Annotated in this window: 54 protein-coding genes and 1 pseudogene (1 of these 55 only partly in view); 23 read left to right on the forward strand and 32 right to left on the reverse strand. The window is 68.1% G+C overall.

The features are described 5' to 3' along the window. The first annotated feature begins 129 nt into the window (after positions 1–129). Positions 130–765, forward strand: coding sequence for a DUF938 domain-containing protein (locus EGK63_RS11400; protein ID WP_125901572.1), 636 nt, complete (start codon positions 130–132; stop codon positions 763–765). Here EGK63_RS11400 and EGK63_RS11405 read toward each other — a convergent pair. Continuing rightward, positions 762–1253, reverse strand: a complete 492-nt coding sequence (locus tag EGK63_RS11405) for a hypothetical protein (RefSeq protein WP_243637666.1) — start codon at positions 1251–1253, stop codon at positions 762–764. The two genes, EGK63_RS11400 and EGK63_RS11405, sit on opposite strands and share 4 nt — an antisense overlap. 306 nt (positions 1254–1559) lie before the next feature. On the opposite strand from EGK63_RS11405, the gene EGK63_RS11410 reads away from it, so the two are divergent. After that, the gene (locus EGK63_RS11410; protein WP_125901573.1) at positions 1560–2318 is read left to right on the forward strand and encodes a pseudouridine synthase; all 759 of its coding nucleotides are present in this window, start codon (positions 1560–1562) and stop codon (positions 2316–2318) included. Here EGK63_RS11410 and EGK63_RS11415 read toward each other — a convergent pair. From EGK63_RS11415 to crcB, 6 genes are all read right to left on the reverse strand, one after another. Further along, complete coding sequence (locus tag EGK63_RS11415; RefSeq protein ID WP_125901574.1) at positions 2308–2610, reverse strand: transcriptional regulator; 303 nt, start codon at positions 2608–2610, stop codon at positions 2308–2310. The two genes, EGK63_RS11410 and EGK63_RS11415, sit on opposite strands and share 11 nt — an antisense overlap. Further along, complete coding sequence (locus EGK63_RS11420; protein ID WP_125901575.1) at positions 2607–3056, reverse strand: hypothetical protein; 450 nt, start codon at positions 3054–3056, stop codon at positions 2607–2609. The genes EGK63_RS11415 and EGK63_RS11420 overlap by 4 nt, the downstream gene beginning before the upstream one ends. A 79-nt stretch (positions 3057–3135) precedes the next feature. Further along, complete coding sequence (locus tag EGK63_RS11425; protein WP_125901576.1) at positions 3136–3897, reverse strand: ATP12 family chaperone protein; 762 nt, start codon at positions 3895–3897, stop codon at positions 3136–3138. Positions 3898–3906: 9 nt separating this feature from the next. Further along, positions 3907–4581, reverse strand: coding sequence for an HAD-IA family hydrolase (locus tag EGK63_RS11430; protein ID WP_125901577.1), 675 nt, complete (start codon positions 4579–4581; stop codon positions 3907–3909). After that, on the reverse strand, positions 4578–5573 hold the full coding sequence (locus EGK63_RS11435; RefSeq protein ID WP_088411408.1) for an RluA family pseudouridine synthase: 996 nt from the start codon (positions 5571–5573) through the stop codon (positions 4578–4580). The genes EGK63_RS11430 and EGK63_RS11435 overlap by 4 nt, the downstream gene beginning before the upstream one ends. Beyond that, entirely contained in the window at positions 5570–5968 is a 399-nt protein-coding gene (crcB, locus tag EGK63_RS11440; protein ID WP_003164407.1) for a fluoride efflux transporter CrcB, read from the reverse strand. The genes EGK63_RS11435 and crcB overlap by 4 nt, the downstream gene beginning before the upstream one ends. A 43-nt stretch (positions 5969–6011) precedes the next feature. Here crcB and EGK63_RS11445 point away from each other — a divergent pair, with 43 nt between their 5' ends. Next, a complete protein-coding gene (locus EGK63_RS11445; protein WP_243637667.1) occupies positions 6012–6449 on the forward strand; it encodes a DUF2214 family protein in 438 nt (145 codons plus the stop codon). Positions 6450–6452: 3 nt separating this feature from the next. On the opposite strand, the gene EGK63_RS11450 is transcribed toward EGK63_RS11445, so the two are convergent. From EGK63_RS11450 to EGK63_RS11470, 5 genes are all read right to left on the reverse strand, one after another. Then, positions 6453–6947 carry a hypothetical protein gene (locus EGK63_RS11450; RefSeq protein WP_125901579.1) on the reverse strand — a complete coding sequence of 165 codons (495 nt, stop codon included), beginning with the start codon at positions 6945–6947 and terminating at the stop codon, positions 6453–6455. Positions 6948–7025: 78 nt separating this feature from the next. Continuing rightward, on the reverse strand, positions 7026–7751 hold the full coding sequence (locus tag EGK63_RS11455) for an RluA family pseudouridine synthase (RefSeq protein WP_125901580.1): 726 nt from the start codon (positions 7749–7751) through the stop codon (positions 7026–7028). 57 nt (positions 7752–7808) lie between these two features. Next, positions 7809–8252 (reverse strand): hypothetical protein, encoded by a 444-nt coding sequence (locus tag EGK63_RS11460; RefSeq protein ID WP_046653742.1) that lies wholly within the window; start codon positions 8250–8252, stop codon positions 7809–7811. A 74-nt stretch (positions 8253–8326) separates the two neighbouring features. After that, positions 8327–8767, reverse strand: a complete 441-nt coding sequence (locus EGK63_RS11465; protein WP_125901581.1) for a hypothetical protein — start codon at positions 8765–8767, stop codon at positions 8327–8329. 128 nt (positions 8768–8895) lie between these two features. Further along, positions 8896–10200: a replication-associated recombination protein A gene (locus tag EGK63_RS11470; RefSeq protein ID WP_125901582.1), complete on the reverse strand. Its 1305-nt coding sequence runs from the start codon at positions 10198–10200 to the stop codon at positions 8896–8898. Between the two features lie 69 nt (positions 10201–10269). On the opposite strand from EGK63_RS11470, the gene EGK63_RS11475 reads away from it, so the two are divergent. Then, the gene (locus EGK63_RS11475; RefSeq protein WP_003164400.1) at positions 10270–10689 is read left to right on the forward strand and encodes a VOC family protein; all 420 of its coding nucleotides are present in this window, start codon (positions 10270–10272) and stop codon (positions 10687–10689) included. Positions 10690–10718: 29 nt separating this feature from the next. Here EGK63_RS11475 and EGK63_RS11480 read toward each other — a convergent pair whose 3' ends face one another. The 3 genes from EGK63_RS11480 to EGK63_RS11490 all read right to left on the reverse strand — a co-directional run bounded on the left by EGK63_RS11480 (position 10719) and on the right by EGK63_RS11490 (position 14858). After that, the gene (locus EGK63_RS11480) at positions 10719–12107 is read right to left on the reverse strand and encodes a Do family serine endopeptidase (RefSeq protein WP_125901583.1); all 1389 of its coding nucleotides are present in this window, start codon (positions 12105–12107) and stop codon (positions 10719–10721) included. 95 nt (positions 12108–12202) lie between these two features. After that, entirely contained in the window at positions 12203–13507 is a 1305-nt protein-coding gene (locus tag EGK63_RS11485; protein ID WP_125901584.1) for a TCR/Tet family MFS transporter, read from the reverse strand. 115 nt (positions 13508–13622) lie between these two features. Continuing rightward, positions 13623–14858 carry an ectonucleotide pyrophosphatase/phosphodiesterase gene (locus EGK63_RS11490; RefSeq protein ID WP_125901585.1) on the reverse strand — a complete coding sequence of 412 codons (1236 nt, stop codon included), beginning with the start codon at positions 14856–14858 and terminating at the stop codon, positions 13623–13625. Between the two features lie 103 nt (positions 14859–14961). On the opposite strand from EGK63_RS11490, the gene EGK63_RS11495 reads away from it, so the two are divergent. Together EGK63_RS11495 and EGK63_RS11500 are read left to right on the forward strand one after the other, a co-directional pair. Then, entirely contained in the window at positions 14962–15861 is a 900-nt protein-coding gene (locus EGK63_RS11495) for an ABC transporter ATP-binding protein (RefSeq protein ID WP_125901586.1), read from the forward strand. Continuing rightward, a complete protein-coding gene (locus tag EGK63_RS11500; RefSeq protein ID WP_125901587.1) occupies positions 15858–16718 on the forward strand; it encodes a hypothetical protein in 861 nt (286 codons plus the stop codon). The genes EGK63_RS11495 and EGK63_RS11500 overlap by 4 nt, the downstream gene beginning before the upstream one ends. A gap of 17 nt (positions 16719–16735) precedes the next feature. On the opposite strand, the gene EGK63_RS11505 is transcribed toward EGK63_RS11500, so the two are convergent. Genes EGK63_RS11505 through EGK63_RS11515 form a run of 3 tightly spaced genes read right to left on the reverse strand, consistent with a single transcriptional unit; the run spans position 16736 to position 18731 of the window. Further along, positions 16736–17221, reverse strand: a complete 486-nt coding sequence (locus EGK63_RS11505) for a GNAT family N-acetyltransferase (RefSeq protein ID WP_125901588.1) — start codon at positions 17219–17221, stop codon at positions 16736–16738. Then, positions 17218–17775, reverse strand: a complete 558-nt coding sequence (locus tag EGK63_RS11510) for an NADPH-dependent FMN reductase (RefSeq protein ID WP_125901589.1) — start codon at positions 17773–17775, stop codon at positions 17218–17220. The genes EGK63_RS11505 and EGK63_RS11510 overlap by 4 nt, the downstream gene beginning before the upstream one ends. After that, positions 17775–18731 carry a LysR substrate-binding domain-containing protein gene (locus EGK63_RS11515; RefSeq protein WP_125901590.1) on the reverse strand — a complete coding sequence of 319 codons (957 nt, stop codon included), beginning with the start codon at positions 18729–18731 and terminating at the stop codon, positions 17775–17777. The genes EGK63_RS11510 and EGK63_RS11515 overlap by 1 nt, the downstream gene beginning before the upstream one ends. Before the next feature lie 115 nt (positions 18732–18846). Here EGK63_RS11515 and EGK63_RS11520 point away from each other — a divergent pair, with 115 nt between their 5' ends. From EGK63_RS11520 to EGK63_RS11555, 8 genes are all read left to right on the forward strand, one after another. After that, a complete protein-coding gene (locus EGK63_RS11520; protein ID WP_125901591.1) occupies positions 18847–19716 on the forward strand; it encodes a pirin family protein in 870 nt (289 codons plus the stop codon). 107 nt (positions 19717–19823) lie between these two features. Continuing rightward, complete coding sequence (locus tag EGK63_RS11525) at positions 19824–20513, forward strand: isochorismatase family protein (protein WP_125901592.1); 690 nt, start codon at positions 19824–19826, stop codon at positions 20511–20513. Between the two features lie 100 nt (positions 20514–20613). Then, positions 20614–21252 carry a hydrolase gene (locus tag EGK63_RS11530; RefSeq protein WP_125901593.1) on the forward strand — a complete coding sequence of 213 codons (639 nt, stop codon included), beginning with the start codon at positions 20614–20616 and terminating at the stop codon, positions 21250–21252. A gap of 67 nt (positions 21253–21319) precedes the next feature. After that, positions 21320–21616, forward strand: a complete 297-nt coding sequence (locus EGK63_RS11535) for a putative quinol monooxygenase (RefSeq protein ID WP_125901594.1) — start codon at positions 21320–21322, stop codon at positions 21614–21616. A 37-nt stretch (positions 21617–21653) separates the two neighbouring features. Continuing rightward, positions 21654–22304, forward strand: coding sequence for a YceI family protein (locus EGK63_RS11540; RefSeq protein WP_165906588.1), 651 nt, complete (start codon positions 21654–21656; stop codon positions 22302–22304). After that, the gene (locus tag EGK63_RS11545) at positions 22301–22681 is read left to right on the forward strand and encodes a DoxX family protein (protein WP_125901596.1); all 381 of its coding nucleotides are present in this window, start codon (positions 22301–22303) and stop codon (positions 22679–22681) included. The genes EGK63_RS11540 and EGK63_RS11545 overlap by 4 nt, the downstream gene beginning before the upstream one ends. A gap of 48 nt (positions 22682–22729) precedes the next feature. Further along, a complete protein-coding gene (locus EGK63_RS11550) occupies positions 22730–23626 on the forward strand; it encodes a pirin family protein (RefSeq protein ID WP_125901597.1) in 897 nt (298 codons plus the stop codon). 14 nt (positions 23627–23640) lie between these two features. After that, the gene (locus EGK63_RS11555; RefSeq protein WP_125901598.1) at positions 23641–24036 is read left to right on the forward strand and encodes an OsmC family protein; all 396 of its coding nucleotides are present in this window, start codon (positions 23641–23643) and stop codon (positions 24034–24036) included. A gap of 28 nt (positions 24037–24064) precedes the next feature. Here EGK63_RS11555 and EGK63_RS11560 read toward each other — a convergent pair whose 3' ends face one another. Next, a complete protein-coding gene (locus tag EGK63_RS11560) occupies positions 24065–26080 on the reverse strand; it encodes a TonB-dependent receptor (protein ID WP_125901599.1) in 2016 nt (671 codons plus the stop codon). Between the two features lie 279 nt (positions 26081–26359). On the opposite strand from EGK63_RS11560, the gene EGK63_RS11565 reads away from it, so the two are divergent. Then, complete coding sequence (locus EGK63_RS11565; RefSeq protein ID WP_243637668.1) at positions 26360–28954, forward strand: TonB-dependent receptor; 2595 nt, start codon at positions 26360–26362, stop codon at positions 28952–28954. Between the two features lie 14 nt (positions 28955–28968). Beyond that, the gene (locus tag EGK63_RS11570; protein ID WP_125901601.1) at positions 28969–31578 is read left to right on the forward strand and encodes a M14 family zinc carboxypeptidase; all 2610 of its coding nucleotides are present in this window, start codon (positions 28969–28971) and stop codon (positions 31576–31578) included. Positions 31579–31588: 10 nt separating this feature from the next. Here the strand turns inward: EGK63_RS11570 and EGK63_RS11575 are convergent, their stop codons facing one another. The 6 genes from EGK63_RS11575 to EGK63_RS11600 are packed head-to-tail and all read right to left on the reverse strand — an operon-like array spanning position 31589 to position 40033. Continuing rightward, positions 31589–32359, reverse strand: a complete 771-nt coding sequence (locus EGK63_RS11575) for a 2,3-dihydro-2,3-dihydroxybenzoate dehydrogenase (protein WP_125901602.1) — start codon at positions 32357–32359, stop codon at positions 31589–31591. After that, a complete protein-coding gene (locus EGK63_RS11580; protein WP_125901603.1) occupies positions 32356–36246 on the reverse strand; it encodes a non-ribosomal peptide synthetase in 3891 nt (1296 codons plus the stop codon). Before EGK63_RS11580 ends, EGK63_RS11575 begins: the two co-directional genes overlap by 4 nt. A 10-nt stretch (positions 36247–36256) precedes the next feature. After that, positions 36257–36520 carry a phosphopantetheine-binding protein gene (locus tag EGK63_RS11585; protein WP_024353927.1) on the reverse strand — a complete coding sequence of 88 codons (264 nt, stop codon included), beginning with the start codon at positions 36518–36520 and terminating at the stop codon, positions 36257–36259. Next, positions 36517–37164: an isochorismatase family protein gene (locus tag EGK63_RS11590; RefSeq protein ID WP_125901604.1), complete on the reverse strand. Its 648-nt coding sequence runs from the start codon at positions 37162–37164 to the stop codon at positions 36517–36519. The genes EGK63_RS11585 and EGK63_RS11590 overlap by 4 nt, the downstream gene beginning before the upstream one ends. After that, a complete protein-coding gene (locus tag EGK63_RS11595; RefSeq protein ID WP_125901605.1) occupies positions 37161–38789 on the reverse strand; it encodes a (2,3-dihydroxybenzoyl)adenylate synthase in 1629 nt (542 codons plus the stop codon). Before EGK63_RS11595 ends, EGK63_RS11590 begins: the two co-directional genes overlap by 4 nt. Continuing rightward, entirely contained in the window at positions 38786–40033 is a 1248-nt protein-coding gene (locus EGK63_RS11600) for an isochorismate synthase MenF (RefSeq protein ID WP_243637669.1), read from the reverse strand. The genes EGK63_RS11595 and EGK63_RS11600 overlap by 4 nt, the downstream gene beginning before the upstream one ends. A gap of 146 nt (positions 40034–40179) precedes the next feature. On the opposite strand from EGK63_RS11600, the gene EGK63_RS11605 reads away from it, so the two are divergent. Both EGK63_RS11605 and EGK63_RS11610 read left to right on the forward strand, forming a co-directional pair. After that, positions 40180–40851 (forward strand): response regulator transcription factor, encoded by a 672-nt coding sequence (locus EGK63_RS11605; RefSeq protein WP_125901693.1) that lies wholly within the window; start codon positions 40180–40182, stop codon positions 40849–40851. Beyond that, on the forward strand, positions 40829–42226 hold the full coding sequence (locus EGK63_RS11610) for a HAMP domain-containing sensor histidine kinase (protein ID WP_125901607.1): 1398 nt from the start codon (positions 40829–40831) through the stop codon (positions 42224–42226). The genes EGK63_RS11605 and EGK63_RS11610 overlap by 23 nt, the downstream gene beginning before the upstream one ends. Here EGK63_RS11610 and EGK63_RS11615 read toward each other — a convergent pair. Beyond that, entirely contained in the window at positions 42191–43162 is a 972-nt protein-coding gene (locus EGK63_RS11615; protein ID WP_125901608.1) for a LysR family transcriptional regulator, read from the reverse strand. The genes EGK63_RS11610 and EGK63_RS11615 overlap by 36 nt on opposite strands. A gap of 269 nt (positions 43163–43431) precedes the next feature. Here EGK63_RS11615 and EGK63_RS11620 point away from each other — a divergent pair, with 269 nt between their 5' ends. From EGK63_RS11620 to EGK63_RS17005, 5 genes and pseudogenes are all read left to right on the forward strand, one after another. Next, on the forward strand, positions 43432–45537 hold the full coding sequence (locus EGK63_RS11620; protein ID WP_125901609.1) for a TonB-dependent receptor domain-containing protein: 2106 nt from the start codon (positions 43432–43434) through the stop codon (positions 45535–45537). Positions 45538–45555: 18 nt separating this feature from the next. Beyond that, positions 45556–46977 (forward strand): hypothetical protein, encoded by a 1422-nt coding sequence (locus EGK63_RS11625; RefSeq protein ID WP_125901610.1) that lies wholly within the window; start codon positions 45556–45558, stop codon positions 46975–46977. A gap of 155 nt (positions 46978–47132) precedes the next feature. Further along, the gene (locus tag EGK63_RS11630; protein WP_125901611.1) at positions 47133–47876 is read left to right on the forward strand and encodes a response regulator transcription factor; all 744 of its coding nucleotides are present in this window, start codon (positions 47133–47135) and stop codon (positions 47874–47876) included. A 1011-nt stretch (positions 47877–48887) separates the two neighbouring features. Then, a pseudogene (locus EGK63_RS17000) lies at positions 48888–49124 on the forward strand (hypothetical protein); the annotation flags it as partial. 12 nt (positions 49125–49136) lie between these two features. Next, on the forward strand, positions 49137–49439 hold the full coding sequence (locus EGK63_RS17005) for a TonB-dependent receptor (protein WP_165906590.1): 303 nt from the start codon (positions 49137–49139) through the stop codon (positions 49437–49439). A gap of 73 nt (positions 49440–49512) precedes the next feature. Here the strand turns inward: EGK63_RS17005 and EGK63_RS11640 are convergent, their stop codons facing one another. From EGK63_RS11640 to EGK63_RS11665, 6 genes are all read right to left on the reverse strand, one after another. Then, positions 49513–50850 carry a metallophosphoesterase family protein gene (locus tag EGK63_RS11640; RefSeq protein ID WP_243637670.1) on the reverse strand — a complete coding sequence of 446 codons (1338 nt, stop codon included), beginning with the start codon at positions 50848–50850 and terminating at the stop codon, positions 49513–49515. A 13-nt stretch (positions 50851–50863) separates the two neighbouring features. After that, on the reverse strand, positions 50864–54016 hold the full coding sequence (locus tag EGK63_RS11645) for a TonB-dependent receptor (RefSeq protein WP_125901613.1): 3153 nt from the start codon (positions 54014–54016) through the stop codon (positions 50864–50866). A 97-nt stretch (positions 54017–54113) separates the two neighbouring features. After that, a complete protein-coding gene (locus EGK63_RS11650; protein ID WP_165906591.1) occupies positions 54114–55085 on the reverse strand; it encodes a FecR family protein in 972 nt (323 codons plus the stop codon). Further along, on the reverse strand, positions 55075–55584 hold the full coding sequence (locus tag EGK63_RS11655) for an RNA polymerase sigma factor (RefSeq protein WP_165906592.1): 510 nt from the start codon (positions 55582–55584) through the stop codon (positions 55075–55077). Before EGK63_RS11655 ends, EGK63_RS11650 begins: the two co-directional genes overlap by 11 nt. Before the next feature lie 73 nt (positions 55585–55657). Then, positions 55658–56347: a winged helix-turn-helix domain-containing protein gene (locus EGK63_RS11660; RefSeq protein WP_125901616.1), complete on the reverse strand. Its 690-nt coding sequence runs from the start codon at positions 56345–56347 to the stop codon at positions 55658–55660. A 10-nt stretch (positions 56348–56357) separates the two neighbouring features. Continuing rightward, a protein-coding gene (locus tag EGK63_RS11665) for a sensor histidine kinase KdpD (RefSeq protein WP_125901617.1) crosses the window boundary here: on the reverse strand, positions 56358–56373 show its final stretch. 2654 nt of this gene lie beyond the right edge of the window; 16 of the gene's 2670 nt are visible here — the last part of the coding sequence; its start codon lies off the right edge, out of view; the stop codon is at positions 56358–56360.

Here is a 56373-nt window from a genome sequence, read left to right on the forward strand (position 1 = left end):
GACATAGCCAGCCTGTCACCCTGACTCGGGCCGGAAAACTCCAGCCTCGGATGCTCCAGAAAACGGGGGCGGATCATTCAAGGGCCGGACTCTAGCTCCGCGTGGAGGAAATTCTCAGGGGCACGTCAGATGGATTCTGTAAAGTCGACGCCGGACGGCTTCCCGAGCGCCCTGATCTCGCCTGCGGCTGAACGCAACAGCGCGGCCATACTGGAGGTGCTGCGCGCCCATCTGCCTGCGCGCGGCCGGGTGCTTGAGATCGCCGCCGGATCGGGCCAGCACGCCGTCGCCTTCGCAACCGCCCTGCCCGGCCTGGACTGGACGCCCAGCGATCCCAGCGCGGAGGCGCGGGCCAGCATCGAGGCGTGGCGGATGAAGGCGGGCGCGGCGAACCTGCGCCCCGCACAGGCGGTCGACATGCTGGATGACGCCAGTTGGCCGTCAGAGCCGCTGGACGCCATCGTCTGTATCAACATGATCCACATCAGCCCGTGGTCGGCGGCCCAAGGCCTGATGCGGCTGGCGGAACGGTCTCTAACGCGTCCCGGCGGCCTGCTGTATCTCTACGGCCCCTATCGCGAGGCAGAGGTTGCGCTGGCCCCGTCCAACGCCGCCTTTGACGACAGCCTGAAGGCGCGCGATCCCGCATGGGGCCTGCGCGACCGGGACGAGGTTGAAACGCTCGCCCGGTCGCACGGCCTGGCCCTGACGCTGCGACGGGCCATGCCCGCCAACAACCTGAGCCTGATCTTCCGCCGGGTTTAGATGGCGGCGACCACCGCCGTCAGTGCGGCGCGATCCTTCAACAGGGCGACCTTGCCGTCGCGGAAAGCCGCGCCCGGCGCATCCGCCGCTTCGCCGAAGATTTCAGACGCCACGGCCACGCCGTCGGCGAAGGCCAGAACCGGCAGGCCCTGCGCCTTGGCCAGGTTCACCAGCGCCTTGACCTGCACCAGGCCGGCTTCGTCCGACACGCCGCCCGGAACCACCACGCCCTGAACACGGCCGCCGCTGATGTCGTCAGCCGTCGCCGTCGCCAGAACCGTCAGCCCGCCGGACATCAGGCTGCCCTCGCCCGTCGAGATCGGGGCCAGGGAAACGCCTTCAAACCGCAGGGCGGTTTCCATGTCGCCCAGTTCGCCGAAATCCATGCCCTTGCGCATGATCAGACCGAAGCGCAGGCGGGTTGGCGTGGGGCGGTTGCCGTATTGGCGAGAACGGGGGGCGGTCGCAGACTTGCTTTGAGCGTACAAAACGTCTCCTTCGAAGGTTATCGATCAATATTCGTAGACGATTTAAAGTTATCGTCCCGCCCTGCACGCCGAAGTCCGATCAGACACGGCAAACGTCGCAATCCGAATCGATCGGAAACGGACGCATCAAAATCATCAGGGTGACTGCTGATATAGGCTTATGATGCTGAAGGTCAACTTGACGATGAAAACGTGACCTGACCCGCCACCGCAGAAAATCTGAACGCGGACGCCCAACGACGACCTTGCCTGAGGGCGCGCCCCCGCCCTACACAGCCGATCGCATCGCAGAGAGTCAGTCCGGCCATGGCCTTCACCCGCACCTACGACGGCGACGAACCCGTCCGCATCAACAAGTGGCTGGGCCAGACCGGCGTCTGTTCGCGCCGCGAGGCCGAGGGCCTGATCGCCGAGGGGCTGGTCAGCATCGACGGTGAAGTGGTGCGCGACGCGGGTCGCAAGATCGAGCCGGGCCAGACCCTGACCCTGAACGACACGGGCGAGGCGGCGCTGGCGGCGGGCGTCGCCATCCTGCTGCACAAGCCGGTCGGCTATGTCTCGGGCCAGCCCGAGCCGGGCAAGGTTCCGGCCGTACGCCTGCTGACCACGGCCAACAAGATCGGCGAGGGCGAGACGCCCGCGCGCGACGCCTCCCTGCCCCCAGTCGGGCGACTGGACGAGGATTCGCGCGGCCTGCTGATGCTGTCGTCAGACGGCGTGGTAGCCAAGGCGGTGATCGGGCCGCAGTCCGATCTGGACAAGGAATACCTAGTCCGCGTCGCCGGCGCCGTGACCGAGGCCAAGCTGACCAAACTACGCCACGGTCTGGAGCTGGACGGCCGCCAGCTGAAGCCCGCCCGCGTCACCCAGATGGAGCCCCAGCGCCTGCGTTTCATCCTGCGCGAAGGCCGCAACCGCCAGATCCGCCGCATGTGCGAACTGGTCGGGCTGGAGGTCGTCGACCTCTATCGCATCCGCATCGGCCCGGTGAAGCTGGGCGACCTGCCGGAAGGCCGCTGGCGGATGCTGACGGCCGACGAGCGCGCGGCGCTGATCAAGGGCTGACCGGCGCCGTCATGGCCGCCAGACGGCTCAGTTCGGCGACATGGGAGGCGAAGGCCGCCTTTCCGGCATTGGTGAGGCTGAGCCAGGTGCGCTGGCGGCCGCCCTGCGCCGCCTTGCGGACAGCGAGATAGCCGGCCTCCTCCAGCGTCTTCACGTGTTTCGACAGGACGGAGTCAGACACCTGAATGGCGTCGCGCACCACCGCGAACTCGGCTTCGGCGGCGGACAGGATGGCGCATATCTGCAGCCTGCCCGGCGCATGGATCACAGGATCGAAAACCGGCGGCTTCACGACAGGCTCCGCACGTCGATGCGGTACAGGCGCATCCAGACCCTCATGCCGACGACGCCCAGAACCGCCGCCGCCAAACCATTAGCGAAGGGAACCCAGGCGACGCCCTGCACCCGCCCGAACCAAATGCTGAGGCCCATCAACCCCATCAGGATCGCCGCCAGGCCAAAGGCTGCCCAGCGGGCGCGACGCGGAGCATACCCGTTCACCCACACCCCTGTGCGATCCTGCCAGACCCGCATGATCGTCACCAGAATCGCGATCGCCACCACGACGCAGGCCATGCCGATCATGGTGGAAAAGCCCTGCCCCGCCACCAGAAGCCCGCACGCCAGGGCGTAGCCGGCGTCATACCACCAGGGCCAATAGTTCATCTTCCCGAGCGCCTGTTCGCGCGTCTGGCGTATCTGCTCCAGAGCGGCCTTCGCGTCGTGCGTATCTGACATGGGACATCCCTCACTTTCCAGAACGGAAAATGACAACGACTTTCCACTCCGTCAAGTCATAACTTTCCAGATCGGAAAGTTACCTGAGCGCCTCGAACCAGCGCTGCAGCAATGCCGCTTCGGCGCGGTGGGCCTCGGTGCGGGCAGCCGCCTCCTCGTCCACGCCCCAACGCTCCTCGGTAAAGGCTTCGTCCAGACGCGACAGGTCCAGCGCCGCCTCGCCCGCCAACGCCCCGCGCTGCACCGCCAGCCCCAGCACCGCCGAGCCGAACAGTGGAACCGCCGTCGCCAGCCCGGTCAGGGCGAAGTCGTCCATCTCCAGCGCCAGCGCCTCGACCCGCGCCAGAGCCTCCGGCGCCTGCGGTCGGTGGATGATCCCCTCGACCGTGTGCAGTTCGACGCCCAGTTCGCGCGCCGCCCAGTCGCGCCACGGCCCCCATTGCGCCTGCTGGCGTTCGATCAGGCCCGACGGCGTCTCGGCCAGATAACAGAGCACGTCCGATCCAGCGTAGCGGGCGATCTCTTCGGCCACAGGCCCGCGCGTCTGGCTGACCCGGTCGATGGCGGTCGAGGCCAGACGGGTGGCGGGCATGGTCCCCGGCATCAGATGCTCGCCCTGTGCGTTCCATTCCTCCGCCACCAGCCGCGCGGCGGCCTCGGTCGGCAGGACGATGGCGTTTCCGGCGGGCGTCTTGGGCGCGCGGCCGTCCAGCAGGACGATCCAGCCGCCGTCGCGGGCCTCGGCGTCGGCGCTCTTCCAGAAGCGCTTGATACGCTCCTCGGATTCACGAAAGCCCTTCTGGGCGGCGACGTTGGGATCAAGCGAAGGAATGTGAGACATGGCGGACTTCTAGGCGAAAAGCTTGGTCGAGGCGAAACGGTCGAGCGCCGCCTCCAGATCAGGAAGATCGGCGGCGATGTGCAACGCGCCCGCAGCCGCCTGCTCCTCCACCGTATGGAAGCCCCAGCCGACGCCCAGCGGATGCACCCCCGCCGCCACGGCCATCGTGATGTCGTGGCTGGTGTCGCCGATCATGACGGTCGAGGCGATATCGGCCCCGCAGGCGGTCATGGCGGCCCGCAACATGGCCGGGTCCGGCTTGCCCGGCCCGTCCTCGGCGCAGTGGCTGGACAGGAAAAGGTCGCTCCACTCGGGCCGCGCCAGGTTGCGGGCGACGCCGCGCCGGTTCTGACCCGTCGCCAGCGACAGCCGCCAGCCGTCGCGCTTCAGCCGCCGCAGGGTCTGCATGACGCCGGGATAGAGCGGCTCCTCATGCCCCGCCTCATACATGGCGCGAAAGCTGGCCTGAAAGGCGGCGACGAAGTCCGCCAGCTCAGCGTCCGTCAGCGACGGCTCCAGCACATGCAGGGCGTGATGCAGGCTCAGGCCGACGATCTGGCGCAGCCGCTCGTAGTCAGGCTCGGGCAAGCCCAGGACGTGGGCCGCCTCGCAGGCCGCGCGATGGATGGAGGCGCGGCTGTCGACCAGCGTGCCGTCGATATCGAAAACGGCGAGCGGCCTCATCGCATCCGCCGCACGCCCTCGAAGGGATCTTCGTCAGCCTCGTCCTCGGAGAAGCCGAAATGGTTGAAGCCGGCTTTCATTTCAGGGCTGAGGGGGGCCTCGACGATCAGCTTGCCGCCGCCGGGGTGGTCCAGCTCGATGCGGCGCGCGTGAAGCTGCAACTTCAGCGGGCCGGACAGTTCGCGCGATTTGTCGTCGCCGTATTTTGGATCGCCCAGGATGGGGTGGCCGATGGCGGCCATGTGGGCGCGCAACTGGTGCGTGCGGCCGGTGAAGGGGCGCAGCGCCATCCAGGCAGCCCGGTGGGCGGCGCGGCTGATGGTGGCGAAGGCGGTCTCGGCCGGTTCGCCCTTGGGATCCTTGGGCTCGGCCGGGCGCATCATCTCGAAATCGTTGATGCCGGTCTTCTTCAGCGCCATGTCGATCTGACCGGCCGAAGGTTTGGGATTGCCGATGACGATGGCCCAATAGGTCTTCTTGGCCTGGCGGCGGGCGAAGGCGCCGGCCAGACGCTTGGCCGCCTCCGGTCCCTTGCCCAGCAGCAGCACGCCTGAGGTGTCACGGTCCAGACGGTGAACCAGACGCGGCCGGTCCATCCCCTCGCCCCAGGCTGACAACAGGCGGTCGACGTGCTTGGTCGTCTTGGTCCCGCCCTGCACGGCCAGGCCGTGCGGCTTGTTCAGGGCGATGACCATGTGGTCTTCGTACAGCACCAGCGACTTGGCGTAGGCGATGTCGCGCTCGCTCAGTTCGTGCAGGTCGCCGGGCTTGCGCGGATTGGCGTCCGGCAGCGGCGGCACGCGCACGGCGGCGCCGGCGGTCAGGCGGTCCTGCGGCTTGACGCGCGAGCCGTCGACGCGGATCTGGCCGCTGCGAGCCATCTTCTCGACCTGGATGTGGGTCAGGTGCGGCCAGCGGCGCTTGAACCAGCGATCCAGGCGGATGTCGTCTTCATCCTCGGCGACATAGAGGGTCTGGACTTCGCGGCTCATGCGCCCACTCCGGTAAACAGTTTGCGCGCGATCATCAGGCCGACGAACAGAGCGGCGATGGCGAGAACCACCGAACCCGCCGCATAAACGAAAGCCGAGACGATTTCACGGCGTTCGATCATCAGGGCCGCTTCCAGTGAAAAGGCCGAAAAGGTCGTGAAGCCGCCCAGGACGCCGACGGCGGCGAACAAGCGGATGCTCTCCTGTCCCGCGCCCGCCCTCAACGCCAGCCAGCCGACCAGCAGGCCCATCAGAAGGCCGCCCGCCACATTGGCGGTCAGGGTCGCCCACGGCCAGGCCGCGCCCGGCGCCAGGCGACCCACGGCCAGCCCGAGCCCATAGCGCGCCATCGCCCCCAGGCCGCCGCCGATCGCAACCAGCAAGAAACGTGTCATGCTGGCGGCATATACTGTTCCGACCTCATTTGCGAAGGCCGCCATGCACGACCTTGTCCTCGCCATCCTGCATCACCTGCTGTTCCTGGGCCTGATCGTCATGCTGGCGTCGGAACTGGCGCTGCTGCGGACGCCGGAACCGCCGGTGAAGCGACTGGCCGGACTGGACGCGGGCTATGGGGTCACGGCCCTGATGATCATTCTGGTCGGTGTCGGACGGGTGATGGGCGGCAAGGGCTGGGCCTTCTATGAAGCCAACCCCTTCTTCTGGGCCAAGATCGCGACTTTCGCCCTGATCGGCCTGATCTCGATCCGGCCGACGCTGGCGATCCTGAAGTGGCGCAAGGCGGCGCAGGCCGCGCCCGGCTATGTCCCGCCGCAGGCCGAGCTGACTGCGGCGCGGCGCGCGGTAGGGCTTGAGATTCTGCTGCTGGCTCCGCTGCTGGCCTTCGCGGCGGCGATGGCGCGCTGGCCGTTCTAGGCCCTACAGGCGCGGGCGGATGGCGTCCTGAACCCCGCGCGCGTCATAGGCCCCCGGGCGATCCGGGCGCTGGCCGCGCCCCATGACGATCTCCAGCGTGGTCGAGGTCGGCTGCGGCCCGCTGAGGTCGAAGCCCAGCCCGACGCCGACGCCCGATGACGACCAGCCGCCGTAACGGCCCGTGCCGGCGCCGATGGAGACGCTGGGCCGCACGCCGCCCGCGCTGTCGGGGCGTCCGTCGATCCAGCGCTGCGTCACCTCGAACCAGTCATAGCCCTGCTCGGTCGTCAGTTGAGCCGCACGGAACAGGGCCATGTCCGCCACAGGACCGGGCGCGCCGACGCCGTTGTAGCTGACGCGGAAACGGTCGCGCTCGATCTGCTGTTCGGAGTAGCCCTGCCCGTTCGGCCCCATCTGACGACCGTAGGGCGCCAGGCTGGCGCAGGCCGTAAGGGCCAGGGCCGAGGCGGCGATCGTGACGATGGCGAGGCGTTTCATGCGCGTATCTCCCACGCCCGAACAGCGCACGGGCGAGCCGGATTGTTCCGCTGTGAAGCTGAACAGGGGATGAAGCCCCTACAGCCCCGCCGCCGCACGCAGGGCCGCGAAATCCTCCGGCTCCGGCGCTTCGACCGTCACGCGGCCGCCGTCGGGATGAGGAAAGCTGAGTTTCGCCGCGTGCAGCATCAGGCGCGGCGCCGCCCGTCCGGCGAAGGTCAGGGCGCCGCCATAGCGGACATCGCCGACCAGCGGGCGACCGATGGAGGCCATATGGACCCGAAGCTGGTGCATCCGCCCCGTCTCAGGCGACAACTCGACCACCGCCCCGTCTTCACTAGAAGCCAGGGTGCGATAGCCGCTGGCGGCGCCTTGCGCGCCCGGCGCATCGAAATCCACGACGCGCATATAGCTTTCGCGGCCGATCTCTTCGCGCCGCAGGGCCGAGGTGATCCGGCCGGACCTGGGCTCCGGCGCGGCCGCGACCAGCGCCAGATAGGTCTTCTGGAACTTGCGCATCTGCATCGCCTTGCCGAAGAAACCGGCGGCGGGCTTGGTCTTGGCGGCCAGGATGACGCCCGAGGTGTCGCGGTCGAGCCGATGCACCAGTTCCGGGCGCTTGCCGTTCGACCGGGCGAAGGCCCACAGCAGGTCGTCCAGGGTGTTGGCCTGGATGCGGCCGCCCTGGCTGGACAGGCCCGACGGCTTGTTGAAGGCGATCAGATGCGCGTCTGCATGCACCACCCAGGAACGGACGGCGGCGATTTCATCTTCGGTCAGGGATACGGGCTGGCGGGTTTTCACCCGCCGAGCCTTTAGCCGAGCGCGCCCCGCTTCGCCATGCCCATCAGGCCTTGGCGATCAGCGGATCAGGCCCTTGCGGCGCGCCCAGTGGGCATAGGCGATCTGGATGACGAAGATCAGGGTGACGACCAGGGTGAAAGCCACGCCGCCCGCACCGATGACTTCACGCCCGTTGCTGAGCGCCAGCACATAGACGGCGTGCGCCAACATGGCGATCAGACCCGCGACGAAAGCGTTGAACGCCAGCTTCCGCCGAAGCAGCAGCATCAGCGCGCCCAGCAGGCCGCACCACACCGCCACGCCGAAGGCCACATCGGTCCACATCGGCGCGCCGCGCAGATAGGCCACCTGCTCCATCGTCAGCGCGCTCCAGTAGGCGGCGGCTCCCGTCACCTTCTGGTACCATTGCCAGACGCCGACGCCGTTCCAGACCACCGAGGCTGCGGCGATGGCCCACAGGTGCCACGGCGCCGCCGGACGCTTCGAAATATCGACCATCATTCTTCCCCCCAGGGCCTTGAGAACCGAAAACTACGCCGAAATAGACCGATGTAACAAGGGCTTCCGCCCGCCCCTCAGACGATCACGCCGCGTCTGCCCATCCAGGCGCAATAGGCGGTCTGAACGACCAGGACGGCGATGATGACCAGGCCGAACGCCACGCCGACCGGCCCCATGATCTCGCGCCCATCGCTCATGAAGTGGATGTAGGCCGTGTCCGCCAGCATGGCGATCAGGGCGACGGCGAACGCCATCGTCGCCTGACGCCGCCGAAACAGCAGCAGCACCGCCGCCAGCAGCCCACCCCAGAAAGCGACGCCGACCGCGACATCGGTCCATAAGGGCACGGCGCGCAGATAGGCCGCCTCGGCGGGGCTCAGACTGCTCCAATAGGCCGGATCGCCCGTCACCTGCAGCGTCCACTGCCAGACGAAAAGGGCGTTCCACAGAAAGGACAACACGCCGGCCAGCCACAGGTGCCAGGGCGTCGACATACGCCGCAGAACATCGACCATCGCCGCCTCCGCAGTTTGCTGGCTCAGCCTACGCCCGACGGGCCGCTACGACAATGAACATCGTTCACCGATCTTCCACTCTCTCCGTCATCCTCGGGTCAAGCCCGAGGATGACGGCGGTCAGCGCCTTATTCCTCGCTCACCCGCGCCCGCATCGCCGCCCAGCGCTCCAGGCGCGCCTTGACCTTCGCCTCATGCCCCTCGCCCTTGGGCTTGTAGAAGGTGCGGCGCTCCATCTCGTCGGGGAAGAAGTTCGCGCCGGAGAAACCCTCGGGCGTGTCGGGATCGTATTGATAGCCCTTGCCGTAGCCCAGCGACTTCATCAGCTTGGTCGGAGCGTTGCGGATATGGGCGGGCGGCATCAGGGAGCCGGTCTCGTGCGCCGCCTTCTTCGCCGCCTTGAAGGCTTCATAGACGCCGACCGACTTGGGCGCAGTGGCCAGATGGACCACGGCCTGAGCCAGCGCCAACTCCCCTTCCGGCGAGCCGAGGAAGTCGTAGGTGTCCTTGGCCGCGTTGGCGACCAGGATGGACAGGGGGTCGGCCTGACCGACGTCCTCGACCGCCATGCGCACGATGCGGCGCGCCAGATACAGCGGGTCTTCGCCCCCGTTCAGCATCCGCGCCAGCCAGTAGAGCGCCGCATCCGGGTCCGATCCCCGCACCGACTTATGCAGGGCCGAGATGAGGTTGTAGTGCTCTTCCCGCGACTTGTCGTAGGCGGGGGCGCGTTTCTGAAGCACGCCCGCCAGCGCCTGCACATCCAGCGGCTCCACGTCCGTCAGGTCGAACAGCACCTCGGACATGGTCAGCAGATAACGGCCGTCGCCGTCGGCTAGGGCCAGCATGGCCTGACGCGCCTCAGGCGTCAGCGGCAGGGGCTTGCCCATCAGCGCCTCGGCCCGATCCAGCAGCAGGTCCAGCGAAGCGTCGTCCAGCCGCTTCAGCACATAGACCTGCGACCGTGACAGCAGGGCGCCGTTCAGCTCGAAGCTGGGATTCTCGGTCGTGGCGCCGACCAGGGTAACGATCCCCTCCTCCACGAAGGGCAGGAAGCCGTCCTGCTGGGCGCGGTTGAAGCGGTGGATCTCGTCCACGAACAGCAGGGTCTGCTGCCCCGCCGCCCGGCGCATCCGCGCGGCCTCGAACGCCTTCTTCAGGTCTGCGACGCCCGAGAAGACGGCGCTGATCGACTGGTATTCATAGCCCGCCGCCTTGGCCAGCAGGCGGGCGATCGTCGTCTTGCCCGTGCCCGGCGGCCCCCACAGGATCATGGAGCCCAGACGCCCGGCCTCGATCATCCGGCGGATCGGCCCGCCCTCGCCCAACAGATGATCCTGACCCACCACCTGGTCCAGCGCCTGCGGGCGCAGACGGTCGGCCAGGGGCGCGTCGGGAGGATGGATGCCGGAGGCTTCGAACAAATCAGTCATGGAACGCTCTAGATAGGCGTTCGTTCGGGCGACTGCACCCGCTACAACGCCTCGTTGAGGAGGAATCGCATGACTGAAGCCAAGCCTGACCAGGGACCGCGCGGCGGGGTGACGCCCCACCTGACCATTCCCTCGCGCGGGGCCGCCGCAGCGATCGAATTCTACGCCCGCGCCTTCGGGGCCGAGGAAGTCATGCGGATGCCGGCCGAGGACGGCGAGCGCCTGTTGCACGCCCATCTGCGCATCAACGGCGGCAGCGTCATGCTGGCCGACGAATTCCCCGAATGGACCGGCGAGGCCGACATCAAGCCCGTCGGCGTCAGCCTGCATCTTCAGGTCGACGACGCCGACGAATGGTGGGGCCGCGCCCTGGTCAACGGCGCCATTCCGGTCATGCCGCTGGAGAACCAGTTCTGGGGCGACCGCTACGGCCAGCTGCGCGATCCGTTCGGCCACCTGTGGAGCATCGGGGGACCGCAGAAGGGCTGACCGCCCCTCTGCGGCGGGGGCGCCGCGCCTTAGGGCAGGCGCCCCGTCAGGCGACGGCCGTTGCGGACGATGGTCAGCTCCGAGCCGCGTTGAGCCCGGCCCAGGGCGGCGACCGTGGTGACGGCGCGGCCGTCGATCTGCACCACCAGGTCGTTGGGGCGCAGGCCGATACGGGCCGGGATGCTGTTGCGTTGCAGGCCCGTGACCACCACGCCGCTGGTGAAGGGATCTCCGCCCAAGCGATCGGCCAGCGCCGGGTTCAGCGCCACGCCCTGAAGCCCGGCCAGGGCGCCCTGCCCCACGACCGAGCCCTGCCCCGGATCGGCGTCGCCCGGCAAGGTCGAAACGCGCGCGTTCAGCGTCTGCGTCCGGCCGTCGCGCAGGACGGTCACGGCCACGGTGTCGTTCGGCGAGCGCGTGCCGACGCGGAAGTTCAGGCCGCCCTGATCGTTGACCTCGGCGCCGTCGATGGCGGTGATGACGTCGCCCTGCTCGATACCCGCGCGGGCGGCGGGGCCGCCGGCGTAGACGTCAGTAACCATCAGCCCTTGCGGCCGATCCAGCCCCAGGCTGCGGGCCATGTCGGAACTGACCGTGTCGCCCTTGACGCCCAGCCAGGCGCGTTCGACCGACTTTGCGCCGCCGACGGCGGAATCCACCACCCGCTTGACCATAGTCGCCGGCACGGCGAAGCCCACACCCGTCGAAGAGCCGGTGCGCGAGAAGATGGCTGTATTGATGCCGATCAGATCGCCGTCCATGTCGACCAGGGCGCCGCCCGAGTTACCGGGATTGATCGGCGCGTCGGTCTGGATGAAGGAGCCGGAATCGCTGATGCCCGTCTCGGTGCGGTTCAGGGCCGAGATGATGCCGTTGGTCACAGTCTGGCCGACGCCGAACGGGTTGCCGATGGCCAGGACCAGATCGCCGACCTGCTGCTGCTCCTGATCGTCGATGCGCAGAACCGGCAGATCGCCGTCCAGGTTCTCGAGCTGCAGCACCGCGATGTCGGACCGCTCATCGGCCAGCAGCACCTTGGCCGGGTATTCACGCCGGTCGTTCAGGGTGACGCGGATTTCCTGCATGTTCTGGATGACGTGGTTGTTCGTCACCACGATGCCGTCCGGGCGCACGATGACGCCCGAACCGATGGAGCCGGTCACGCGCGACTGCGGCCCGCCGCCGAACAGTTCGAAGAAAGGATCGCGCACGCGCTGGACGCCGCGCGCGGAAATATTCACCACAGCGGGCGCGGCCTCGCGCACCACGGGGGCGAAGCTGGTCTTCAACGATCCGGCGTCGCGCGGAGCGACGCGGGGCTGTTCGGCGAAGACGCCTTCCTGCGCCTTGGAGGGCTGCGGCTGGCCGCAGGCGGACAGGATCAGGGCGGCGGCGATGGCCAGTCTGGAAGTCTTCATCTCGTCCCGGTTCTACAAGCTTGGGCGTTGTATCCATTCCGCCTCGGCTTTTCGACAGGATCAAGGCCGTCTTTCAGTCCGGGGCGCGGCGGCGATCAAACGGACGTGAGCTCGTCCCGTTCCGCCCGGCGCGCGGTCAGGAAGCCGATCAGAGCACCCAGCGCCAGCACGACGGAGGCCAGATAGAAGGCCAGCCCCGGCTCGGACAGCAAGGCGTCGGCCGCAGCGGACACCGCGGGCAGCCCGTGATCCGACAACCAGGCCGCCGCCCGCCCGCCGCCCTCGCCCACCGAAACCGAATAGATCCAGCCGAAGAACAGGGGCGAGGCCACCCCGGCGATGGAGGCGACGCTCATGTTGGCGCCCTGCAGCTGGCCCTGCTCGCTCTCGCCGACACGGCGGGTCATCAGGGACTGAAGCGTCGGCATGGCCAGCCCCCACAGGGCGTTGGGGAACATGGCGACGATGAAGGCGACGCCCGTCGGCGCCCAGCCCATCAGGGCGATGCCCACCGCCCCGCCGCACAGGCCGAAGATCATGGTCGCCCGATCCCCGAACCGCTTGGACGCCGGTCCGACCAGCACGCCCTGAACGATCATGTCCAGCACCCCGACCATGGCCAGCAAGGCCCCGACCTGCCACGGCCCCCAGCCGTAGCGGAGCCCGGCGTAGAGGACGAAGACCGCCGAAAACACGTGGTGGGCGAAGTAGAGCAGGAAGTTCACGACCGCGAGGCCCGCCAGCTCGGCGTGGCGCTTCAGCAGGATCATGGCCCCGACCGGATTGGCGCGCCGCCAGCTGAAGGGCATCCGCTTCTCCAGCGGCAGACTCTCCGGCAGGATGAACAGGCCGTACAGGAAGGCCACGCCCGACAAGGCGCCCGCCACCCAGAAGGGCACGCGCGGCCCGAACTCGCCCAGGAAACCGCCCAAAACCGGCCCCAGCACGAAACCACCCGAGAAGGCGGCGCCGATCAGGCCATAGGCGCGGGCGCGTTTCTCGGGCTCGGTGATGTCGGCCATATAGGCGTAGATTGTGGTGAAGCTGGACGAGGTGACGCCCGCCACCAGCCGCCCGACCGCCAGCCACCACAGGTTCGGCGCCAGCGCCATCAACACATAGTCCGCCGCCAGCCCGGCGCAGCTGATCAGGATGACCGGGCGTCGCCCATACTGGTCCGACAGCGAGCCGATCACGGGCGAGGCCAGGAACTGCATCCCCGCCCACAGAGCCACGAACACTCCGTTCAGCAGGCCCGCGCGCGCGTTCGATCCGACGAACTCCTCGATCAGGTGCGGCAGGACCGGAATGACGATCCCCATGGCCACGATGTCCAGCACCGCAGTCACGAGGATGAAGGCGATCGCAGCGCGGCGGACCTTGGGCTGGTGCAGGGACATGAGGGCTCGCGTAGGTGGAGCGTCGTTTTAGAGGGCGCCGAGTGGCCGCGCGATCATTTTCCTCAACGCGTCACCCTCGGGAGCAGCCCGAGAGTGACCAGCGCTAGTGACCGGCTCAGCGCTGCGTCACCGCCAGCGTGTCCTCCGGTCGGCCATCCCCGCGCGGCGCCGTCACGCCCAGCAGGCGGGCCAGGAAGGGCTGCACGTCGACGCTGTCCAGGTTCTGCAGCCGCCGTCCGGCGATGACGCCGGGGCCGTGGGCGATGAAGATGGCCTGCATCTCCGGCGCGGCGTTGTCATAGCCGTGGGCGCCGCCCGGCTTGGTCACCGGACGTGCACGAGTCGCCAGCAGCCAGCCCGGCTCGGAGGCGCAGACAATGGCCGAGACGCGCGGGTTGGAGCCCAGAACCAGACGCGCCGGAATCTCGCTCTTGCGCCAGCAGTCCAGATGCGGACGCGAGCCCAGCAGCGCCTGCTCCACCTCGGCCTCGCGACCGGCGACAGGGTTCAGGAAGGTGACGGGGCCGCCGTAGACGATCTGCACCGCCTCCGGATCGATGATGTCGTCCAGCACAGTCACTCGGTCGGGCGAGGTCGCCGCCATGCCGTGATCGGACACCACGATCAGGACGGTGTTCTCATACAGACCCCGCGCCTTCAGCCCCTCAACCAGGCGGCCGACGGAGGCGTCGACAGAAGCCATGGCCTCCAGCGTCTGAGGCGCGTCCGGCCCGTGGTGGTGGCCCATGGTGTCGACGATGTCGAAATAGAGGGTGGTCAGCGCCGGGCGCTGGGCGACGGGCAGATCCAGCCAGGTCAGCACCTGATCCACACGGGCGTCGCCCGGCATCGACTGGTCGAAGGGCGTCCAGTAGCTGGGCCGCACGCCGCGGATGTCGGCCTCTGACCCCGGCCAGAACATGGTGGCCGTCTTCACGCCCTGCCGCTCGGCCGAGACCCAGATCGGCTCGCCCTGATCCCACCAGCGGCGATCGGTGACGGCCTGCTTGTTGCCCAGGGAGAAGCGGCCCAGTTCGGCATCGACCATGTTGTTGCCGACGATGCCGTGATGATCGGGATGCAGGCCCGTGACCAGGGTGTAGTGGTTGGGGAAGGTCACGCTGGGGAAGGACGGCTTCATCGGCCCCGACGCCCCCTCGGCCGCCAGTTGCGCCAGCACCGGCGTCGCGCCGCGCGCCAGATAGTCCGCACGGAAGCCGTCGATGGAGATCAGAATGACGTTCGGCGCCTGAACCGTCTCGACCGGCGGCGCAGTCGGCGTGGTGGCGCAGGCGGCGACGGCCAGCGTCAGGGCGGCGGCGCGCGCCAGCCCGAACAGACGATCAAACATGTGGGACTCCCGAAATCGACTTTCGGGAACATTGCCTAAGCTTAATCCGCGACAGACAGAAGACGGCTTGCCGGTTTTTCACCACCGGGCCACGCTGCGATTCATGACCAGCGTTATCGAAACGAACGGCCTGACCAAGACCTATGGCGCTGTGCGCGCCCTGGACGGCCTCAGTCTCAGCATACCGCGCGGGGGGGTCTATGGCGTGCTGGGGCCGAACGGCGCGGGCAAGTCGACCCTGTTCCGCATCCTGCTGGGCCTGATCCGGCCCACGGCGGGCGAGGTGCGGGTGATGGGCCAGCACACCGGCGATCCAGCCGTCACCCGACGCATGGGCTCCATGATCGAGACGCCGCGCTATCCGCCCTATCTGACCGCAAGCCAGGCGTTGCGCTGGCTGGCGCTGGCGCATGGGATGGGCGCCGAGGCTGAGACCGACCGATGGCTGGCGCGCGTCGGCCTGACCGAGGCGGCGGATCGCAAGGTGCGCGGCTTCTCGGTCGGCATGATGCAACGGCTGGGCGTCGCCGCCGCCCTGATGACCCGGCCCGATCTGGTCATCCTCGACGAACCGACCAGCGGCATGGACCCGCCCGGCATTCAGGAAATGCGCGCCCTGATCCGCAGCCTGGCCGACGACGACGGCGTCACCGTCGTTCTGGCCAGCCACCAGCTTCTGGAGGTCCAGCGCGTCTGCGACCGCGTCGCCATCCTCAACCGGGGCAAGCTGGCTGCGGAAGGCAAAGTCAGCGACCTAACCGCCTCGGGCGAGCGGCTGCGGCTGGCCGCCACGCCGCTGGCCAAGGTGATGGCGGTTCTGGGCGAGCGCGGCAGCGTTCAGGACGACGCCGTCATGGCCGCCGTGCCGCGCGCCGAGGCCCCTGCCCTGCTGCGCGCCTTGATCGAACAGGGCGTCGACATCGACGAGGCCCGCTGGGTCGGCGCCGATCTGGAAAGCGTCTTCATGACTGAAACCTCTTCCGCCGAGGGAGGCCGCCCATGATGCTGGCCGACGCCATCCGCGCCGAAACCTGGCGCCTGCTGCAGAACCGCACCGTCCTGATGTGGAGCATCCTCTTCGTGCCGATCGCGGGACTGGCGGCGAGCGTCGGCACCAATCTGTTCCTCGACAATAAAATGTCGGCGGTCAGCGATCTGCCGTCCGAGTTGCGTCTGGAGCGAGGAACCCTCGACCTCGGCCAAGCCCTGCTTGAGGCGGCCGCAAACTTGGCCAACCCCGTCGTTCTGGCCTTCCTGCTGATCGGCGCAGCGACCGTCTTCGCCACCGATTACCGCTGGGAGACCTGGCGGCTGATCACCGCGCGCAACAGCCGCCGGAATCTGATCATGGGCAAGGCGGGCGCGCTGAAGCTGATGGTCCTGCTTGGGCTGGCCCTTATGCTGGCCTCCGCCTTCATAGCCGCCGTCGCCAAGGGTGTGATCTTCGACAACCGGCTCGTCTTCCACTTCGGCGCGGAGGCGGCCAAGAGCTTCGGTCTCTTGTGCTTTCTGGCCTATGTCCGTGTGGTGCAGTTCCTGTTGTTGGCCCTGCTGGCGGCCACCGTCACGCGTTCACTGGTCGCAGCGCTCTTCATCCCCCTGGTGGTCGGCGTGGCGCAAAGCTTCCTCGCCAAGGCCAGCCTTTTCGCCGGTTGGCAACTAGGGGACTGGCCCACCATGCTGCTGTTTCCCGGCGAGGCCTATGAAGTGCTCAAGGCTCTGATCCAGGGGGGGATGACAGCCGCCATCCTACCCGCAGACGCCGCGTGGCGCGCCATCGCGGGCCTGGCGCTATGGAGCTTCGGCCCCTTCCTTCTGGCCCTGGCGTGGTTCCAGCGACAGGACCTATCGAAGGAGTAGCATCTTTCCTCCCCATGTCATGGGGAGGAGAAACCCAGCGTCTTCTCCATGAAGACATCGGCGCGGACATAAGGCGTCTCGCGCGGCGGCAGGCGTACGAAGCCGAAGCTGTCATAGAGGGCCAGCGCCGGGCCAAGCGTCGAACTGGTCTCCAGATAGAGGCGGCGCGCGCCCGCATCACGGGCCGCCGCTTCGCAGACCTCAAGCAGGCGCCGCGACAGACCCTGGCCGCGCGCGGAGGGCGAGATCGTCATCTTGGCGACCTCATAGCCGCCGTCATCCATCGCCATCAGGGCGCAGCAGCCGACGACCTGTCCCGCCTGTTCGACAAAGAAGATGCGTCCACCGGGCGCCAAAACCTGCCCCTCGGGATCGTTCAGCACCTTTCGATCCTTGGCCTCGACGGCGAAGCCGCCCTCGGCCAGCCAAGCCTCGTTCAGAGCCCGCCAAGCCTCGCGATGCTCCGGCCGATAGGCGACGATGGCGAAAGCTTCGCCGCTCATGCCGACAGCCCCCGGCAGTGATCCGCAAAACCGGCAACGAAGGCGGTCAGGCGACGGCGCGCATCCGCGTCGATCAGGCGGCCCTCGGCGTCGAAGGCGTCGCCCGCTCGCGTGACCATCAGCTTGGCCCCGAACCAGGGCGACGCACCCAGGGTGCGCAGCACCGGCAGCCAGGCCGCCTGGCTCATCAGCGTCCCGAACGGTCCGGGCGAGGCGCCCAGCACCGCCACCGGCCGCCCGCCGAACACGCGTCCGATGTCCGAACTGGGTCGGCTCAGCCAGTCGATGGCGTTCTTGAACGGGCCGGGGATCGAGTTGTTGTATTCCGGCGTGAACAGCAGCAGGCCGTCGCAACCGGCGATCAGATCCTTCAGCGCGACCACGGCTTCGGGCAGACCCTGCTCGGCCTCCAGGTCGCCGTCATAAAGAGGGATGCCGTGGATGGTCGCGGCGATCAGTTCCACGTCAGGCGGCGCCGTCTCCTGGGCCGCGCGCAGCAGGGCGCTGTTGTAGGAGGCCGCCCGCAGGCTGCCCGACAGTCCGACCAGACGCATCAGTCCTTCGTCTCCGCTAGTTCCGCCGCAACGAACGGCGTCGGCGTTTCGCCGTGAATTTGCTGTTCGGCGCAACCCTGAACCAGAAAATCCAGCAACAGTCGCACCGACGGCAACAGCCCGCGACGCGAGGGGAAGACCGCATGGACGATCCAGCGTTTCGGGCGCCAGTCGGGCAGGATGTCCACCAGCCGTCCGGCGTCCAGGTCGCGCACGACCGCCACCGTCGGCAGCAGGGCGACGCCCAGCCCCCGCACCGCGCCCTCGTGCAGCATATGCAGGTCGTCCGTGACCAGACGGGGCGCATGGCGGACTGAGGCCGTCATCCCGTCCTTGTGGTGCAGGGCCCAGACGTGGTCACGGTGCGCCGGACCGAAATCCAGACTAGGCCAGCCCGCCAGGTCGGCCGGGCCGGAAGGCGGCGCGAACCGCGCGATCAGATCGGGCGAGGCCACCAGGCGGTGCACGCTCTCGTCCAGCTTGCGCATGACCAGGTCGGTCACCTCCAGCGGCGGCTCGCGCACGCGGATGGCCAGGTCGAAGCCCTCGCCGATGACGTCGACCCGGCGGCTGGTGCTGTGCAGATGCACCTCGACCTCGGGATAAACAGTCATGAAGCGCGCGATCAGCCCGCCCATCTGATAGGTCAGCAGCCCCGGCACGCAGGCGACGCGGATCACCCCGCGCGGCTGGGCGGCGACATTGTCGATCACCGCCTGAGCGGCTTCAGCCTCGACCAGCATGGCCAGGCAGTGGCGGTAGTATTCCTGCCCGACCTCCGTGACCGAGAACTTGCGCGACGACCGCTGGATCAGGCGCGTGCCCAGCTGGTCCTCCAGAAAGGCGATACGTCGGCTGAGCTTGGACTTCTGCATGCCCAGGGCCCGCGCGGCGGGCGCGAACCCGCCGTGGTCCACCACCTGGACGAAGTAATAGAGGTCGTTGAGGTCTCTCATCGTTCTATTGATAGGACGCAGCGAGGCGATTTCGCAATCTGCCCAGGGCTGCGTTTCACCGTCATAAAGCCTCCAACGCGATCGGCGAGGCCCGGTCGCCACAGGAGACAACACCATGAAGAAGGTTCTCGGACGTTACGGCAATGATCGCGGCCACTGGGTCGGCGACGGCTTCCCGGTTCGCTCGCTGTTTTCCTATGACAGCGTCGGCAAGCAGGTCAGCCCCTTCCTGCTGCTCGACTACGCCGGTCCGCACAACTTCGAGCCGACCGACAAACGTCGCGGCGTCGGCCAGCATCCGCACCGCGGCTTCGAGACCGTGACCATCGTCTATGACGGCGAGGTCGAGCACCGCGACTCGACCGGCCAGGGCGGCGTTATCGGCCCCGGCGACGTCCAGTGGATGACGGCCGGCGGCGGCATCCTGCACGAAGAGTTCCACTCGCCCGCCTTTGCGCGGACCGGCGGCCCCTTCCGCATGGTGCAGCTGTGGGTCAACCTGCCCGCCAAGGACAAGATGACCCGTCCCGGCTACCAGTCGATCCTGAACGCCGACATTCCGTCCGTCGCCCTGCCTGACAATGCGGGGACCGCGCGGATCATCGCCGGCGCGATGGAGGGCTCGAAAGGCCCGGCCAGCACCTTCACCCCCATCAATGTGTGGGACGTGCGGCTGAACCGGGACGCCGAGACGACGTTGAACCTGCCGGAAGGCCACACGGCCATCGTGGTGGTTCTGTCGGGCCGCGTCACCGTCAACGGCGACCAGCCGGCCGGCGCCGCCGAGGCCCTGCTGCTGGACCGCAAGGGCGACAGCGTGACCCTGCATGCCGATGCGGATGCGACTTTGCTGATCCTGACCGGCGAGCCGATCGACGAGCCCATCGTCGGCTACGGCCCGTTCGTGATGAACAGCGAGGACGAGATCCGCACCGCCATCACGGACTTCAACAGCGGCCGCTTCGGCGACATCCCGGCCGCCTGATCCCTCTCACGAAAACTTAAGGCCCGGTCTTCGGACCGGGCCGCAACCCCCAGCCTTAGCCGGACATTCGTCCGAGCGCGGCCCCCTGCCTGAAAGGAAAGACTTCCATGTCCGCTTCCACCCTGCCCGCCAACTTCAACGGCCAGCGTCCGGTCATCGACCCCAATGACGCCGTCATGCTGCTGATCGACCACCAGAGCGGCCTGTTCCAGACCGTGGCCGACATGCCGATGACCACCCTGCGCCGTCACGCCGCCGCCCTGGCCTCCATGGCCACCCTGGCCAAGCTGCCGGTCATCACCACCGCCTCGGTGCCCCAGGGCCCGAACGGCCCGCTGATCCCGGAAATCCACGCCAACGCCCCCCACGCCCAGTATGTGGCGCGCAAGGGCGAGATCAACGCCTGGGACAACCCCGACTTCGTCGCCGCCGTGAAGGCGACCGGCCGCAAGACCCTGATCATCGCCGGCACCATCACCAGCGTCTGCATGGCCTTCCCCGCCATCAGCGCCGCCTATGAGGGCTACAAGGTCTTCGCCGTGGTCGACGCCTCGGGCACCTATTCCAAGATGGCCCAGGAGATCACCCTGGCTCGCGTGGTCCAGGCCGGCGTCGTGCCGATGGACATGGCCGCCGTCGCCTCGGAACTGCAGAAGACCTGGCACCGTGAAGACGCCGCCCAGTGGGCCGAGATCTACACCCAGATCTTCCCCCCCTACCAACTGCTGATCGAAAGCTACGGCAAGGCTCAGCAGGTCGCGACCGACCACGAGACCCTCGACTCGCAACGCGACTGACCGATGCGCGTCGGCTTCGCCTCGCCCCTTCAGACGGGGCGGAGCCGGCGTCATGCGCGCGCCTCGCCAAGACGCAATCCCCCCGGAAAGGAGCCACTCAATGGCCAGCGAACCGATCCGCGATCCGAAGTCGGATCACCTTCTGACCCCCGAAAACTCGGCCTTCGTCATCATCGACTACCAGCCGGTGCAGGTGAACTCCATCGCCTCGATGGACCGCCAACTGCTGGTGAACAACATCGTCGGCACGGCCAAGGCCGCCGTCGCCTACGGCCTGCCGATCATCCACTCGACCGTCAACGTCGAGACCGGCTTGAACCAGCCGCCGATCGGCCAGCTCCGCAAGGTGCTGAAAGACTATCCGACCTATGACCGCACCACGATCAACTCCTGGGAAGACGTGGAATTCCGCAAGGCGGTCGAAGCGACCGGCCGCAAGAAGCTGATCATGACGGCCCTGTGGACCGAGGCCTGCCTGACCTTCCCGGCCCTGGACGCCCTGCGCGACGGCTATGAGGTCTATGTCGTGGCCGACGCCGTCGGCGGCACCTCGGTCGCCGCCCACGAGATGGCCCTGCGCCGCATCGAACAGGCCGGCGGCAAGATGATCTCCGTCCCGCAGCTGTTCTGCGAACTGCAGCGCGACTGGAAGCGTTCGGAAACCGTCCCCGCCTTCATGAACCTGTTCATCGAAACCGGCGGCACGGCCGGGATTCAGTTCTCCTACGACCGAGACTGATCCCTCTGGGGCGGCCCGTCTCCCCCGACGCGGGCCGCCCCTTTTCTTTCCCCCAAGGAGACCGGCCATGGCCGAGCTGTTCATCACCGTCGGTCTGCGGGCCAAGACCGGCAAGGAAGACGCCCTGAGGCAGGATCTCGTCGCCGTCACCCAGACCTCCCAGACCGAAGACGGCGCCCTGCGCTACGAACTGTTCGAGGACAGCGACCAGCCGGGCCTGTTCGTCTTCTTCGAGCACTGGGCGTCCGAGGAAGCCCAATCGCAGCACCACAACCACGGGCCGCACATCCAGCATTTCCAGGCCAACGGCGCGGTCGATGTCGAGAAGATGGAGTTCCTCCACCGCCTGACCCGCGTCGCCTGACTCTTCGCCTCTTTTCATGACCCACGCCGAGGCCGCCATGATTTCTCGAAACGTCGCCGTCGCCGCCCTGGCTCTGCAACTGCTGGGCGCCGCCGCGCCTGCCGTCGCCGCGCCGATGCAGCCGCCCCAGGCCGCCGTCTCCGCGACCGCCCTGCCTGCCTCCGGCGCCTACAAGATCGACCCGACCCACGCCCAGGTCCGCATGAGTTGGAACCACCTGGGCCTGTCGAACCCCGGCGCGGTGTTCGAAACGGTCGAGGGCGTCGTCCGCATCGATGAAGCGACCCCCGAACGCTCAAGCGTCGCGGTGCGCATTCCCGTCAGCGGCGTGGACACCGGCGTGCCGCAACTGGACGCCGACTTCCTGACCGACAAATTCTTCGACGCGGCCCGCCACCCCGACATCACATTCCAGAGCCGTTCGGTCGAGCGCGTGGGCCTGGGACGGGCGTTCAAGGTGCATGGCGACCTGACGGTGCGCGGCGTCACCCGTCCCGTGACCCTGGACGCCGTGCTCAACGGCGCGGGCGCCCACCCCATGACCGGCACGCCGGCGGTCGGCTTTGCAGCCACCGCCGTCCTGAAGCGTTCGGACTTCGGCCTGACCGTCGCCCTGCCCATGGTGAGCGATGAGATCAAGGTCGAGATCACCCTCGAAGCCGTCGCGGATCAAGCCGAAGCCTCATGACTGACCAATATCTGCTGATCGGCCGCATCCTTCTGGTCCTGCTTTTTCTTCAGAGCGGAATCACCAAGTCCATCCGCTTCCAGGAAGGGTTGGGCGAGGTGCGCGCCAAGAAAATCCCCTTCGCGCATCTGGCGCTGCTGGGCACCATCGTCCTGCAACTCGCAGGCAGCGCCCTGCTGATCGCGGGCTGGTTCACCACGCCCGTCGCCGCCCTGATGGCCTTGTTCACCCTCGCCACGGCTGTGATCTTCTATGACTTCTGGAGCGTGAAGGGCGAGGCCCGCGCCGCCGCTCTGAACGGTTTCTTCGAGCACATCAGCATCATCGGCGGCTTCCTGATCCTGATGGCCGCCGGGCCGGGACGCTTTGTGCTCTGACACAGTGCAGGTTACACTCAACGCCATCTGGGAGCAGGAGAAAGCCCAATGATCGAACTCATCATCGAACAGCGCCGCCGTGACCTAGGAGGGTTCGAAGTCGGCCGCGTCCTGCCCTACGCCAAGCGCCGCACGGTCGGTCCCTTCGTCTTCTTCGACCACATGGGCCCGGTCGACATGCCCGCAGGCATCCCCAAGACCGTCGACGTGCGTCCGCACCCGCACATCGGCATCTCGACCCTGACCTATCTATTCTCGGGCGAGATCACCCACCGCGACAGCCTGGGCGTCCAGCAGGACATCCGCCCGGCCGAGGTCAACTGGATGACGGCAGGCAGCGGCGTCACCCACTCCGAACGCTTTGAGCGCGCGCGCCGCGAGGGCGCCCTTCTGGAAGGCATCCAGGCCTGGGTCGCCCTGCCGAACGGTCAGGAAGAGATCGACCCTTCATTCCAGCACGTCACCACCGCCGACCTGCCGACCTGGATCGAAGGCGGGGTCAAGGGCCGCCTGGCCGCCGGCGAGACCATGGGCATGAAGGCCGGCGTCAGCACCTTCTCGCCCCTGCACTACCTGCACCTTGAGCTGGAGCCCGGCGCGCGTTTCCAGACCCCAACCGACCATTCGGAAAGCGCAATCTATGTCGTACAGGGCCTGGTCGAGATCGATGACGGCCGCCCCCTGGGCCACGGCCAGATGGCGGTGCTGGAGAAGGGCGTCGCCTCGGTCATCTGCGCGCTGGAGCCGTCGACCGTCATGGTGCTGGGCGGAGAGCCGGTGGGCGAACGCTTCATCGACTGGAACTTCGTCTCCTCGTCGCAGGACCGCATCGAACAGGCCAAGGCCGACTGGCGCGCCGGTCGCATGAAGCTGCCGGACATGGACGATCAGGAGTTCATCCCCCTGCCGCCCGATCCGACGCCGCCCGCGCCGGCCATGTCCTGAGCGGAGCGCGCAACATGGCCGTCGCACAAGTCCGCATAGGAACCGCCCGCTACCGGACCACGATCCGGACGGGCGGCGATCTGAAGCATGTACTGACCGCCGATGAGCCGGAACGGCTGAACGGCGGCGACCTGGGGCCTGCCCCCTTCGATCTGCTGATTTCGGCGCTGGGGGCCTGCACCGCCATCACGCTGAAGATGTATGCTGAAAAGAAGGGCTGGCCGTTGGAGGAACTGGACATCCGTCTGGAGTACCTGGGAAGCGAAAGCCCGCCGCGGATCAAACGTGTCCTGACGCCTGTCGGTCCGCTGGATGACGCCCAGCGCACGCGTTTGGCCGACGTGGCCGAACGCACGCCCGTGACGCTGGCGATCAAGAACGGCGTGCCGATTCACACCAGCCTGGGCTGACGCCAATCCCGCCGCTGGACCTGCAGGCTCAGTAGGTCCAGCGGACGCCCAGGCGCAGGGTGCGCGGCGGGCCGTAGCCTTCGACCTCGGTTCCCGTCTCGGACACCTCGACAACCTCGTCGAACAGGTTGTCGGCGGCGGCCCAAACAACGGCGGCGGGCGTCATCCGCCATTCCGCACGAGCGTCCACGGCGACGGCGGTGCCCAGGACGCGACTGTTCAGATCGTCCTCGAACCGCTTGCTTTCATAGCGCGCCTGAACGGCCAGGTTCAGGCGGTCGCTGGCGCGCCAGTCCAGGCTCGTCGTCGCGCTCCAGATCGGCGCCTGGGCCGGACGCAGACCGGTCAATTGCGGCGCCGCCGAACCGCCGTCCATGCGAGCGTCGGTGATGGAAACAGCGCCGTCCAGGGTCAGTCGGCCGCCTAGGCTGCGACGCGCCGTCAGTTCAATACCTGTCGCCTCGATGGCCCCGGCGTTCTGGCGTTGACGCAACACGCCGCCAGCGGGGACAAAGCCCGCGCGCGGGAAAGTTCCCGGCCCCTCGCCTATCGTCACATTGACGATGGCGTCCTCAATCCGGTTCCAGAACAAGGTCGCGCCGAAAGTCGCCACGAGCCCCTCATAGGCCAGGCCCGCCTCCACGCCCTGCAGCGTCTCGGGGACCAGGGCGGCGTTCGCCTCCGTCAGGTCATTGCCGACGCGGAACGGGCGGTGCAGTTCGTTCAGGGTGGCGGGCCGGAAGCCCGAATAGGCCGCCGCCCGGGCCGCCCAACCGCCGCCGATCATGCGCCGCGCCGCGAGGCGGGCGCTGACCACCTCGCCCGAGCGGTCAGGGTCGGCCTCGTCGAGGGTCGCCGCGCCGGTCGCGCGATCACGCTCCAGGCGGCGGCCGTTCTCATTGCGCCAGCCGTCCAGACGCAGGCCGCCCGCAACCAGCCACAGATCGTCGCGCCATGACGCCTCGCCATAGAGTCCGGCGACCGAAGTCTCGCCCCCCGCGATCCGGTCGCGCGTGAAGGCGCCGTTCATGTAGCGGAAGCGTTCGCGGGTCTCGCCCTCGTTGAAGCGGGCGTCGGCGCCCAGCTCCCATTCCAGTCGCCCGCCCGCCACGTCGCGCGAGGCGCGACGCAGGGCGGCGTTGACGCCCCAGCCGGTCGCGGGCGTTTCATACTGATCATTTGCGGGCGTGGTCGAGTTGCGGTCCGCCGCCACCGCGACCGAACTGTTGGCGAAATCGCTTTCGCGCCGCCAGGCCTGCAGCCGCCATCCGTAGGCGCCCTCCTGCGGCCGCTTCGCCGCCGTGGCTGACAGCAGGTGGCCGCTGGCGCTGGACCGCGCGCTCTGAAGACCCGAGCCGCGCTCCTCGTCATAGGCCGAAGCGCGCAGGGACAGCCTGGCCGCGCCAAGCGGCGCATCCAGTCGCAGCGCCGCTGCACGGGTCTCGATATCCAAAGGCGTGTCCGCCTTTCCAGCGGCCGCGCCGCGTACGGGAACATAGCCGTCGCTGGTCTCATAAAGGGCTGAGCCGGTCAGACGCAGCGACCCGGCGTCAACACCGACTGCGCCAGCCAGACGCGCGCCGCCCCGCTCTGCGATTGAGGCGTCCAACACGCCGCCTCGTTCCCGCTCGCGCAGCTGGATCACTCCGGTCAGGGCTCCAGCGCCGTAAGGTCCGGCCCCCGCCCCGCGCACAATGTCGAGACTTTCCAGCGCCTCTGTCGGCAGTTGCGACCACAACACCCAGCCGCCGAAGGGGTCGTTTAACGGCACGCCGTCCAGCGTAACCAACGTGCGCCCGGCGCCCGAAGGGGCGATGGCTCGCAATGAAACGCCCTGTGTCGTCGGATTGGCCGCCAGACTGCTCGTACGCCGGAACAGGGAAACCGCCGGAACGCCAGCCAGAGCCTCGTCCAGCCGCGCCGCACGATCCAACGCAGCACCGTCCAGCCGGATCACAGAAAAGGCCGCCTCGCCCGCTGCGGGCGGCAAACGCGCCGCTGTGACCACCACTTCATCGATAACCGTCGGCTGTGACTCGAACAAAGCTCATCCCCCTTGGACCGGCCGCGCCCATACATCTGTTCGCCGCCGCACAAGAACAGGGCGCCGCTCGCTTGGTTGCAAGCCGGATCGACGCGGGCGCGAGGAGACCCGCGTCGCCCAAATAGCCGCCCTATCAATAGCTTGAGGATTTCTAAATTACGGCCGCGTGATCAACATGCCTTATTGCGCGCCGTTTTTAGCCTCTTTTTGCAGCGCAACAACATGATTAAACCCCCCTTGACCGTCCTGGCGCTTCTTTCGAGCACGAGCCTCTGCACCATGGCGCACGCCCAAACGGCGGAAAACGCCACGGAAACTCAAACTTCGCACGCCGTGGCAGACGTGATCGTGACCGGCTCCAACATCCGGCGCGCCAACACCGAAGGCTTCAACCCGGTTCAGGTGATCGGGCGCGAGGAGCTGGAAAGCTCAGGCAAGTCGACGACGGCGGACCTGCTGCGCTCGATCTCGGCCAACACCGGCAACGGCTCGAACGAGACCCAGAACAGCGGCTGGTCGTCCGGCGCGGCGGGCATCGGCCTGCGCGGCCTGTCGCAGAAGAACACCCTGGTGCTGCTGAACGGGCGCCGCGTGGCCAACTACGGCTTCCCCGGCGGCGGCCTGTCGGACACCTTTGTCAACCTGAACGCCCTGCCGATGGTGGCGACCCAGCGCCTGGAGGTGCTGAAGGACGGCGCTTCGGCCGTCTATGGCTCGGACGCGGTGGCGGGCGTCACCAACATCATCACCCGCCAGAACTTCCAGGGGCTGGAGTTCGGCGCCAGCTATGGCGTCGCCGGTCAGGGCGGGCTGGAGACCTCGACCGCCAAACTGGTCGCCGGGCATGGCGACCTGGAGACGGACGGCTACAACATCCTGCTGTCGCTGGAAGCCTATACCCGCAATCGGCTGGATCAGGACCAGCGCGACCTGACCAGGTCGGGCATCTACACCGACCTGCCCGGCGGCCGCTGGAACGGCTGGTCGGCCAAGGGGGCGCGCTTCCTGGTCGACGGCAAGTCCGTGCCCTTCCTCGACGCCCAGGGCCAGTGCCCTGAAGGCATGGTGCTGACCGCCAGCCCCCCGATCGACGGTCTGGCCGGCGACACCTGCGCCATCAACCTGGCGCCGCACACGACGCTGATCCCCTCGACCGACCGCTATCAGGCCTATCTGTTCGGGACCAAGCGCCTGACACCGCAGATCGAGGCCTTCGTCGAGGTGCTGTATTCCTATGTCGAGGGGGCGTCCCTGTTCGGCTCCAGCCCCTTCTTCACGCTGGAAGGCGGGCGGTTCGCTCTGAACGCCCAGACCGGGCTGGCCGAGCCGGTGTCCAATCTGCTGCCCGCCAACAACCCCTACAATCCCTACGGCGTCGCCACGCCGATCGAATACACCTTCTTCGATCTGGGCCGGACGCTGAAGACCAATGAGTCCAAGTCCTATCGCGCCCTGGCTGGGGTGCGCGGGCGCCATGACCGCTTCGACTGGGAGGCCGCCGTCTTCGCCTCGGGCAGCGACGAGCGCGAGACGGTGTCGGGCGGCTTCGCCCATCGCTGGAACCTGGCCGACGCCCTGGCCAACGGTACGCTGAACCTGCACGATCCGGGGGCCACGCCGCAGGCCGTGCTGGACGGCATCCGCCTGTCGACCCTGCGTCCGGCGGAGTCGCGCCTCTATGGGGCCGACTTCAAGATCTCGGGCGAACTGTTCAACCTGCCCGCCGGTCAGGTCGGCTACGCCGCCGGGGTCGAGTTCCGCCATGAGAGCCTGGTCTCGCGCAATCCGTGGCAGATCGACGCCGGGCTGCAGATCCGCCCTGCCATCGCCGCCGTGGACGGCGAGCGCGACGTCTGGGCCGCCTATGCCGAATTCAACATCCCCGTCCTGAGCAATCTGGACATCCAGGTCGCCGCGCGGGCGGATGAATACAGCGACTTCGGCAGCGCCTTCTCGCCCAAGGCGGGCGTGCGGTGGAAGCCGCTGGAGTGGCTGGCGCTGCGGGCTTCGGCCTCACGCGGGTTCCGCGCGCCGTCGCTGTCGGAGAACTCGGCCTCGACCATGATCTCCTACGGCTCGGTCATCGACCCCTATGATCCCGACCTGCCCAACTCGCGCCAGAGCCCGACCTTTTTCACCGTCGGCAACACCGATCTGGAGCCGGAAAAGACCCGATCCTACAATCTGGGCGTCGTCTTCACCCCGACGCGCGACACGGCGCTCAGCATCGACTGGTATCAGATCAAGCTCGACAACCTGATCGGCACGGGCAACGCCACCGCCATCGTCCAGGGCAACGATCCCGCCGACGTCATCCGCGACGAACGCGGCAAGCTGCAGGCCGTCTACAACCGCTATCGCAATCTGACGGCGCTGGAGACGTCGGGCATCGACGTGGACTTCAGCCAGCGCTGGCGCACCGAGGACTGGGGCTTGGGCGATTGGGGGACGTTCACCGTCTCCAGCGCCTATACGCACCTGCTGGAATACAAGCGGCCGAACGCGGCGGGCGGGCCGCTGCTGGACTACGCCGGTTCGAACCGAGGGGCGACCCTGCCGGCGCACAAGGCAACGACGCGGCTGGCCTGGAACCGCGACGTCTTCGACGCCAACCTAACCTGGTATTATACTTCCGGCTATGATCAGGTGCCGGTTGTCGGGGGACAATCGCGCGTGGACGCCTATCACCAGTTCGATCTGTATGCGGCGTGGTCCGGGCTGGAGCGCGTGACGCTCTACGCCAAGGTCGAGAACCTGCTGGACGAAGCGCCGCCGCACGACGCCTCCTTCCCTGGCGTCCGCGCCCCCTACGACTTTGGCCAGTACGATCTGCGCGGGCGCTATTTCCGCGTCGGCTTCGACGTCCGCTTCTGATTGAGACCACTACAATGAACGCCAGAGCCGCCCCTTCCCTGTTCACCCGCCGCAAACTGGCCGCAGGCGCCGCTCTGGCTGTTCTGTTCAGTGCAACTGCGTTGTCCGTACCGACGTCCGCCGTCGCACAGAGCGCCTATTTCTTCCCTCAGGCGGCGGCGGGGGACTTCGACCCCGCCATTCCGACGCCCGAAGCCTTCCTCGGCTATCCGATCGGCACGCACTACACCCGTCACGATCGCATCGTGGACTATCTGCGCGAGCTGGCCCGCCTGTCGGATCGGGTCACGGTCGAGGAGATCGGCCGTAGCTATGAAGAGCGGCCCCTGCTGTCCGTGGTCATCACCTCGGGCGCCAATCAGGGCCGGATCGACCAGATCCAGCGCGCCCATATCGCCGCGGGCGATCCCGGCGGCCCGGCCGCCACGGCCGACGCCCCGGTCGTCGTCGGCCTGTTCTACAGCGTCCACGGCAATGAAACCTCCAGCGGCGAAGCGGCCCTGCTGACCGCCTACTACCTGGCCGCCGGGCGCTCGCCCGAGGTGCTGGACTGGCTGGACAAGGCCGTGGTCGTCATCGACCCGTCCCAGAACCCGGACGGCCGCGACCGCGCCGCCAACTGGCACAACGCCTGGAAGAACCAGCCCGCCGTCGCCGACCCGCTGGACAAGGAGCACGTCGAGGCCTGGCCCGCCGGTCGCACCAACCACTATTTCACCGACCTGAACCGCGACTGGTTGGCGGTGACGCAGAAAGAGACGCGCGCCAAGCTGGAAGCCTTCCACCGCTGGCGGCCCCACATCCAGATCGACTTCCACGAAATGGGCGCGGGCAGCACCTATTATTTCGAGCCCTCGCCCGCCAGCATGGAAAGCCCGCTGCTGCCGCGCGCCAGCTACGAATGGAACGTGACGCTGGCCAAGTATCACGCCCAGGCGTTGGATAGCCTCGGTTCGCTCTATTACACGCGCGAAGTCTTCGACAACTTCTCGCCGGTCTACGGCTCGACCTATCCCGACTTCCACGGCGGGGTCGGGGTGACGGTCGAACAGGCCAGCTCGCGAGGCCTGGTGCAGGACACGGCCAACGGCCCGCTGACCTTCCCCTTCACCATCCGCAATCAGGCCAACGTCGGCCTGGCCACCATCCGCGGCGCCGTCGCCGAGCGCGCCGGGTTGCAGGCCTTCCAGCGCGACTTCTTCCGCTCGGCCGTCGAACAGGGGCGGCGCCACTCCAGCCAGGCCTTCGTCTTCGGCGATGCGGCCGATCCGGGCCTGACGCGCCAGACGCTGGACCTGCTTCTGGCCCACCACATTCAGGTCCATCCGCTGACCGAGCGGGTGACGCAGAACGGCCGCGCCTATGAGCCGGGCAGCGCCTATGTCGTGCCCTCGGCCCAGCCGCAGTTCCGCCTGGTGCACTCCATCTTCGACCGGACGCCCCCGACCAAGGGCAGCGTCTATGGCAGCACCTCCTATTCGGTCGCCCTGGCCTATGGGTTGAAAAGCGACGGCCTGCGCCGCGTCCCCGCCCACGGGTCCGTTGTGACCGAGACCCCCGTCGCGAACGGCGGCGTCAGCGGGCCTCAGGACGCCTATGCCTATGTCATCGACTGGCGCGACCTGAACGCGCCGCGTGTTCTGGCCGCCCTGCTGCGTCAGGACGTGCGCGTCCGCGCCGCGTTCGAGCCGCTGACCGCAAGGACGGCGGCCGGCGACAGCGCCTTCGGACGCGGCTCCCTGGTCGTGACCACGGCGGGACAATCGCTGGACGCGGCCGCCCTGCGCGCCTACGTCGACACGGCCGCGCGCGAGGCGGGCGTGGTCGCCCACGCCGTCTCGACCGGCCAAAGCGTCGCGGGCGTCGATCTGGGCAGCGACAATGTGAAAGTCGTGCGCGCCCCTCGCATCGCCCTAGTCATGGGCGAGGGCGTCAACGCCACCGAAATCGGCGCGACCTGGTTCGCCCTGAGCGAGCGGCTGAACTATCCGGCGACGCGGCTTGACCCGTCCCAGTTGGGCCGCATGCCGCTAGGAAGCTATGACAGCATCGTCCTGTCCGGCGGGCGCTACGACAACCTGAGCCAGCCGACGGTCGACGCCCTAAAGGCCTGGGTGCGGGCGGGCGGCTCACTGGTGGTGTTCGGCAGCGCCGCACGCTGGGCCGCCGCCAACGGCCTGGCCCCGCAAACCGCCTCCGAAGACGAGAAGAAGGCCGAGGTTGAGCGCCGCGACTACGCCGACCGCAGCGCGATCCAGGGCGAACAGCGCACGGCGGGCAACGCCCTGTCGGCCGACGTCGACATCAGCCACCCGCTGGCCTTCGGCCTGTCGCGCCGCGACCTGTTCGTGAACAAGGAGACGGACGTGGTTCTGGCGCCCGTGTCCGATCCCTTCGCCAACGTCGTGCGGATCGAGACCAGCCCGCAGGTCAACGGCTACCTGCCCGAAGCCCTGCGCGCCCGCTCGGCGGGCTCGGTCTGGGCGCAGGTGAACCCGATCGGGGCGGGCAACGTCGTCCTGTTCGCCGACGACCCGGCCCACCGCAAATACTGGCTGGGGACGGAGCGTCTGCTGATCAACGCCCTGTTCCTGTCGAATCATCTCTCATCTGGACGACGTTGAGCCAGAGAGATCAGGCGCGCAGCGTGGCCCCGCCGTCGACGTAGAGGTCCGTCATAGTGATGTGGGCGGCACGATCGGACAGCAGAAAGACCACCGCCTCGGCGATGTCCTCGGGCGTCGCCAGCTTCTGCAACGGAATGCCCGCCTTGAACGTGTCGGGCGAGCCGGCGATGACGCGGGCGGCGCCGTCCTCATCGGCCCACATGCCGGTCTGCATCGGCGTCAGGGTCGAGCCGGGGGCGACGATGTTGCAGCGGACGCCCTTCGGCCCCAGCTCCAGCCCCAGACAGCGGGTGAACATGGTCGCCGCCGCCTTGGACGCGGCATAGGCCGCCATCGCATGACGCGGCACGCCCGCCGCGTTGGAGCTGACGGTGACGAAGGCGCCCTCGCCCCGCTCGCCCATCCGGCGCGACGCCGCGCGCCCCAGATGGAAGACGCCGTCCGCATTGACCGCGAAGACACGGCGCCATTCAGCGTCGGAGGTCTGATCCACCGTCACATTGGACAGGACGCCCGCGACGCTGGCCACCAAGTCGATCGGGCCGTCCTCGGCCTCGATGCGGTCGAACAGGGCCTCGACCGCCGCGCCGTCGGACACGTCCAGCGGCTCGACCCGCACGCCGTTCAGGAAGGCCAGACCCGACAGGGCGGTGGACGGCAGATCGGTCGCGACCACGCGCGCGCCCTCCTCGACCAGCAGGCGCACCACGGCGGCGCCGATGCCGCCGCCCGCGCCCGTGACCAGGGCCAGACGGCCGGACAGTCCGCTGTCTCTCATCGTGTCGTATCCTCTGCGGCGGTCATGCGGGCGTCCAGCGCCGGAGCGATCAGGGCCGTCGCCGCCGGGCCGGTCAGTTGCGGGTGCAGGAAGGGAACCTCGACCACATCCAGATCAGCGGCGTAAGGGCGCCACAGGCCCGGCGTCAGGTCGCGCTCCTGATGGTCCAGCGCCGCGCGCACGTGGGTGGTGCGGCCGCCGAAGGGCTTGTGATGATGTTCCCGCACCAGACGGTTGGTGTCGAGCACCACGCGGATCACCCCGTCCAGCGCAGCCTCGGGCAGGCCGCCCAGAGCGCTGTCGCCCGCCTTCAGGAAGGCGACAATGGCCGCGCGGCTACGCAGCTCGGGATACTGGGTCGGGTCATATCCGGCGATGGCCAGCAGGGCGCGCATGGCGTCGACCGGATCCGGGTCCGGCTCGGCGCGCCAGCATTCGGCCGGATAGGAGTCCAGCATGGCCATCAGCCCGACCTTGACCCCGCGCCGCTCCAGCTCGACCGCCGCCGCCTGGGCGATGATGCCGCCCACGGACCAGCCTGCGATATGCACCGGACCGGGCGCGCCCAAGGCCAGAATGTGATCGACATAGACCGACGCCAGAGCCTCGATCCCGTCCGGAAGGGCGTTGTCGGGGTCCAGCGCGGGCGACTGCATGCCCCACACCGTGCGGCGCGGCGACAGGGCGCGCGCCAGGGTGCGATAGCCCCACGACAGCCCCCCCGCCGGGTGGATCAGGAACAGCGGCGGCAGGGCCGGATCGCCCTCGGCCAGACGGATCAGCACACCCAGCCCATTGTCGAAGTCCAGCGCCTCGGCGTCGATCAGGGTGGCCAGTTCAGCCACGCGCGGCCGGTCGAACAGAGCGCCCAGCCCCGGATCGCGCCCCAGCCGCTCGCGGATCAGCATCATCAGGTGCACCGCCAGCAGGGAGTCGCCGCCCAGAGTGAAGAAATCGTCGTCGGCGCCCGCCGCTTCGGCCCTGCCCAGCGTCTCGGCGAACAGTTCGGCGATGATTCTCTCGGTCGGCGTCTCGGCCGCCCGACCCGCTGCAGCCTCGAACACGGGTGCGGGCAGCGCCTTGCGGTCCAGCTTGCCGTTGGAAGTCGTCGGCAGGGCGTCCAGCGCCACGATGGCGGCGGGGACCATGTAGTCGGGCAGGCGCGCGGCCAGCTTGGCCTTCAGGGCGGCGGGGTCGTAGCCCTCGGCCGGGACCAGATAGGCGACCAGACGGCGCTCGCCGGGGCGATCCTCGCGGGCCAGCACCACCGTCTCGCGCGCCAGACCGCTGGCGATGACGGCGGCTTCGATCTCGCCCAGTTCGATGCGCAGGCCGCGGATCTTCACCTGATGGTCGCTGCGGCCCAGATAGACGACCGCGCCGTCCGCCCGCCTGCGCGCCACGTCGCCGGTGCGGTACAGCCTCTGGCCCGGATGGTGCGGGTCGGGGATGAAGCGGTCCTCGGTCAGGTCGGGCCGGTTCAGATAGCCGCGCGCCAGCTGGACCCCGCCCAGATGCAGATGGCCGCCCATGCCGGGCGCCACAGGGCGCAGCCGCTCGTCCAGAATGACCAGCCGCGTGTTCCACACCGGCCAGCCGATCGGCATGGGGCAGGACGTATCGTCCGGCCCGGCGGCCCAATAGCTGACGTCCACCGCCGCCTCGGTCGGGCCGTAGAGGTTGTGCAACTCGGCGCTCACCGTCTGGTGGAAACGGTCGCGGAGTTCGGCGGGCAGTTCCTCGCCGCTGCAGAAGACGTGGGCGACCGCGATTCCCTTCGCCGCCGGATCGGCCAGAAAGGCCGACAGCATGGAGGGGACGAAGTGCAGGTCGGTGATCGCATGGCGGCGGATCAGCCCGGCGATGGCCGCCGGATCGCGGTGCGCGCCGGGCGGCGCCACGACCAGTTCTCCGCCCGAAATCAGGGCCAGGAAGAACTCCCACACCGACACGTCGAAGGTGGCGGGCGTCTTCTGCAGGATGCGGGTGTGGGCGCCGATACCGTATTCGGCCTGCATCCACAGCAGGCGGTTGACGATGGCCCGATGCTCGACCAGCACCCCCTTGGGATCGCCGGTCGACCCCGAGGTGTAGATGACATAGGCGGCGTCCTCGCCCCCTTGCGCCACGGCAGGAGCCGCCCCGTCCAGCGGCCAGTCGGCGGGCGCCAGCAGGGCCTCGCCGATCGCGCCGCCGATATCTTCATGAGCCAGCACGACGCTCGGTCCGGCGGCGCGGACGATGGCGGCGATGCGCTCGGCCGGGTGCTCCAGATCGAGCGGCAGATAGGCGCCGCCTGCGCGTAAGGTCGCAACCAGCGCGATGACCAGTTCCAGCGAACGCGGCAGGGCGACGGCGACGAGGCTCTCGCGCCCCACGCCGCGCGCCGCCAGGGCCGAGGCCAGCGCCGCCGTGCGGCGGTCAAGCTCGGCGTAGGTCAGGGTCTGATCGCCGAAGGTCAGCGCCGGGGCGTCCGGCGTCGCCTTCATCGCCGCCTCCAGCAGGGCGGTCAGCGTCGTGTCGGGGACCGGGTGGGCGGTGGCGTTGAAGGCGTCGAGTTCGCGCGCGGCCTCGCCCGGCGTGGCGATGGGAACCTCGCCCAGCGTCTCGGCATCGAGGGCATTGGTCAGGAAGGCGGCCAGACGCTCTGCGTGGGCGGCGGCCTCCTCCAGCGTGTAGAGGTCGGGGTTGGCGTCGACCTCCAGCGTCAGGGCCGGGGCGGCGTCGCCGCGGAAGGTGAAGCTGATGTCGTCCACCGGCCCGGCGCCCAGCACCTTCAGCGTCGTGCCCAGCCCCGCAAAGCGCGGCGGCAGGTCAAACGGCAGGACGTTGACCAGCGGCCCGTACAGCCGCCGCGCCCCGCCGATCAGGCCCAGGTCGCGCCGCAGCTGCTCGCTGCGGTAACGGCCGTGGCGGCGGGTCTTGATCAGGGCCTTGGAAGCGAGGATCAGCTGCTCGTCCAGCGGGGCGTCCTCGTCCAGCGTCAGACGCAGCGGCGGGACGTTCATGATCATGGCGGGCGTGCGCGCCGAGGCGCTGCCCATGCGGCCCATCCACGGCACGCCGATCACGGCCTCTTCCGCGCCCGAGAAGCGGCGGACATAGGCGGCGCCGATGGCGGTCAGCACGTCGGGCCAGGACAGGCGCCCGGCGTCGGCGCGGGCGCGCAGGCGGGCCGTGACCTCAGGCGGCAGGGCGCGCTCGATGCGGTGGAAGCGATGGGCGGTCGTCGCCTTGCCGGGCGCCAGAGAGGCGACCTCGGGCGCGTCGCCCATTATCTCGCGCCAGTAGGCCGCGTCGGCCGTGCGCTTGTCCGAGGCGCGATAGGCGGCGTCCTCGTCCCACACCCTGGCGATGGGGTTGAAGACCGGACCGGGCGCCGGGCCGCCGTGCGCAGCGTTGTAAAGCTCGGCCACGCGGTTGGTCAGCAGAGCCATGCCGAAGCCGTCGGTGGCCAGATGGTGAACGCGCAGACTCCACAGGAAGCGTTGCGGCCCCATGCAGAACAGGATGTTGGCGGCCAGCGGGTCGCGCGTCGGGTCCAGCGGCGTCTCATGATCGCGGCGCATGGCGGCCATGGCCTCGGCGACCGGATCGGCGGCGGCGGACACGTCGACGATCTGAAGCAGCGGGCGATGGGCCGGGTCGAGGGTCTGGAACACTTCGCCGTCTCGTTCGGCGAAACGCAGCGACAGGGCCTCGGCCTCGGCGGCGGTCTGATCGACGGCGGCGTGAAAGGCCTCAACGTCCAGATCGCCCCGGATATCGAGATAGTGGGCCGTGTTGAAGATCGGGTTGGCCGGGTCCAGCCTCTGGGCGAACCACAGGCCGGATTGGGCTTCCGTCAGCGGATATTCCAGCACCGCCGCCATGCGTCCGTCGTCCATGATACAGGCGTCAGGCGTCGTGACCGGCGGCGCGCAGGCGCGCCTGAACCACGCTCCACCAGCCCGCGAGCGTGGTGTGCTCGGCCAGTTCGCTGAACTCCAGCGGCACCGCCTCGCTCCACGCCAGCGACAGGTTGAGGGCGCGCAAGGAGTCGACGCCCAGGTCCATCAGATTGTCGTCGTCCAGGATGGAGTCCGGCGTTTCGTGCAGCACGGCGGCGACATCGGCGCGCATGCGCTCCAGCGTCAGATCCTGCGGGGTCAGCTTGGTCATGTCAGTCGTTCCAGAACGCGCGCCGTCGAAAGGGCCACGGCGCAGGTGTCGGCGGCCCAGGCCACCGCGCCCATATGCTTGTCGCGCGAGAAGTCGCCAAGCGCATCGGCGACGAAGAAGGGTTCGATATCGCGCTGAAACGCCTCGGCCGCCGTCAGCTGGCAGCCGATGTGGGCGTAGACGCCGCAGACGATCAGCTGATCCCGCCCCCGCACGCGCATCAGCGTCTCCAGGTTGCTGCGCTGGAAGGCGCTGTAGCGGTGCTTGACCAGAGGGAAGTCGCCCGGCGCCGGGGTCAGTTCGGGCAGGATGTCTTCATGCTCGGGCGCGCGGCTCATGCCCGGTCCCCACAGGTCGGCCTGCAGGCCCCGGTCGCGGCAATCCTGATCGCCGTGCTGGGCGGTGTAGAAGACCGGAACGCCCGCCGCCCGCGCCGCCGCGATCAGGCGGGCGATGTTGGCGACCAGTTCCGGCAGCGGCTCGGCGCCCGGCGCATAGGGACGCATGAAATAGCGCTGCATGTCATGGACCAGCAGGGCGGCGCGATCACGCTCCAGCGTCCACTGGGCGCGCGAGGCGGGGATCTCCGCCTCGGTCGGCAAGGCGTAGGCCGGGACGGTCGGCAGGCCTTTGGAGACGCTCACGCCTTGCCCTCTTCTTCCATAATGCGCTGGCGAAGCGCGGCGCGCAGTTCGCGGCGGCTGACCTTACCCACGGCGGTCACGGCGAAGTCGTCGACGAAGACGATCTGGTCCGGCACCTTGAAGTCGGCGATGTCGCGCTTGCGCATCCAGGCCTTCAGCTCGACGCCGCGCGGCGCGGCGCCGTTGGGGATGATGAAGGCGCAGATGCGCTCGCCCAGATAGTCGTCGGGCACCGACACCACGGCGGCGTCGAACACGGCCGGGTGGGCCAGCAGATGATCCTCGACCTCCTCGGCCGAGATCTTCTCGCCCGCGCGGTTGATGTGGTCGGTGGCCCGGCCCATGACCACGAGGTAGCCCTCGGGCGTGCGGCGCACCACGTCGCCGGTGCGATAGAAGCCGTCGTCGGTGAAGGACCGCGCATTGGCCGCCGGTTCGTTGTGATAGGCTCGGATCGTATAGGGGCCGCGCGTCAGCAGATTGCCCGGCTCGCCCTCGGCCACGGGCGCGCCCGCGTCGTCGATGATCAGGATTTCGTCATCGGGGCTGATCGGTCGCCCCTGCGTCTCGACGATCAGGCTCTCGGGGTCGTCCAGCCGGGTGTAGTTGACCAGCCCCTCGGCCATGCCGAACACCTGCTGCAGGGTGCAGCCCAGTTCGGCGCGCACGCGCCGCGCGGCCTCGGGCAGGAACTTGGCGCCGCCGACCAGCAGCACCTGAAGACTGGACAGGTCGTGGGTCTTCTTGGCCGCCGCCTGCATCCACAAAAGGGCCAGAGGCGGCACCAGTCCGGTGATCGTCACCCCCTCGCGTTCGATCAGGGGGAAGCAGACGTCCGGCGACGGCGACGGCGCCATCACCACCGTCGCCCCGACATAGAGGGCGCCCAGGTAGCCCGGCGAACTCATCGGGAAGTTATGCGCGGCCGGCAGGGCCGTCAGATAGACGCTCTCCGGCTCCAGCCCCGAGATGTCGGCGCTTTCGCGTACGCTGTAGAGGTAGTCGTCGTGGGTGCGAGGGATCAGCTTGGACAGGCCGGTCGAGCCGCCCGAAATCTGCAGGAAGGCCACGTCGGACGGATCGGCGTCGTCCGTCGGCAGGGAGGCCGGATCGGCGCGGAAACCGTCGAAGGATGCGAACTCCTCGGCCTCGCCGACCACGACCACATGGCGCAGCTCCGGAACCTCCGCCTGAACGGCGCGGGCCAGGGCGCGATAGTCGAAGCCTTCATGCCGGTCGGCCACGACATAGGCGGCGGCTTCCGAACGTTTCAGGAAGTGAACGATCTCGGTCGAGCGGTGCGCGGGCAGCGCATAGACGGGGATCAGCCTGGCCCGGAACAGGCCGAAGATCACGCTGAGGAACTCGGGCAGGTTCGGCAGCTGCACCACCACCCGGTCGCCCGGTTTCAGCCCTAGCGCCAGAAAACCGGCGGCGGCCGTCTCGGCCTTTTGCAGCAGTTCGCCATAGGTCCAGCGCTGGTCCATGCCGACCACGGCGACGGCGCCGCCTTGCGCCTCCGCCCGGCTGCGCAGCAGTTGGGAGAAGGTTTCGCCGCGCCAATAGCCCTTGGCCCGATAATGCGCCGCCATGTCGTCCGGCCAGACCTGTTGCAGGGGAATCATACGCTCGCCTCATCCACGCCCAGGGCGCGCAGGACGGCCTGGAACTTACCCGACGTCTCGTCCGCCTCGGCGGCGGGATCGGAGCCTTCGACAATGCCCGCCCCGGCATAGAGACGCGCCTGATCGCCGCACGTTTCGGCGCAGCGCAGCGAGACGTACCACGCGCCGTCGCCAAAGGCGTTGGTCCAGCCCACGGCCCCGGCATAGAAGCCCCGGTCATAGCCTTCAAGCGCGTGGATCATCTCGGCCGCCCGGTCGCGCGGCGAGCCGCAGACGGCTGGCGTCGGATGCAGCAGGGCGGCCAGTTCGGCGGCGGAGGTTTCATCGGGGCGGTGCAGCCGCCCCTCGATGCGGGTGCCCAGGTGCCACATGGTCCGGGTCGAGACGAGCGCCGGGCCGGGCGGCGCGCGCAGATCGCTGCAATAGGGCGCCAGCAGGTCCATGATGGCCTCGACCACCAGGGCGTGTTCGCGGCGGTCCTTGTCGGAGGCCAGCAGGCCTTGCGCCGCCGCCTCGTCCTGCACCACGTCGGTGCTCCGGCGGGCCGATCCGGCCAGAGGATGAGAGAAGACGGCCGGGCCGCGCTTGGACGCCAGCAGTTCCGGCGTGGCGCCGACCAGACGGCGCATGGCCCCGCCCTGCCCTTCACCCAGCGGCGTCAGAAAACGCGCGGCGGTCGGATCGGCCTTCAAGTCGCGCCACAGGGCGAAGGGGTCGATCGCGCCATCGCCCTGAACCTTCAGGCTGCGCGACAGCACCACCTTGTCGACCGGCTCGGCGCCGCCTTGCGAAGCGCGCATGGCCGCAAGCGCCTGCGTCACCGCCGCCTCATAGACCGCGCGCGACGGCTCGGGCGTCAGGGCGCGGATCGAAGGGCGCGACGCCGTCGAAGGCATGTCCCAGATGCGGTTGGCGGCGCGCTCGGGCAGGAACAGGCAGTCGTCGGCGCAGCGGTCGAACGGCAGGGCGCCGACCAGCAGGCGCGGCGACGGCTCATCGGTTTCCGGGGCGACCGGCAGATCGGCGAAGAAACGGCGCACCCGCGCGCCCAGCGTCGCCGCCGGTCCCGGCGTCAGGCGCTGCTTCAAGCCCGTGGTGAAGAGCCGCAGCTCCGGCGTCGTCAGTCCAAAAGCCCAGTCCATGTCGTCCTTGGGCGCCACCGCGTCATGGCGTTCGGATGCGCCGCCGCCGATCTGAACCGACAGATCGGGCGCGCCCCAGAATTCCGCTACTCTCGACTCCATGCTGGTCCCTGCCGCACTCAAGCTGTTGCATATCATTCGCAACAACCGGCCTATAGCGGAGCAACCTTCGCGTTGTCTTGCGGCGAGATTAATTCCAAGCCGGTCTGGTCGTTTCGCCGCAGAGGTTTAGAAGGGCGCTCATGCGAATGCTTGTCATTGACGATGATGCCCGAACCCGCGCCTTCGTGGCCGAAGGCCTGCGCCAGCAAGGGCATACGGTCGATGAGGCGAACGACGGCGAGACGGGTCTGCACATGGCGATGGAGGGCGAGTATGACGCCATCGTCGCCGACCGCATGATGCCCGGCCTGCCCGGTCTGGAAGCGGTGCAGGCCATGCGCGCGGGCGGGCTGAAGACGCCGGTGCTGATGCTGACGGCGCTGGGCTCGGTCGACGACCGGGTGGCGGGGCTGAACGCGGGCGCCGACGACTATCTGGTCAAGCCCTTCGCCTTCAGCGAACTGAGCGCGCGCCTTCAGGCGCTGGTCCGACGCCCGCCGCTGGCCGAGGCCACGACGCGGCATCGGGTGGCCGACCTGGAGGTCGACGTGGCCGCCCACCGGGCGACCCGCGCGGGCCGGACGCTGGACCTGACCCCGCATGAGTTCAAACTGCTGGAGCGGCTGGCCCGCAACGCCGGTCACGCCGTGACGCGCACCATGCTGCTGGAAAGCCTGTGGGGCTTCCACTTCGACCCGCGCGCCAATCTGATCGACGCCCACATCAGCCGCCTGCGGGCCAAGGTGGATCGCGGCTTCGATCAGGAGCTGATCCACACCATCCGGGGGGTGGGCTATGTCCTCAAGGCCCCGGACTGAGCCGAAACATCCGTCCGTCTGGTCCACGGCCAGCCTGCGCTACGCCGCCGCCTTCTCGGCCCTGTTCGGACTGGGCGCGGCGGTGATGATCGCGGGCGTGGACTACGGCCTGATGCGCTTCGCCGAGGCCGAGGTCCGCGACGGGCTGAACCACCAGATGGACGTCATGCGCGCCGACGCTGACCGGCACGGCACGGCCCAGCTAGTGCAGGAGCTGAACGCCGAAGCCCGCAACCGCGACGCCCGCCGCTATCTGTTGCTGGTCGAAGCGCCGGACGGCAGCACCTTCTCCAACGGCCTGACGCGGCTGGCGGTCAATGAGACGGGCTTCCGTCGCAACCTGCCCAACAAGGCGCGCCCCGCCCGCTGGCCCGACCAGACGCCGAACATGCTGGTGCTCAGCGCCCAGGCGTCCGACGGCGGCCTGCTGGCGGTCGGGCGCGACATCCAGCATCTGGACGAACTGCGCGGCGGCATCCGCCGCTATGCCCTGATGAGCGGGATCGCCCTGATCCTGCTGGCCCTGGCCGGGGGCTGGTTCGCCGGCCGGCTGTTCCTGCGGCGGCTCGAGGGGGTCAATCAGGCGGTCGGCCGCATCATCGCCGGTCAGGATTCGACCCGCCTGCCCGCCGTCGGCCTGGGACGGGAGTTCAATGAGCTGTCGGCCAATCTGAACCGGATGCTGGACCGGCAGGAGGCGGCGCTGACGACGCTGAAGACCCTGTCCGAGGGCGTGGCCCACGAACTGCGCGCGCCGCTGAACCGGGTCCGCAATCGGCTGGAGGATCTGGCCGCCAATCTGGACGACGCCCAGGCGCGCGAGGCCGCCGTCGAGCGCGCGCTGGAGGAGACGGACCAGGTCAGCGCCCTGTTCGAGGCCTTGCTGACCCTGGCGCGGATCGAGAGCGGCGACGCCGCCTTGCAGACCGAACGGCTGAATCTCGTCGCCCTCGCCGCCACGGTGGCAGACATCTACAGCCCCTTCGTCGAAGAGGCGGGCGGGCGCCTGACCGTCGCCCTCGCCCCCACGGGAACGGTCGAGGCCGACCCCGTCCTGATCCAGCAGGCCCTGGCCAACCTGATCGAGAACGCCGTCTTCCACGGCGGCGGCCAGGTCGAGGTTTCGACGTCCCGCGAGAACGACCGGGCGGTCATCCGCGTCGCCGACCACGGCCCCGGCGTGCCGGAAGCCGAGCGCGACAAGATCCTGCGCCGCTTCTACCGCCTTGGTCAGGGCGGGAGCGGCCATACCTCCGGCGCGGGCCTGGGCCTGGCCATGGTGGCCGCCGTGGCGCGGGCGCACGGCGGCGAACTGCGGCTGGACGACAACCGGCCCGGACTAGCCGTGGAACTGGCGCTGCCGACCGTCTCCTGAACCGTCTGCGCCGTCAGTCCCCACCGGTGCGGGGCCTGGCTCGAATTCAGCGAAGAGAGCGTCGATCAACCACTGGGTTCCGGCGTCCCCATCCGAGCGTTCGTGCCAGACCAGGTGATAGTCGAAGGGCCGCATCTCCTGCGGCGCCGGGAAGGCGCGAAGGCCGTGCGTCGCCGCGAAAGGCTCGGCAGCGCGGCGCGGCAGCAGGGCCACCGCCTCGCTGGTCTGCAACAGATAGGGAACCAGGACGAAGCTCTCGGCCCGCACCAGGACGCGGCGCTCGGCCATGTCCGGCAGATCGTCCGCCACCCAGTCGCCGAAACCGTCCCCCGCCGATGGAACGACATGGGGCCACCGCAGCAGTTCGGCGTGCGTCGGCGTCGCCTGATGCACCGGGTGATCCGGCCGCGCCAGGCCCAGATGAGTCTCGCGGTACAGCCAGCGCGACTTCAGCCCCGCGCCCTCGGGATTCCAGCCCGTCAGCACCAGATCCAGCCGCCCGTCCTCCAGCCGTCGCAGGCTAGCGTCCGACAGAGGCTCGACTTCCAACTCCACCCCCGACGCCTCATGCTCGATGCGGGCCAGGGCCGGCGTCAGAACGCTGAGCAGGCCGAAGTCGGTGGAGGCCAGGCGGAACACCCGCTTCATCCGCCCGACGTCCAGGCCGGGGTCGCGCAGCAGGCCCTCGCCCGCGTCCAGCCAGGCGCGCAAGGGGCCGGACAGGGCCTCGGCGCGCGGCGTCGGCATCATACCGCGCGGGCCGCGCACCAGCAGGGGGTCGTCGAACTGATCGCGCAGCCGGGCCAGGATTCGGCTCATCGCCGGCTGGCCTATGCCCAGGCGTTCGGCCGCGCGCGAGACGCTGCGCTGCTCGATCAGCACCTGAAGGTGCTGAAGCAGGGTGAAATCGACGCGGTGGGGAAGTCGCCCCGACATAAGGCCTCGCTGCGTGACGCCCGACGCGCCGCCTCCGGCTGTATTAAGAACGCCTCTTAATTGCAACACGTTCGCAAGGCCGTTTCGTCATACGCGCACGACGTCTCAGCGCCCGCGCCTTCATGCGCCCCAGCGAATGGCGCCCATGCCGAATCCGACATTGAGACAATATTGCGAATGATTATTAGGAGCGAGCCGCTCGCACGGTCGAGCTTTCCTCCCCTCCCTGGGCGCCTGTCGCCCGCCAACGCACGCCTTTGGGGGCGCAGATGCACCTATCGAAACGCCGCATCGGGCTGGGCCTGATGACCACCACCCTGCTCGCCACATCGCCGGTCCTGGCCGAAACGATTCCGTCCGACCTCTCGAGCGTCGATCCGCAAGCGACCTCCGTCAGCGACGTGGTCGTGACCGCCTCGGGCTCGGCCGTCGACGTGCGCGACGCCCCTGCCTCGATCAGCGTCATCACCCGCGACGAGATCGAGCGTCAGCCGGTCCAGAGCCTGGGCGAACTGCTGGGCCGCCTGCCCGGCGTGACCGGCGGCGTCAGCCCGACCGGCGCCATGTCCAAGATCACCATTCGCGGCCTGCCGGACAACTACACCCTGGTGCTGGTCGACGGGCGCCGCGTCGGCAACTCGCGCGACATCAGCTATCGCCCCGACCTGGGCCGACAGGATCTGAACTGGATCTCGCCCGACATGATCGAGCGCATCGAAGTGGTGCGCGGGCCGATGTCGTCGCTCTACGGCTCCGACGCCATGGGCGGCGTCATCAACATCATCACCCGCAAGATCGCCCCGACGTGGCGCGGCTCGGCCAACACCAGCTACACCTGGTCCGAGGATTCCGAGCGCGGCGACGCCTATCAGCTGGGCGTCAACGTCGCGGGTCCGCTCACGGAAAACCTGGGCCTGCGCCTGGGCGCGACCTACGCCCGCACCAATCCGGATGAAGTGAACATCTCCGGCGCCAACGGCACGGGCGGCGTCGTCAACAAGAGCCTGAACGGCGTGCTGAACTGGGCGCCGGTCGAGAATCACAACTTCTCGTTCGAAGCCAACTACGGGGTGGAGGAGCCCCTGGCGCCCAAGCTGCTGGTGCCGAACCGCAACGGCGTTCTGACGCCGCAGGGCGCCTTCGGCTCGGAAACCGAACGCACCAACTTCCGCGCCAGCCACGAGGGCGAATGGTCCTTCGGCAAGACGCGCCTGGACGTCTATCGCAACGCCTTCGAGAACAAGGCGATGGGGGAGTACGGCGGTTCCGGCGAGTTCGAGGAGTGGATCGTCGACGGCCTGTGGAACTTCGAGAAGAATTTCGTCTGGCTGCACAAGTTCGCCATCGGCGCCCAGTATCGCCAGGAAGAGCTGACCAACACCGACACCATCGGCACGGTGCCGATCGACTATGACGGCAACGTCATCACCGGGGCCACGCTGAAGGGCGACACGGCGGCCATCTTCGCCGAGGACCAGATCACCCTGCGCGAAAACCTGCTGCTGACGCTGGGCGGTCGCCTGGACAGCCACGACAAATACGGCGAGCACTTCAGCCCGCGCGCCTATCTGGTCTGGCATCCGGCCGAGGCCTGGACCCTGCGCGGCGGCGTCTCCAAGGGCTTCCGCGCCCCGTCCCTGAAGGAAAACAGCGCCGGCGCCGCGACCCAGTCCGGCGGCAACGGCTGCCGGGGCCTGATCGGCATGGCCGCCAAGGACAAGAACGGCAATCCGATCCTGGACGGAAACGGCAATCCGCTGGTCTACACCTCAGGCGGCTGCTGGATGGCGGGCAATCCGAACCTCAAGCCCGAGGAAAGCACCAGCTACGAGTTCGGCTTCGCCTATGACGGCGCCGCCTACAGCTTCGCCGCCACCTATTTCCACACCGACTTCGAAAACAAGATCCAGTACGCGCCGCTGGGCTATTTCGAAGGCCGCTGGTGGACCAAGAACGAGAACGTCCAGCGCGCCCGCACAAAGGGTCTGGAGCTCAGCGGTTCGGCGGCCCTGCCCTACGACCTGACCCTGCGCGGCAACGCCACCTGGATGATCGAGGCCAAGAACCTGGACACCGGCGCCAGCCTGATCACCACGCCGGAATGGTCGGGTTACGCCTCGCTGGATTGGCGGGCGACGGACCGCCTGGGGCTCATGCTGTCGGCCCAGTACACCGGCGAACAGCTGAGCGGCGGCTCGACCCTGACCAACGCCCGCACCGAGTTCGACCTGACCACCGCCTATGAGGCGTCCGACACGGTGACGCTGCGCGCCGGGGTCTCCAACCTCTTCAACGAGAAGGTCAGCGGCACCGCCGGCGACGGCTACTACTCGCCCGGCCGCCGCTTCTTCGTTGGCCTGACCACCCGCTTCTGATCCGGAGAAACTGCGATCATGACGACCCTACGTAAATCCCTTCGCGGCGCCGCCCTCGGCGCGCTCCTGGCGGCTTCGGCCGTCGCCGTTCCGACCCTGGCTTCGGCCCAGGCCCTGTTCTCGGCGCCCGAGCGCCTGGACGGCGGCCAGGTCGGCTTCTCGTCCGGCGAACGCGGCAAGCCCGTCCTGCCGGGCGGCCCGGTCGTGGCCAATGGCCGCGGCTTCCATCCGGGCCAGAGCATCGTCCTGATGTACGGCCAGACGCCGCTATCGACCGGCCCGATCACGGCCAACGCCGAGGGCGGCTTCGAAGCGCGCCTGACGCTGCCGGCGAACGCCCAGCCCGGCAACCACCCGATCGTGGCGGTGTCGCAGTCGCCCTACAACGCCGTCCTGGCCGATCTGAAGATCTCGCCGAACGTGCCGCTGTCGAATGAGGCGGCCTATCGGATCACCAGCATCCAGCCCACGCGCGGCCTGTACCAGACCGCCTATAGCGCCAAGCGCAACGCCGTCTTCGCCACCTCGGCGGTCGGCCGCCCGCCGGTACGTCAGTCGGAGCTGCTGCGCCTGAACGCCGACACCCTGGCGGTCGAAGCCCGCGTCACCCCGGCCGCCGCGCCGGGCCGCACCGGCCGCGACGGCCAGCCCCAGGACGGCGGCGTCTTCGCCGTCTACGGCGTCGGCGTCGATGACGCCAACGACACCGTCTGGGTCTCGAACAGCCGTCAGAACACGGTCGCCGTCTATCGCCAGTCGGACCTGTCGCTGGTGCGCCAGTTCGAGCCCGGCACGGTCAACCACGCCCGCGACGTCGTCATCGACGAAAAGCACGGCAAGGCCTACGCCAGCGCCACCTTCGAGCCCGAGGTCGTGGTGTTCGACACCGCCGCCCTGACGGTCGCCAAGCGCATCAAGATCGACTCGACCGTGCGCGGCGAGACCTTCTCGGCCGCCAGCGTCTCCTATGACCGCGAAGCGCGCCGCCTGTACGTCGCCTCCAACTCGACCAATGAGGTCGCGGTCATCGACGCCGCCGCCGACACCGTGCTGAACGTCTTCCGCGTGCCCGGCGCGCGCAGCGTGATCGGCGTCTCGCACGATCCGCAGACCGACCGCATCTTCGTCGCGGCCCAGGGCACCGACAACCTGGTGGTGCTGAACGGTTCGGACGGTTCGGTCGTGGCCGACACCCCGGTCGGCGCGGGCGCCCTGAACGTGGTGTTCGAGCCGAAGTCGCGCCGCGCCTTCGTCAGCACCTTCGGCGCGGGCACGGTGACGGTGACCGACGTCGACGGCCGCATCGTCGCCAACCTGCCCGCCCCGCCGGTGGCGAACCATGTCTCGACCGACGGACGCGGCAACGTCTATGTCGCGGTCAAGTCCGGCTGGACCACGGACGGAAACGACTCCGTGCTGCGCATCCGTCCCGCACGGTGATGCAGGCGCGCTGACCCGAAGTCGGCGTTGAAAGAAGGGCCCTTGCAATCGCTGCAAGGGCCCTTTCATCATCTGGAAGCGAGCGGCCTGTGAAGTCATCAGAATCGGGAAGCCATCCGCACCACTCAGCATCATCGCCTGGGGAGCGGGAAATCATGGACATCAACGCCGGAAGACGAGACGAACTGCTTGATGTCGCGACCGCAAGCATGCCCGCCGGGACAGGACGCGCACGCGCGTTGCTGCTGATCGATCTGAACGGCGACGAACCGCACGAACTGGGCGGCCATCTGGAACGCCGAGGCTTCCAGGTGATGGAGGTCGGCTCGACCGCCCGCCTGCATGATGATGAAGAACCGCTGGCCGAGATTTTCGAGGCGGTCGTGCTGACCGCACGCCTGCCCGACGCAGAGGCGCTGGCCGCCATTCGCCAGTTGAACCGCGCAGACGCGCCGCCCTTGCTGGTGGTCGCGCTCGAAGGCGAAACGATGGAGCGGGTATTGGTGCTTGAGATGGGGGCCGACGATCTGGTGGGGCGAGAGGCTGAACCGCGTGAAGTGCTGGCGCGGCTGCATCGCCTGATCCGCCGGCGGCCGGAACTGGATTCGGCGCCCCGCCCGACGGCGGCGCATGACTGGGCGCTCAAGCCCTCTCAGCGGGCGCTGATCACGCCTTCGGGCTGTGCGATCAAGCTGACGGGGCGCGACCAGGCGCTGCTGAACGCCTTCACAGACAACGCCGACGGCCTGCTGCTGGAGCGGGACTATCCGCGCGGCCATATCCGCACTGCGATCAGCCGCCTGAAGCGCAAGGTGATGGCCGACGCCGGCGTCGCCTTGCCGATCCAGAACGTCTGGGGTCAGGGCTATCGCTTCGACGCCAATCTGGTGCAGGCATGAGCGCCCTGCGCTCCGATGCGCGTTCAGATGGCGGCGACGACAACGAGAACTTCAAGATCGGCCTGAAGGTCGGCTCCAACTTCGCCGATGATCGCGGCAACTTCGTCGGCGCCCTGGGGTGGCGGCGGACGGGCTCGGTCTATGGCCGCGACCGCTGTGACCGCGAGATGCGCGTCGACGCCGCCGCGACCACGGCGCGCCAGCACAATGTGGGCGTCTTCTCGTCCTTCATCCCGCGCGGCACGGTCCTGGTCCCGCGCGTGAGCGCCGGCAACCTGACCCGCGTGGTCGACGACTCCGGCGCGGTCGTCCCCTACACCAACGCCGGGTTCGGCTATAACCGCTCGGGCGAGCGTCAGCTCTTCGTGCCGGAAGAGCAGATCCGCTTCAACGGCCAACTGACCTACGACATCAACGACAATCACCGCTTCTTCTCGGAGATGTCGATCTTCCACGGCCGCAACTCGAGCGAGATCGAGGGCAACCCGGTCGGCTCGGAGGCCATCTATCAGGACCAGTTCGGCATCGACCAACTGCCTGACTGCCACGACTTCGACGGCGACGGCGACGGCGACAACGAGTGCCGCTACGGCGTGCCGATCACCAGCGCCATCGTGCCGACGGCCCTGGCCAACGCCGTGCGCGCCCAGCATCCGGGTATCGCCGACGACGACCTGGTGGTCGGTTTCCGTCGCCGGATCAACGACGTGGGTAACCGCGGCAATGAATCGGAGCGGGCGATGGCCCGCCAGGTGCTCGGTTTCGAGGGCAAACTGACGCCCAATCTGAACTATGAGCTGAGCATGAACTACGGTCGTTCGGATTACGACCAACGTTCGAACGGCGACATCATGACCTCCCGCTTCCGCCAGCCTGGACGCCTATCAGGAGCAGTACATCGTCAACGGCTTCGTCAGCGGCAATGTCCCCAGCGTTCTGCCGGCCGGCGACATCGGCTTCGTCGTCGGCGCCGAATACCGCGAGGAATCGGCCCGCTCGCCCCCCGAGCCGCTGACCCAGCTGGGCCTGGCCACCGGCAACATCACGCCCGAGACCCGCGGCGCGTTCGATGTCGTCGAAGCCTTCGCCGAACTGCGCATCCCGCTGCTGGCGGACCTGCCGTTCGCGAAATCCCTGGACCTGAACCTAGCCGGTCGCGTGTCCGACTACAGCACCGTCGGTTCGACCACGGCCTGGGCTGCTTCGGTCGAGTATCTGCCGACCGAGTGGCTGAAGCTGCGCTCGCAGTACGCGGTCGCCGTGCGCGCCCCGAACATCAATGAGCTGTTCAATCCCGGCTCGCAGACCTTCCCGCAAGTCGGCGACCCCTGCGAAGGCGTCACCCTGAGCGGCGGTCAGGCAGCCTTCGTCAACGCCCAGGTGCGCTATGACGTGTCGGAGCGCATCAGCGTCTATGCCGGCGTCGACAACCTGTTCGACGAATACATGTTCGTCGCGGGCACCAACGGCGACATCGGCCAGTCCACCGGCTGGACCACCTTCCCGGAGGTCTATGACGGTCTGGGACGTCGCTTCTACGGCGGATTCCGCTTCAGCTTCTGATCGCTGAACCACCAAAGACAGGAAGGGCCGAGCGCAAGTTCAGCCCTTCTTCAATTACGGACCGCCCTGCTCCCTATCTGAGGGTCTCGACGCGCGCCACGCCGCCTGCGCCTTTGGTCAGACGGAAGGCGTCAACTTCGCGGCCTGTTGCGGTGAACGCCCGATAGACAATGGCTTCCGGCGAAACATCCAGTGTCTGAAAGGTCTGGGTGCGCGAGGCCGAGTGCGTGGCCCAGCCGAGATCGGCGACCGGGTACATCTTCGGCCCGGCGACCGAGACGACATAGGTCGAACCCTGGTCGGACGGATGGTCAGGCCCCGGATTGCCCATGCGGCCCGTCCCGATGGCGCCGCGCGCATAGCCGTGGTCGTGGGCCTGCAGCACCAGATCGACGCCGTATTTGTCGATCAGCGGCTTCAGGGCGTCGCGCACCCTGGCGTTGTCCCGATCGGGGTCAATCGAGAACAGGGGGAAATGCAGGAACAGCGCCGTCCAGCGGTTCGGATTGTCGGCCAGAAGCCCGTCCAGCCAGCGCACCATCTCGGCGCGCATGGCCTCGTCGCCGTGGAACAGGGGGGCGTCGACAGAGATCAGGCGCAGGCCCTGATAGTCAACGGTCCAGGCCGTCTCCTTCAGCTTCTCGACGCCCGCCGGGCCGGTTTCCGGCAGGGTGTATTGTCGCCGCCACTGAGGGTTCAGCACCGGGCCGCGGCCATACTCATGATTGCCAGGCGTCGGCATCTGCGGAGTCTGAGCGTAGAGGAAGCCGCCGGCGGCGAACCACTCGCCCCACTCGTTGTCGCTGTCGTGACGGTTGATCAGGTCGCCGGCATGGATGACGAAGGCGGCGTCCCCAGCCTTGCGGAAAGCCATCCTCAGGGTGCGAGACGCCTCGCTGAGGATGTTGTTCTGCATGTCCCCCATATAGAGGAAGGTGAAGGGCTCAGCCGTCGCCGCCGCCGTGCGGAACTGCAGCCATTCCGACCACAGCATGCCGTCGCCGACCCGATAGGCGTAAACCGCGTCCGGCTTCAGCCCCTTCAGCACCGTCGAGTGATAGGCTGCGTGGAACTGGGACGCCTCGCGCACGGTGATAGTCGCATCGTCGGTGACGGCGGTCACGCGCACCGCTTCCTTGACGAAGTCCGGGCCGTCCTGAGCCTCGGCGTATTCGACATAGCCGATAGCGCCGGGCGCAGTGCGCCAGGTTACGGCCATCTCATGCGCCGGGTCAGCGGTCAGGTTCAGGATGATCCGCTCCGGCTGTTCGGTCGGAGGGACCACCGACCGATCCGAAGCCTGGGCCGGCAAGGGCTCAGGCCGCAGCGGACGCTCGGCCGTCTGCGCCATCGTCTGTCCGCCCACGGCCGCAAGCGCGGCCCCGAGCATCAGGGCAAAAGTCGCTTTCATGTCCTTGCCTCGATCAAAAGACGTAGGTCAGGCCGAGCGAGATCGACCGACCGTTCTTGATGTAGGCTCGGCTGGCGCCCGTGCTCGCCCCGGCCGTGTACCAGTAGGTGTGGTTGTCGAAGAGGTTCTGAACCTGCAGCGAGGCGGTCGCCCCCTTCCACAGCTTGCGCCGGACATTCAGGTCCACGAACTCATAGTCCTGCTCATACGGATTGTTGCCGAAGTCCTGGATGCCTTCCAGGAATTCCGACTGGTAGCTGTAGGCGGCGTAGGCTTCCCAACCGTTTCGTTCCCAGAAGACCTGGATGTTGGCGACCGCCTCGGGCGTCTCCATCAGCGGCAGGGTATAGCCCTGCGGGTGCCAGGAAATGCCGGTCTCGGCTTCCGAATTCTGAAGCGTCAGGTTGACGCTGGCGCCCAGCGCCGACAGCGGCCCCGGCAGCCAGTGGAAGATTTGCTGGGCGCTCATCTCGACGCCATAGACCCGCGCCCACTTGCCGTTGTTGGGCATGGAGACGGTCACGCCATCGGGGCCGACGTTCACGCCCGCCGTCCCGTCACGGATGTTCGAGGACGAGGAACGGTACAGGAAGTTCTCGATGTCCTTGTAGAACAGGCCCAGCGAATAGGCGCCGGTGTCGCCGTTGTAACGCTCGACCGACAGGTCGTAGTTGATCGCCTTCATAGGCTTCAGGTCCGGGTTGCCCTGCTCGACGGCGACCAGCACCCATTCGTTCTTGGGGTTCAGCTTGCCGTCGCCATCCGGGTCGCTGTCGTAGCCGTACTCGCGCGCCGAGGACATGCGGGCGATGTCGGGCCGGGCGAAGCTGGTCCAGATGGCCGCGCGGACTCGGGTCCGATCGTCCAGGTCATAGTTCAGATGGATAGACGGCAGGACATTGACGAAGTCGCTCTTGTCCGTAGCGAAGTGCGCGCCCTGAACCTCGTCGAGGATATAGGCGTCGATCTCGTTGTTGGTGCTCTCGACGCGGACGCCACCGATGATCTGGGCCTGGCCGAAACGGGCCGTCGCCATCAGGTAGCCGGCGAAGATGTCCTCCTTGAAGGTGAAGCTGTCCTCGCCGCTCAGCTCAGCGTTGCCGGGGTCGGTGGCGAAGCCGTCGAAGAAGTCGCTGTCGCCCGCCATGGCGCGCTGCAGTTCGGCCAGCATGGCCTCGTTGTCGATCACCGTGCCCAGGCGATAGAGGCCGGAGTACTCGCCGTCGAACAGGCTGGCGACCTCCTTGCCGTAGAAGCGCGAGAAGTCGGCCAGGGCGCCGCTGGCGTCCAGATCCATGAACTCGCCGTTATAGGTCGAGCGCTTGGAGCTGTAGTATTTGCCGCCCGTCTTGATCGCTTCCAGCCAGGTCGAGACCGGGCGCCATTCGACGTTGAACTGGCCCTGCCACAGCTCTTCCTGAGCCCCGCCGACCTCGCCCGACAAACCAGCGAAGTCATATTGGCTGTTGTCGTGAATCGCCGCCATCCCGGCGTCGTTCAGCACCCATTTGGGGAAGCGGCTGTCGCCGAAGTTGACGACATCGACGCCCTTGTTGCCCAGCCAGCCGTACTTGTCGCTGCGGAACTCCATCTCATAGCTGTCGTCGATATTGTCCTCGGACTTGGCGTAGGACAGGTCGTAATCGACGGTGAAGTCGCCCAGTCGGCTGACGCCGCCCAGGTTGACCGACATCAGCGACCCGGTCTCGCGCGAGCCTTCCCAGAATCGGCGCAGGCGGAAGCCCTGCGGATCCCAGGCCCCCGAGGCGCCGTCCAGCGTATAATAGGAGCGCGTCTTGCGATCCTTGTCGGTGATCCGGCCGTCGCCGTCCTGATCGACGATCTGGGCTGTCGTATAGCCGTAGATGTTCCCCAGCGCGGCGTCCGTGCCGACGATCATGTCCTCGGGACGGGCCAAGCCGGTCATCGCCTTGTCGACCTGGCTCAGGCGGGTCGAGTTACGCCCCGTATCGTTGCGGAAGTTCAAGCGGTTGCCGAACTCGTCCTGAGTGTACTCGTTGAACTGGCCGCGCAGATGAAATTCATGATCCGCGCCGCGATAATCCAGGCTGGCGTTCAGGCCGCGTCGCTCCACCTCGGTCTCGCCGAAGCCCAGGTTCATGCCCCGCATGACGAAGCTGTCGGTGTCCCACCCCATGGTCTCGCTGTCAGCGTACCAGACGGGGGGCTGGTTATCGCCGTCCACGCCGTTCTGTTCGAACTGCGACTTGCGGCGCGACCAGCTGCCGGTGACGAACAGGCCCCAGTTGTCGTTGAACTGGCGACCGAACGAGCCTGAAATCTCGCCCGACTTCTCGTCGTCGAACTTGTCCAGCATCCCGGCCGAGGCCGACAGGACGCCATAGACCGGGTCATGATCGAAAGCCGTCGGCGTACGGATATCGATCGTCCCGCCCAGGGCGTCGCCGTCCCGATCCGGCGTCAGGCTCTTGATGACGGTGATCGAGTCGATGCCTTCCGGCGGCAGAAAGCTGAGGCGGACGCCGCGATAGAAGTTGTCGTCACGCGAACCCGCCCCGCCCATGCGGACGCCATTCATGGTGTAGTTGTTCAGTTCGGTCGACAGGCCGCGGATAGTGATGCGATCGCCCTCGCCCGTCGTATGATTGCGCACGGCGTTGACGCCCGGCAGGCGCGACAGGGATTCGGCTACGTTGTTAGCCGGCAGGTCGCCCATGTCGTCGGCGCTGATGACGTCCGAGATGAAGTCGGCGCGGCGCTTGGCGTCCAGCGAGCGACGCAGGCCCGCCGCATAACCGACCACCTCGACCTGCTCGACCTCGAAAACAGCCTCGGCCCCCCCCTCCGCCTGGGCTGTCTGACGCGTCAGGGTCAACACGCCACGCACTTCGCGCGCCTCGACGCCCGCCCCGGCGATCATGCGACGCAGGGCCTCGCGCGGGGTCATGGAGCCGGACACGGCCTTGGATATGCGGCCGCGTGTCAGGACCGGATCGAAAACGATCTGCAGCCCCGTCTCACGCGACAGCGTCTGAAGCGCGCGGCCCAGATCCTGGGCCGGTATGGAAATGGCGGTCCGCGTCTCGATAGCGGGCGACGACTGCCAAGCGTAGGCAGGCGCGGCGGCGGCGGCCAGAACGGCGATGGCGGCCGCCGTCAGAAGGCTTGTCTTGTGGATGCGCATTCGATGAATCCCCAGCGATCGAACGTGATCGATACGGGGTTAGACGGCGGCCCCGGCAGTCCTGACACCTGTCATGAAAACTTGCTCTGACGGTCGCCTAAGCTTTCGAAATGACGAAGCGGTCCGACCCTTTCCGGGTCAGCGTCAGACCATGCAGCCGCACAATGGCGGCTAGGGCGTTCTCGGGTTGATCATAGGCGAAGCGGCCGCTGACCAGGACACGCCCTGCAGCGGGGTCGGCCAGTTCCACCTTGACGCCGCTGGCGCGCTCCAGATCCTGAAGCACGCTGGCCAGGCTGGCCTCGTTGAATTCCAGCCACCCCTTAGCCCAGGAAGGGATGTCGGTCTCTGCCTCAGGCCGCATCAAAGCCGCTCGCTGAACCACGCCCCCGGACACGGTCGCCCGCTCGCCCGCATGAACGAGCGTGGACATGCCTCGGTTTGAACGGACCTCGACGAGCCCTTCGAACACCACCACCTCAACTGCAATCCCGTCCGCGTCTGGGCGCTGATCGACATTGAAACGGGTGCCGACAGCAGTGACACGCACGCCGTCCACCTCGACCGAGAAGGGCCGGTCCTTGTCAGGCGACACCTCAAAGAAGCCCTCGCCCTTGAGACGCAGACGGCGCTCGTGATCGCTCAGATCCACTCGCAGTCGACTCTCGCCGTTCAGACGCACGGCCGATCCGTCCGCCAGAATGACGGGCTGCGGCGCGCCATGTACGCCGACAATCGTCTCGCCGCGCGGGGTCAAGACACCCCCTGCCGCCACGACACAAGCCAGCGCCGCCGTCACGCCCGCAAGCGCCATGGGCCGCGAATTCCACACGAAACTGGAACGTTTCGTCGCGCCGCGCCCGCCAGCAGCTCGCTGCGTCGCCCAGATTACGGCGGCGTCTTCCAGCAGTTCCTCATGAAGGCGCAACAGGGCGGCGCGATCCCTTCCCCCCTCCAGCCAGCGATCAAGCTCCACCTGGCGCTCTGACGACCAGGACCGATCCCGTCGCGCGTCGGCCCACAGGGCGGCCGCCCGATCGTCCTTTGAACGGACCTTCTTAGTCGACATGGCGGCCCTCCGCCGTCCGGCGCAGCATCTGGGCCGCGCGACTGTAGTGTTTCTGGACCGCCTCGACCGAAAGCTTAAGATCGCGAGCGATGGCTTCATAGGATTCCTCACCCGCGCGACGACGGATGAAGACCTCGCGCCGCAGAGGGGGCATGGCCTCCAACGCCTTCTGGCATAGCTTCAGCCGCTCGCTCATGTCCAGCGCTTCCAACGGCGTCGCCGCGCTGTCGATGGGATGTTCAACAGCGTCCAGGTCGTCGATCGGCACAGCGCGCGCCCGTCGCGCTCGATCCACCAGAATGTTGCGAGCGGAACGGACCGCATAGGCCAAAGGATCGGTGATCAGAGTCTCGCGCGCCCGCGCTAGGACGCGCATCATCGCCTCCTGGACCACGTCCTCGGCGTCGCCTGCGACCGCCAGCCGTCGTCGCACATAGGCCAGCAGCGCCCGGTTGTGCGTCACCAGCGCCCGTCCGACTTCCTGTTCGTGTCTCGTCACACGCCGTCCCCCAAGGCGCGGGTCTATAGTCGATGGACGCGACGAAAAGATCACAAGGCGCAGCTGGCGGACTTCAGACGCTCAACCGATACCCCACGCCCGGTTCGGTCGCGATCAGGCGCGGCTGGGCCGGGTCCGCCTCCAGCTTCTGACGCAACTGGCCGACCACGACGCGCAGATACTGGGTGTCCTCAGCATGGGCCTTTCCCCAGACGGCGGTCAGCAAATCTCGATGGCCGACTACCTTTCCCGCATTACGCGCCAGATGCGCCAGGACGTCGTACTCCTTGGGCGTCAACCGCACGGCCGCAGCCGCGCGGGTGATCAGACGGCGCTCCAGGTCAATGATCACTTCGCCTGCCGTTAGAGGTCCGGTTGCTTCGGGGCGAGACACGGTCTGACGAAGATTGGCGCGCAGCCGAGCCAACAGTTCACCAACGCCGAAGGGCTTTTCAACATAGTCATGGGCGCCCAGGTCAAGAGCCGCGATCTTCTCGGCCTCCCTGTCCCGCGCCGACAGGACGATGATCGGCCCGGCGTAGAACTCGCGGGCGCGAGCCAGTACGTCCTTGCCGTCCATGTCGGGCAGGCCGAGATCCAGCACCACGGCGTCGGGGTTCCACAGGGCGATGCCGCGCAAGCCCTCCTGTCCGCTGTCGGCGCGACGGGGCTCATAGCCGGCGGCGTCCAGCGCCGGGGAAAGGAAGCGGTGGATCTGGGGCTCGTCGTCGATGACGAGAATCTGAGGACGAACGGCAGCCATGGTGCGGACTCTAGAGCAGGCTCGGG

Origin of the sequence: Brevundimonas sp. 357 (assembly GCF_003938605.1) — a bacterium.
Lineage (GTDB): Bacteria > Pseudomonadota > Alphaproteobacteria > Caulobacterales > Caulobacteraceae > Brevundimonas.

Bases quoted from the DNA above. Each gene is read 5' to 3' on its own strand.
- EGK63_RS11535 (WP_125901594.1), top strand. From the start codon at position 21,320: ATGGCCGAGCTGTTCATCACCGTCGGTCTGCGGGCCAAGACCGGCAAG.
- EGK63_RS11495 (WP_125901586.1), top strand. From the start codon at position 14,962: ATGACCAGCGTTATCGAAACGAACGGCCTGACCAAGACCTATGGCGCT.
- EGK63_RS11520 (WP_125901591.1), top strand. From the start codon at position 18,847: ATGAAGAAGGTTCTCGGACGTTACGGCAATGATCGCGGCCACTGGGTC.
- EGK63_RS11620 (WP_125901609.1), top strand. From the start codon at position 43,432: ATGCACCTATCGAAACGCCGCATCGGGCTGGGCCTGATGACCACCACC.
- EGK63_RS11615 (WP_125901608.1), bottom strand. From the start codon at position 43,162: ATGTCGGGGCGACTTCCCCACCGCGTCGATTTCACCCTGCTTCAGCAC.
- EGK63_RS11500 (WP_125901587.1), top strand. From the start codon at position 15,858: ATGATGCTGGCCGACGCCATCCGCGCCGAAACCTGGCGCCTGCTGCAG.
- EGK63_RS11465 (WP_125901581.1), bottom strand. From the start codon at position 8,767: ATGGTCGATGTTCTGCGGCGTATGTCGACGCCCTGGCACCTGTGGCTG.
- EGK63_RS11450 (WP_125901579.1), bottom strand. From the start codon at position 6,947: ATGAAACGCCTCGCCATCGTCACGATCGCCGCCTCGGCCCTGGCCCTT.
- EGK63_RS11400 (WP_125901572.1), top strand. From the start codon at position 130: ATGGATTCTGTAAAGTCGACGCCGGACGGCTTCCCGAGCGCCCTGATC.
- EGK63_RS11640 (WP_243637670.1), bottom strand. From the start codon at position 50,850: ATGAAAGCGACTTTTGCCCTGATGCTCGGGGCCGCGCTTGCGGCCGTG.
- EGK63_RS11525 (WP_125901592.1), top strand. From the start codon at position 19,824: ATGTCCGCTTCCACCCTGCCCGCCAACTTCAACGGCCAGCGTCCGGTC.
- EGK63_RS11645 (WP_125901613.1), bottom strand. From the start codon at position 54,016: ATGCGCATCCACAAGACAAGCCTTCTGACGGCGGCCGCCATCGCCGTT.
- EGK63_RS11600 (WP_243637669.1), bottom strand. From the start codon at position 40,033: ATGGAGTCGAGAGTAGCGGAATTCTGGGGCGCGCCCGATCTGTCGGTT.
- EGK63_RS11480 (WP_125901583.1), bottom strand. From the start codon at position 12,107: ATGAAGACTTCCAGACTGGCCATCGCCGCCGCCCTGATCCTGTCCGCC.
- EGK63_RS11430 (WP_125901577.1), bottom strand. From the start codon at position 4,581: ATGAGGCCGCTCGCCGTTTTCGATATCGACGGCACGCTGGTCGACAGC.
- EGK63_RS11585 (WP_024353927.1), bottom strand. From the start codon at position 36,520: ATGACCAAGCTGACCCCGCAGGATCTGACGCTGGAGCGCATGCGCGCC.
- EGK63_RS11630 (WP_125901611.1), top strand. From the start codon at position 47,133: ATGGACATCAACGCCGGAAGACGAGACGAACTGCTTGATGTCGCGACC.
- EGK63_RS11545 (WP_125901596.1), top strand. From the start codon at position 22,301: ATGACTGACCAATATCTGCTGATCGGCCGCATCCTTCTGGTCCTGCTT.
- EGK63_RS11575 (WP_125901602.1), bottom strand. From the start codon at position 32,359: ATGAGAGACAGCGGACTGTCCGGCCGTCTGGCCCTGGTCACGGGCGCG.
- EGK63_RS11470 (WP_125901582.1), bottom strand. From the start codon at position 10,200: ATGACTGATTTGTTCGAAGCCTCCGGCATCCATCCTCCCGACGCGCCC.
- EGK63_RS11540 (WP_165906588.1), top strand. From the start codon at position 21,654: ATGATTTCTCGAAACGTCGCCGTCGCCGCCCTGGCTCTGCAACTGCTG.
- EGK63_RS11555 (WP_125901598.1), top strand. From the start codon at position 23,641: ATGGCCGTCGCACAAGTCCGCATAGGAACCGCCCGCTACCGGACCACG.
- EGK63_RS11550 (WP_125901597.1), top strand. From the start codon at position 22,730: ATGATCGAACTCATCATCGAACAGCGCCGCCGTGACCTAGGAGGGTTC.
- EGK63_RS11515 (WP_125901590.1), bottom strand. From the start codon at position 18,731: ATGAGAGACCTCAACGACCTCTATTACTTCGTCCAGGTGGTGGACCAC.
- EGK63_RS11425 (WP_125901576.1), bottom strand. From the start codon at position 3,897: ATGTCTCACATTCCTTCGCTTGATCCCAACGTCGCCGCCCAGAAGGGC.
- EGK63_RS11510 (WP_125901589.1), bottom strand. From the start codon at position 17,775: ATGCGTCTGGTCGGACTGTCGGGCAGCCTGCGGGCGGCCTCCTACAAC.
- crcB (WP_003164407.1), bottom strand. From the start codon at position 5,968: ATGACACGTTTCTTGCTGGTTGCGATCGGCGGCGGCCTGGGGGCGATG.
- EGK63_RS11660 (WP_125901616.1), bottom strand. From the start codon at position 56,347: ATGGCTGCCGTTCGTCCTCAGATTCTCGTCATCGACGACGAGCCCCAG.
- EGK63_RS11410 (WP_125901573.1), top strand. From the start codon at position 1,560: ATGGCCTTCACCCGCACCTACGACGGCGACGAACCCGTCCGCATCAAC.
- EGK63_RS11420 (WP_125901575.1), bottom strand. From the start codon at position 3,056: ATGTCAGATACGCACGACGCGAAGGCCGCTCTGGAGCAGATACGCCAG.
- EGK63_RS11580 (WP_125901603.1), bottom strand. From the start codon at position 36,246: ATGGACGACGGACGCATGGCGGCGGTGCTGGAATATCCGCTGACGGAA.
- EGK63_RS11435 (WP_088411408.1), bottom strand. From the start codon at position 5,573: ATGAGCCGCGAAGTCCAGACCCTCTATGTCGCCGAGGATGAAGACGAC.
- EGK63_RS11650 (WP_165906591.1), bottom strand. From the start codon at position 55,085: ATGTCGACTAAGAAGGTCCGTTCAAAGGACGATCGGGCGGCCGCCCTG.
- EGK63_RS11605 (WP_125901693.1), top strand. From the start codon at position 40,180: ATGCTTGTCATTGACGATGATGCCCGAACCCGCGCCTTCGTGGCCGAA.
- EGK63_RS11625 (WP_125901610.1), top strand. From the start codon at position 45,556: ATGACGACCCTACGTAAATCCCTTCGCGGCGCCGCCCTCGGCGCGCTC.
- EGK63_RS11595 (WP_125901605.1), bottom strand. From the start codon at position 38,789: ATGATTCCCCTGCAACAGGTCTGGCCGGACGACATGGCGGCGCATTAT.
- EGK63_RS11490 (WP_125901585.1), bottom strand. From the start codon at position 14,858: ATGTTTGATCGTCTGTTCGGGCTGGCGCGCGCCGCCGCCCTGACGCTG.
- EGK63_RS11505 (WP_125901588.1), bottom strand. From the start codon at position 17,221: ATGAGCGGCGAAGCTTTCGCCATCGTCGCCTATCGGCCGGAGCATCGC.
- EGK63_RS11570 (WP_125901601.1), top strand. From the start codon at position 28,969: ATGAACGCCAGAGCCGCCCCTTCCCTGTTCACCCGCCGCAAACTGGCC.
- EGK63_RS11460 (WP_046653742.1), bottom strand. From the start codon at position 8,252: ATGATGGTCGATATTTCGAAGCGTCCGGCGGCGCCGTGGCACCTGTGG.
- EGK63_RS11485 (WP_125901584.1), bottom strand. From the start codon at position 13,507: ATGTCCCTGCACCAGCCCAAGGTCCGCCGCGCTGCGATCGCCTTCATC.
- EGK63_RS11565 (WP_243637668.1), top strand. From the start codon at position 26,360: ATGGCGCACGCCCAAACGGCGGAAAACGCCACGGAAACTCAAACTTCG.
- EGK63_RS11610 (WP_125901607.1), top strand. From the start codon at position 40,829: ATGTCCTCAAGGCCCCGGACTGAGCCGAAACATCCGTCCGTCTGGTCC.
- EGK63_RS11445 (WP_243637667.1), top strand. From the start codon at position 6,012: ATGCACGACCTTGTCCTCGCCATCCTGCATCACCTGCTGTTCCTGGGC.
- EGK63_RS11475 (WP_003164400.1), top strand. From the start codon at position 10,270: ATGACTGAAGCCAAGCCTGACCAGGGACCGCGCGGCGGGGTGACGCCC.
- EGK63_RS11530 (WP_125901593.1), top strand. From the start codon at position 20,614: ATGGCCAGCGAACCGATCCGCGATCCGAAGTCGGATCACCTTCTGACC.